At 61.4% G+C, this 57,671-nt stretch carries 41 protein-coding genes and 1 pseudogene (1 of these 42 running past the window's edge); 13 read left to right on the top strand and 29 right to left on the bottom strand.

What is annotated here, in order from left to right:
• The 3 genes in view from ACW9IB_RS14895 to ACW9IB_RS14885 are tightly spaced (at most 41 nt apart) and all read left to right on the top strand, a layout consistent with a single transcriptional unit that may run on beyond the window.
• Positions 1-768, top strand: partial view of an NAD(P)/FAD-dependent oxidoreductase gene (locus ACW9IB_RS14895; protein WP_457414252.1) — the 3' portion only. The gene continues 408 nt to the left of window position 1, outside the view; the window shows 768 of its 1,176 coding nt (coding positions 409-1,176); its start codon lies off the left edge, out of view; the stop codon is at positions 766-768.
• Entirely contained in the window at positions 765-1,577 is an 813-nt protein-coding gene (locus ACW9IB_RS14890) for an aldo/keto reductase (protein WP_457414250.1), read from the top strand. The genes ACW9IB_RS14895 and ACW9IB_RS14890 overlap by 4 nt, the downstream gene beginning before the upstream one ends.
• A gap of 41 nt (positions 1,578-1,618) precedes the next feature.
• The gene (locus tag ACW9IB_RS14885) at positions 1,619-2,578 is read left to right on the top strand and encodes a metal ABC transporter ATPase (RefSeq protein WP_457369022.1); all 960 of its coding nucleotides are present in this window, start codon (positions 1,619-1,621) and stop codon (positions 2,576-2,578) included.
• Between the two features lie 107 nt (positions 2,579-2,685).
• Here the strand turns inward: ACW9IB_RS14885 and ACW9IB_RS14880 are convergent, their stop codons facing one another.
• From ACW9IB_RS14880 to msbA, 3 genes are all read right to left on the bottom strand, one after another.
• Complete coding sequence (locus ACW9IB_RS14880; protein ID WP_457414248.1) at positions 2,686-3,621, bottom strand: NAD-dependent epimerase/dehydratase family protein; 936 nt, start codon at positions 3,619-3,621, stop codon at positions 2,686-2,688.
• Positions 3,614-5,038: a bifunctional D-glycero-beta-D-manno-heptose-7-phosphate kinase/D-glycero-beta-D-manno-heptose 1-phosphate adenylyltransferase HldE gene (gene hldE, locus ACW9IB_RS14875; protein ID WP_457369020.1), complete on the bottom strand. Its 1,425-nt coding sequence runs from the start codon at positions 5,036-5,038 to the stop codon at positions 3,614-3,616. Before hldE ends, ACW9IB_RS14880 begins: the two co-directional genes overlap by 8 nt.
• Before the next feature lie 202 nt (positions 5,039-5,240).
• Positions 5,241-7,046 carry a lipid A export permease/ATP-binding protein MsbA gene (gene msbA, locus ACW9IB_RS14870; RefSeq protein WP_457414246.1) on the bottom strand — a complete coding sequence of 602 codons (1,806 nt, stop codon included), beginning with the start codon at positions 7,044-7,046 and terminating at the stop codon, positions 5,241-5,243.
• 159 nt (positions 7,047-7,205) lie between these two features.
• Here msbA and ACW9IB_RS14865 point away from each other — a divergent pair, with 159 nt between their 5' ends.
• Positions 7,206-9,062 (top strand): O-antigen ligase family protein, encoded by a 1,857-nt coding sequence (locus ACW9IB_RS14865; RefSeq protein ID WP_457414245.1) that lies wholly within the window; start codon positions 7,206-7,208, stop codon positions 9,060-9,062.
• 55 nt (positions 9,063-9,117) lie between these two features.
• Here ACW9IB_RS14865 and ACW9IB_RS14860 read toward each other — a convergent pair whose 3' ends face one another.
• The 5 genes from ACW9IB_RS14860 to ACW9IB_RS14840 are packed head-to-tail and all read right to left on the bottom strand — an operon-like array spanning position 9,118 to position 15,251.
• Entirely contained in the window at positions 9,118-9,999 is an 882-nt protein-coding gene (locus ACW9IB_RS14860; RefSeq protein ID WP_457368261.1) for a glycosyltransferase, read from the bottom strand.
• Positions 9,996-11,144, bottom strand: coding sequence for a glycosyltransferase (locus tag ACW9IB_RS14855; RefSeq protein WP_457414243.1), 1,149 nt, complete (start codon positions 11,142-11,144; stop codon positions 9,996-9,998). Before ACW9IB_RS14855 ends, ACW9IB_RS14860 begins: the two co-directional genes overlap by 4 nt.
• 55 nt (positions 11,145-11,199) lie before the next feature.
• On the bottom strand, positions 11,200-12,600 hold the full coding sequence (locus ACW9IB_RS14850; protein WP_457414242.1) for a PIG-L deacetylase family protein: 1,401 nt from the start codon (positions 12,598-12,600) through the stop codon (positions 11,200-11,202).
• Entirely contained in the window at positions 12,597-13,493 is an 897-nt protein-coding gene (locus ACW9IB_RS14845; RefSeq protein ID WP_457414241.1) for an antimicrobial resistance protein Mig-14, read from the bottom strand. Before ACW9IB_RS14845 ends, ACW9IB_RS14850 begins: the two co-directional genes overlap by 4 nt.
• On the bottom strand, positions 13,494-15,251 hold the full coding sequence (locus ACW9IB_RS14840; protein WP_457368257.1) for a carbamoyltransferase family protein: 1,758 nt from the start codon (positions 15,249-15,251) through the stop codon (positions 13,494-13,496).
• Between the two features lie 288 nt (positions 15,252-15,539).
• Between ACW9IB_RS14840 and ACW9IB_RS14835 the strand changes: the two genes are divergently transcribed.
• A complete protein-coding gene (locus ACW9IB_RS14835) occupies positions 15,540-17,624 on the top strand; it encodes a TonB-dependent receptor family protein (protein ID WP_457414240.1) in 2,085 nt (694 codons plus the stop codon).
• Here ACW9IB_RS14835 and ACW9IB_RS14830 read toward each other — a convergent pair whose 3' ends face one another.
• From ACW9IB_RS14830 to glnE, 13 genes are all read right to left on the bottom strand, one after another.
• Positions 17,625-18,551: an ABC transporter permease gene (locus tag ACW9IB_RS14830; protein ID WP_457414239.1), complete on the bottom strand. Its 927-nt coding sequence runs from the start codon at positions 18,549-18,551 to the stop codon at positions 17,625-17,627.
• Positions 18,548-19,498 carry an ABC transporter permease gene (locus tag ACW9IB_RS14825; RefSeq protein WP_457414238.1) on the bottom strand — a complete coding sequence of 317 codons (951 nt, stop codon included), beginning with the start codon at positions 19,496-19,498 and terminating at the stop codon, positions 18,548-18,550. Before ACW9IB_RS14825 ends, ACW9IB_RS14830 begins: the two co-directional genes overlap by 4 nt.
• A complete protein-coding gene (locus tag ACW9IB_RS14820; protein ID WP_457414236.1) occupies positions 19,491-21,014 on the bottom strand; it encodes a sugar ABC transporter ATP-binding protein in 1,524 nt (507 codons plus the stop codon). The genes ACW9IB_RS14825 and ACW9IB_RS14820 overlap by 8 nt, the downstream gene beginning before the upstream one ends.
• Positions 21,014-21,994: a sugar ABC transporter substrate-binding protein gene (locus tag ACW9IB_RS14815; protein ID WP_457368252.1), complete on the bottom strand. Its 981-nt coding sequence runs from the start codon at positions 21,992-21,994 to the stop codon at positions 21,014-21,016. The genes ACW9IB_RS14820 and ACW9IB_RS14815 overlap by 1 nt, the downstream gene beginning before the upstream one ends.
• Before the next feature lie 304 nt (positions 21,995-22,298).
• Positions 22,299-23,177, bottom strand: coding sequence for a DUF3800 domain-containing protein (locus ACW9IB_RS14810; RefSeq protein WP_457414234.1), 879 nt, complete (start codon positions 23,175-23,177; stop codon positions 22,299-22,301).
• A gap of 71 nt (positions 23,178-23,248) precedes the next feature.
• On the bottom strand, positions 23,249-24,706 hold the full coding sequence (locus tag ACW9IB_RS14805) for a lipopolysaccharide kinase InaA family protein (RefSeq protein ID WP_457414233.1): 1,458 nt from the start codon (positions 24,704-24,706) through the stop codon (positions 23,249-23,251).
• Positions 24,706-25,458, bottom strand: a complete 753-nt coding sequence (locus tag ACW9IB_RS14800; protein ID WP_457414232.1) for a lipopolysaccharide kinase InaA family protein — start codon at positions 25,456-25,458, stop codon at positions 24,706-24,708. Before ACW9IB_RS14800 ends, ACW9IB_RS14805 begins: the two co-directional genes overlap by 1 nt.
• On the bottom strand, positions 25,455-26,189 hold the full coding sequence (locus ACW9IB_RS14795; protein WP_457368248.1) for a lipopolysaccharide kinase InaA family protein: 735 nt from the start codon (positions 26,187-26,189) through the stop codon (positions 25,455-25,457). The genes ACW9IB_RS14800 and ACW9IB_RS14795 overlap by 4 nt, the downstream gene beginning before the upstream one ends.
• Positions 26,189-26,995, bottom strand: coding sequence for a lipopolysaccharide core heptose(I) kinase RfaP (rfaP, locus tag ACW9IB_RS14790; RefSeq protein ID WP_457414231.1), 807 nt, complete (start codon positions 26,993-26,995; stop codon positions 26,189-26,191). The genes ACW9IB_RS14795 and rfaP overlap by 1 nt, the downstream gene beginning before the upstream one ends.
• Entirely contained in the window at positions 26,992-28,116 is a 1,125-nt protein-coding gene (locus ACW9IB_RS14785) for a glycosyltransferase family 4 protein (RefSeq protein ID WP_457414230.1), read from the bottom strand. Before ACW9IB_RS14785 ends, rfaP begins: the two co-directional genes overlap by 4 nt.
• On the bottom strand, positions 28,116-29,177 hold the full coding sequence (waaC, locus tag ACW9IB_RS14780) for a lipopolysaccharide heptosyltransferase I (RefSeq protein ID WP_457414229.1): 1,062 nt from the start codon (positions 29,175-29,177) through the stop codon (positions 28,116-28,118). The genes ACW9IB_RS14785 and waaC overlap by 1 nt, the downstream gene beginning before the upstream one ends.
• Position 29,178: 1 nt before the next feature.
• On the bottom strand, positions 29,179-30,213 hold the full coding sequence (gene waaF, locus ACW9IB_RS14775) for a lipopolysaccharide heptosyltransferase II (RefSeq protein WP_457414228.1): 1,035 nt from the start codon (positions 30,211-30,213) through the stop codon (positions 29,179-29,181).
• Positions 30,214-30,463: 250 nt separating this feature from the next.
• On the bottom strand, positions 30,464-33,403 hold the full coding sequence (gene glnE, locus ACW9IB_RS14770; protein ID WP_457414226.1) for a bifunctional [glutamate--ammonia ligase]-adenylyl-L-tyrosine phosphorylase/[glutamate--ammonia-ligase] adenylyltransferase: 2,940 nt from the start codon (positions 33,401-33,403) through the stop codon (positions 30,464-30,466).
• Between the two features lie 383 nt (positions 33,404-33,786).
• Here glnE and aceE point away from each other — a divergent pair, with 383 nt between their 5' ends.
• The 4 genes from aceE (at position 33,787) to msrA (ending at position 41,819) form a co-directional block, all read left to right on the top strand.
• Complete coding sequence (gene aceE, locus ACW9IB_RS14765; protein WP_457368242.1) at positions 33,787-36,432, top strand: pyruvate dehydrogenase (acetyl-transferring), homodimeric type; 2,646 nt, start codon at positions 33,787-33,789, stop codon at positions 36,430-36,432.
• A gap of 11 nt (positions 36,433-36,443) precedes the next feature.
• Entirely contained in the window at positions 36,444-38,090 is a 1,647-nt protein-coding gene (gene aceF, locus ACW9IB_RS14760) for a dihydrolipoyllysine-residue acetyltransferase (protein ID WP_457414225.1), read from the top strand.
• Positions 38,091-38,405: 315 nt separating this feature from the next.
• Positions 38,406-41,099: a putative bifunctional diguanylate cyclase/phosphodiesterase gene (locus ACW9IB_RS14755; protein ID WP_457414224.1), complete on the top strand. Its 2,694-nt coding sequence runs from the start codon at positions 38,406-38,408 to the stop codon at positions 41,097-41,099.
• A gap of 72 nt (positions 41,100-41,171) precedes the next feature.
• Positions 41,172-41,819: a peptide-methionine (S)-S-oxide reductase MsrA gene (msrA, locus tag ACW9IB_RS14750; RefSeq protein WP_457368239.1), complete on the top strand. Its 648-nt coding sequence runs from the start codon at positions 41,172-41,174 to the stop codon at positions 41,817-41,819.
• Between the two features lie 111 nt (positions 41,820-41,930).
• Here msrA and ACW9IB_RS14745 read toward each other — a convergent pair whose 3' ends face one another.
• The 6 genes from ACW9IB_RS14745 to putP form a co-directional block, all read right to left on the bottom strand.
• Positions 41,931-42,767, bottom strand: coding sequence for a 23S rRNA (adenine(2030)-N(6))-methyltransferase RlmJ (locus ACW9IB_RS14745; protein ID WP_457414222.1), 837 nt, complete (start codon positions 42,765-42,767; stop codon positions 41,931-41,933).
• Between the two features lie 94 nt (positions 42,768-42,861).
• Positions 42,862-43,578, bottom strand: coding sequence for a DUF4123 domain-containing protein (locus ACW9IB_RS14740; RefSeq protein WP_457414221.1), 717 nt, complete (start codon positions 43,576-43,578; stop codon positions 42,862-42,864).
• A gap of 70 nt (positions 43,579-43,648) precedes the next feature.
• Positions 43,649-44,035, bottom strand: a complete 387-nt coding sequence (locus ACW9IB_RS14735) for a hypothetical protein (protein ID WP_457414219.1) — start codon at positions 44,033-44,035, stop codon at positions 43,649-43,651.
• A 2-nt stretch (positions 44,036-44,037) separates the two neighbouring features.
• Entirely contained in the window at positions 44,038-45,009 is a 972-nt protein-coding gene (locus ACW9IB_RS14730; protein WP_457414218.1) for a hypothetical protein, read from the bottom strand.
• Positions 45,010-45,024: 15 nt separating this feature from the next.
• On the bottom strand, positions 45,025-47,046 hold the full coding sequence (locus tag ACW9IB_RS14725; RefSeq protein ID WP_457414216.1) for a type VI secretion system Vgr family protein: 2,022 nt from the start codon (positions 47,044-47,046) through the stop codon (positions 45,025-45,027).
• Positions 47,047-47,250: 204 nt separating this feature from the next.
• Positions 47,251-48,735: a sodium/proline symporter PutP gene (putP, locus tag ACW9IB_RS14720; RefSeq protein ID WP_457368233.1), complete on the bottom strand. Its 1,485-nt coding sequence runs from the start codon at positions 48,733-48,735 to the stop codon at positions 47,251-47,253.
• Positions 48,736-49,195: 460 nt separating this feature from the next.
• Here putP and putA point away from each other — a divergent pair, with 460 nt between their 5' ends.
• Positions 49,196-53,149: a trifunctional transcriptional regulator/proline dehydrogenase/L-glutamate gamma-semialdehyde dehydrogenase gene (gene putA, locus ACW9IB_RS14715; protein WP_457414215.1), complete on the top strand. Its 3,954-nt coding sequence runs from the start codon at positions 49,196-49,198 to the stop codon at positions 53,147-53,149.
• 213 nt (positions 53,150-53,362) lie between these two features.
• On the top strand, positions 53,363-55,165 hold the full coding sequence (locus ACW9IB_RS14710; RefSeq protein WP_457414214.1) for an acyl-CoA dehydrogenase: 1,803 nt from the start codon (positions 53,363-53,365) through the stop codon (positions 55,163-55,165).
• Here the strand turns inward: ACW9IB_RS14710 and ACW9IB_RS14705 are convergent.
• Both ACW9IB_RS14705 and ACW9IB_RS14700 read right to left on the bottom strand, forming a co-directional pair.
• Positions 55,162-55,455, bottom strand: coding sequence for a cell division protein ZapA (locus tag ACW9IB_RS14705; protein WP_457368230.1), 294 nt, complete (start codon positions 55,453-55,455; stop codon positions 55,162-55,164). The genes ACW9IB_RS14710 and ACW9IB_RS14705 overlap by 4 nt on opposite strands.
• Positions 55,452-55,682 carry a hypothetical protein gene (locus ACW9IB_RS14700; protein ID WP_457368229.1) on the bottom strand — a complete coding sequence of 77 codons (231 nt, stop codon included), beginning with the start codon at positions 55,680-55,682 and terminating at the stop codon, positions 55,452-55,454. The genes ACW9IB_RS14705 and ACW9IB_RS14700 overlap by 4 nt, the downstream gene beginning before the upstream one ends.
• 277 nt (positions 55,683-55,959) lie before the next feature.
• Between ACW9IB_RS14700 and ACW9IB_RS14695 the strand changes: the two are divergent.
• Positions 55,960-56,682: pseudogene (locus ACW9IB_RS14695) on the top strand (MCP four helix bundle domain-containing protein); the annotation flags it as partial.
• Positions 56,683-56,712: 30 nt separating this feature from the next.
• On the top strand, positions 56,713-57,585 hold the full coding sequence (locus tag ACW9IB_RS14690) for a methyl-accepting chemotaxis protein (RefSeq protein WP_457414270.1): 873 nt from the start codon (positions 56,713-56,715) through the stop codon (positions 57,583-57,585).
• Positions 57,586-57,671: the final 86 nt, after the last annotated feature.

The following is a 57,671-nucleotide window of genomic DNA, read 5'->3' as shown; positions in this document are numbered from 1 at the left end:
CTGCAAGACCGCCGTTTCAAGGGCAAGGTCTACCGCCTGGCCGAACTGGTCATCGATGTGCCCAGCCTGATCGAACGCCTGGCGCAACTGGCCGGTGACAGCCTGCTCGCCGGGCAGCACATCGAGCCACTGCTGGAAGGTGGCACACTGGCAGGCCTGAAGGTGGACGGTCGCGAGATTCGCGCCCAGCGCATCGTACTCAGCGCCGGTGGCGGTACCGCCGACCTGCTGGCAGCCCTGGGCCTGAGCCAGCCGGCCATGCAAACGCGGCCGCTGCACATGATCATCGCCAAGGGGCCCGGCCTGAAACCGCTGTACGCCCACTGCCTGGGCGGCGGCACCAAGCCGCGTATTACCGTCACCACCCACCCTGCCGCCGATGGCAACTGGGTGTGGTACCTGGGCGGCGACATTGCCGAGGCCGATGGCGTGGCGCGCACGCCGCAGGAGCAGATCGCAACGGCGCAGAAAGAGTTGGCGCAGCTGCTGCCCTGGATCGACATGCGCCAGACCCAATGGGCCACGCTGCGCGTCGACCGCGCCGAACCCCTGCAATCGGGCCTCACCCGCCCCGACAATGCCTTCGTCGCCGAGCAAGGCCGCCTGCTGGTGGGCTGGCCAACCAAACTGGCGTTGGCACCGGACTTCGCCGACCGGGTGATCAACAGCCTGGAGCGTGACGGCATTCGCCCAGCCGCCAGCGAAACCCTGCCCGGCTTGCCCAAACCTGCCATTGGCGTACCCGCCTGGGAGCAACTATTGCCATGAGCCTGCCAACGTTGCACGACCTGCACCGCCCCCTGGGCAGCACCGGCCTGCTCGTATCGCCGCTGGGCCTGGGCACCGTGAAGCTGGGCCGCGACCAAGGGGTGAAATACCCCAGCGGCTTCCAGATCCCCGGGGACGATGAGGCGCGCATGCTGCTGCGCCAGGCCCGCGAACTGGGCATCAACCTGATCGATACCGCACCGGCCTATGGCCGCAGCGAAGAACGCCTGGGGCCGCTGTTGCGCGGGCAGCGCCAGGACTGGGTGATTGTCAGCAAGGTCGGCGAGGAGTTCGAAGCGGGCGTTTCACGCCATGACTTCAGCGCGGCCCATACACGGATGTCGATCGAGCGCAGCTTGAAGCGCCTGGAAACGGACTTTATCGACCTGGTGCTGGTGCATTCCGACGGCAACGATCTGCACATCCTCAATGACTGCGAGGTTTACCAGACCCTGGCGGAGCTGAAAAACGAGGGCAAGATTCGCGGTTACGGCTTTTCCGGCAAAACCGTCGAAGGCGGCGTGAAGGCTCTGGAACAGGGTGATTGCGCGATGGTCACCTACAATTTGAACGAACAGGCGGAGAAAGCCGTCATTGATTATGCGGCGACCCATGGCAAGGGCATCCTGGTAAAAAAGGCCCTCGCCAGTGGCCACGTGTGCCTGGAGCCAGGAATGGATCCAATTAGTGCCAGTTTCATGTTGTTGTTTGCGCAAACGGGCGTCGCGAGTGCTATTGTCGGGACCATCAATCCGCTGCACCTGGCCCATAACGTGGCGACCGCAGCCCGGGTCATTCGTCAACGCTGATGCCGCCGACGCGGCCGACCCCGTCGCAAGAAGGAGCCGACATGCCGCGAACGCTCATAAGAAAGAACCCCAGCAACTTCAAGACACTGCCGCTGCACGTCGAAGCCACCCCCGAGGGCCTGAACTACCAGAGCGTGGGCATGCCGCTCAATTTTGCCCAGACCCTGCAACGGCGCAAACCGGTCGAGGTGGCCGACCCCGAACGCTTTGCCCTGGAACTGGCGAACCTGGGCGTTTCGGTGCGACTGACCCTGCACTGGCAAAACAAGGACTATTGGGTCCTGGTGCGCCAACGCCGCCAGGACCGCGGCGATGTGGTGCTCAAGCTGATCTCCGGCTATGTCCCTGCCCACGAGCTGAACCTGCCGCTGCACACGGCCATTCAGGAAATCGCTGAAGAGTGTTTGCTGGAGACCCCCGAAGGTTGGCTGGGCGGGCGTTTCAACGACACCTGGCTGCCGGCGCCCTACTCTGCGGCACTGCATTACCGCGAAGCCCTGCCTTTTCGGCTAAGCCCGTTGTCGGGCGCCGCACGCCCGGTGCGCTGCGCAACCACCCAACTGATCGAGCGCCCACGGGCCTACGTGCACCTGCCCACAGCTTCGCTGCAACTGATTTATGACCTGCGCCTGGAAGTGCCCAGGGAAGCCAAGTCCCTGAGCCTGTTTCATGTGGATGAGCGCCTGGAAGGCGATCAACTGGTGGCACGCCTCGACCGCCAGCGTCCGGACCTTTACCTGATGCCGCTCAAGGACGGCCAGCCGCTGGCCGAGCTGTACACCGTCAAGAAAGACCAACTCCATCCGGCCAGCACGCGGGGCCTGTACCTGGCAGAGAGTTTTGCCCAACAGGAAGGCTGGCTGGTGCGTGAGGAACGGATTCGCTGGAAAGACTGGCTACGCCAACAAGGACTGGCAGAGCCCGAGAAAGAGTCGAAATTGAAACGCCTGGCACAACGGATGCTGGGCAAGATCGTGCCGAAGAAAAAGGCCAAGACCTGACGCAAAACCATTGTGGGAGCTGGCTTGCCTGCGATGGCATCACTTGGGTGTATCAGTGACACCGGGGTGTTTGCATCGCAGGCAAGCCAGCGCCCACAGGGAATGCGTCAGGCTTTGGACAGGCGTTCCAGACCGACCTTCAGCGGTGTGGGCTCGGGCAGTGTGAAGCTCGCCAGCAGCCGCTGGTTATTCGCCCGCGAATGCCGGATGTCCCCGGAGCGTGCCGGCCCGTAAGCCACCGCAGGCAACTGGCCGGCAATCTCTTCCAAGGCCTGCAGCACGTCCTTGAGCGTCGTGGTGCGATTCCATCCGACATTGATGGCCCCCAGCGGCGCGTCCTGCATCTCGATGGCCTGCACCAGCAGGTCGACCAGGTCTTCCACGTACATGAAGTCGCGGGTTTGCTCACCGTCACCGAACACGGCAATCGGCAAGCCCTGCTGCACGCGCTCACTGAAGATGCTGATCACCCCGGAGTACGGCGATGACGGATCCTGGCGCGGCCCGAAGATATTGAAGAAGCGGAAGATCACCGGCTCCAGGCCATGCTGGCGGCGGTAGAAGTCGAAGTAATGCTCACTGGCCAACTTGTCGGACGCATAGGGCGTCAACGGCGCCTTGGTGGTGTCCTCGTCAATCGACGCACCTTCGCCATTGTTGCCATACACCGCCGCGCTCGAGGCAAATACCACACGCTTGATCCCAGCCTTGCGCATGGCTTCGCAGACATTCAGGCTGCCGACGAAATTGCTCTGGTGGGTGCTGACCGGGTCGTCCACCGACGCTTGCACCGAGGCCACGGCGGCCAGGTGCACCACTGCCATCGTGCCGATGGCAGCCTGCGCCACGAGTTCGGCATTGGCCACATCGCCCACGATCAGCTCGACGTTCGGGTTGCCTGACGGCAGGTTGCTGCGCTTGCCGGTGGACAGGTCATCCAGCACCCGCACCCCGTAGCCTTTGGCCAGCAACGCATCAACCAGGTGCGAGCCGATAAAGCCCGCGCCGCCGGTGATCAGTACACACTTGTCAGCCTTACTCATTGTTGCGGATCTTCTCGACGATGGCAGTGGTCGAGCTGTTCTCGACCAGGCCCAGTACTTTGACCGTGCCGCCGTAGGCGCTGACGATATCGGCCCCCACGACCTGGTCGACGGAATAGTCGCCACCCTTGACCAATACGTCCGGCTTGACCTGGGCCAACAGGTTTTCCGGAGTCGCCTCAGGGAAGCTGATCACCCAGTCCACCGCGCCCAGACCGGCCAGTACCGCCATGCGACGGTCGACGCTGTTGATCGGACGGCCCGGGCCCTTCAAGCGGCTGACCGAGGCATCGTCGTTGACCGCCACGATCAGACGGTCGCCCTGGGCGCGCGCCTGTTCCAGATAGGTCACATGACCCGCATGCAGAATGTCGAAGCAGCCGTTGGTGAACACAATGCTTTCGTTGTGGGCACGCGCGTCGTCGATGGCCAGCAGCAATTGCTCGATCCCCAGCACGCCTCGCTCCGAACCTTCGGAACGCTGGATCGCCCGGCGCAGTTCAGGGGCACTGATGGCTGCGGTACCCAGCTTACCCACCACAATGCCCGCCGCCAGGTTGGCCAGGGCCACGGCGTGAGGCAGTTCTTCACCCGCGGCAATCGAGGCGGCCAGGGTGGAAATCACGGTATCGCCGGCGCCGGTGACGTCGAACACTTCACGGGCACGCGCCGGCAAGTGCATTGCCGGATGGCCAGGACGCAGCAAGGTCATGCCGTGCTCGCCACGGGTGACCAGCAAGGCGCCGAGGTCGAGGTCGGCCATCAACGCCGCGCCCTTGGCCACCAATTCGTGCTCGTCCGCGCAGCCGCCAACAATGGCTTCGAACTCACTGAGGTTCGGTGTGATCAGGCTGGCACCGCGATAAATCGAGAAATCCTTGCCCTTGGGATCGGCCAGCACCGGAATGCCCCTGGCCTTGGCGGCCTGGATCAGCATCTGGTGGTTTTTCAAGGCGCCCTTGCCGTAGTCCGACAACACCAGCACCTTGATGCCCTCGAGCAATTCGTCGACCTGCCCGCTGAGGGCCAGGGCGTCGGTGGCGAAGGATTCTTCGAAATCGATACGCAGCAATTGCTGGTGACGGCTCATGACCCGCAGCTTGACGATGGTCGGCTGATGGGCAATTCGCTGGAACAGCGCACGCACACCCGCGCCGCGCAGGCTGTTGGCCAGGCTGTCGGCGGCTTCGTCGTCGCCGGTCACCCCCACCAGGGAGGCCGGGGCGCCGAGGGCGGCAATATTGAGAGCAACGTTGGCGGCGCCACCTGGGCGGTCTTCGATTTGCTCGACCTTGACGACCGGTACCGGCGCCTCAGGGGAAATCCGTGAGGTACCACCATGCCAGTAACGGTCGAGCATGACATCGCCGACCACCAAGACAGGGGCTTGATCGAATCGCGGCATGGACAACTTCATGGAGCAACCCACATACAAAATGAACAGGGGCGCGATATTAGCACAGGGTTACAGGAGGCTTGTGGAGCAGTGAATCCGCCGGAGGACAAATGTGGGAGCGGGCTTGCCCGCGAAAGCGGTGTGCCAGTCAACATCAAGGTTGAATGTCAGACAGCATTCGCGAGCAAGCCCGCTCCCACAAAAGGCCGGTGCAATCATTGGGTCAGGTAATGTCGGCGGAGACGGGAGCATCCAGGCCCATGGCATGCAGGCGCGCGTAGTAGCCGTTCTGCGCCAGCAACTCGCTGTGGGTACCCCGCTCGACAATCCGGCCATCGTCCATGACCAGGATCAAGTCGGCCTTCTCGATGGTGGACAAGCGGTGCGCGATCACCAGGGTGGTGCGGCCCTGCATGACGTTGTCCAGCGCTGCCTGGATATGCCGCTCGGACTCGGTATCGAGGGCCGACGTGGCTTCGTCGAGAATCAGCAACGGGGCATTCTTGAGCAACGCACGGGCGATCGCCAGGCGCTGGCGCTGGCCACCGGACAGCAGCACGCCGTTTTCACCGACCGGCGTGTCGAAGCCCTTGGGCAACTGGTCGATGAAATCCTTGGCATTGGCGTCCGCCGCCGCCGCTTCAACGTCCGCGCGCGGCGCGCCCGCCAGGTCACCATAGGCGATGTTATTGGTCACGGTATCGCTGAACAGGGTCACATGCTGTGTCACCTGGGCGATGTGCTTGCGCAGGTTGAGCAGCTTGTAATCCTCGATCTCCACACCATCAAGCAGGATGTCACCGCTCTCGTGGTGATAGAAGCGCGGGATCAGGCTGGCCAGGGTCGACTTGCCGCTGCCGGAGCGTCCGACCAACGCGATCATTTGCCCAGGCTCGGCGGTGAAGCTGATGTCCTTGAGCACATGACGCTCGGTGCCAGGGTAGGTGAAGTTCAGGTTGCGCACTTCGAGACGACCGCTGACCTTGTCGCGCTCGACCGTGCCCTGGTCGACCTCGACCTCTTCGTCCAGCTGTTCGAAGATGCTCTCTGCACCGGCCACGCCTTTCTGGATCGTCGAGCTGACTTCCGACAACTGACGGATCGGCTTGGGCAACAAACCGGCCAGGGTGATGTAGGCCACCATGTCACCGGCAGATGCATCGCCGCGCAGGTAAAGCACCAGGAACATCAGCACGGCCATGGCGGTGTAGATCACCAGTTGCAGCGCCGGGGTGTAGATCGCCCCGGTGCGGGTCATGCGCAGTTGCTTGTCGGTATTGCTCTGGCTGGCCTTGAGAAAGCGCTTTTCCTCGTACACTTCGCCGCCGAAGCTGCGTACCACGCGGTAGCCCTGGATGGTCTCGGACGCCACGTGGGTCACATCACCCATGGCCACCTGGATTTTCTTGCTCTGCTTGCGGAATTTCTTGCTGGCCGTGCTGACCATCACCGCGATCAGCGGCAGGATGGCGATCATCACCAGCGTCAGGCGCCAGTTCATGAACAGCAGGGAGGCAAACAGAAAGACCACCGTCATGCCTTCGCGAATCACCACCTTGATCGCATCGGTCGCCGCCCCCGTGACCATGGTCACGTTGAACGTGATGCGCGAGATCAGGTGGCCGGAGTTGTGGTTGTCGAAATAGCGGTTGGGCAGGGTCAGCAGGTTGTTGAACAACTGCACCCGCAAGTCATGCACCAGCCCCAGGGAAACCTTGGCCAGCAGGTAGTTGCCCAGGAACGAACCCAGGCCCTGCCAGGCCGCGATCAGGATGATCAGCAGCGGCACGGCTTGCAATAATTGCAGGTCGCTGAGGAAGGGCACACCGGGGAACAGCACGGCTTCCGGGTTGGACAGGCCGTCGACGAAATATTTGAGGATGTAACCCAACATCGGCTGGGTCGACGCGAAAATCAGAAATCCGATGATACTCATCGCGAACAAGCCCATGTAAGGCTTAACGTAGCTGAGCAGGCGGAAGTATATTTTCAAGCTCGAAGGGCTTGCGCTCGGACTGGAGTCGGTCATATCACGCGGCGTTTTGAAAAAGGAGGCTGACTTTAGCACAGCTTCTCTGTTGTACTTGCACCCCGCATGACCCTCAATCCGGCTCGATCCGACCGGCGACATTAAATAGCCACTACTTTAAGATGGTCGGCTCTCTCTATTCTGGAACGGCTTTTTCGTATGCATTCCAAGCGCCTGATCTATGGCTCAAATCGCGTTTTCGACTTCCTGGTCCTCTGGATTCTGCCCATTGGCTTGTTATTGCTGCTGAGCTCGCTGTTCTTCGTCACCAATCGCAATGTGTTGCACAAGTTCTATTACGCTCTTTTCAGCGCCCCGACCCTGATATTGCTGTGCCTGCGGCCAAGGGAATTCAAGGAGTTGCTGCGAGAGCCCCTGGCGATCGCGTTCCTGGTGTTTTCCGCCTGGGCATTGACCAGCCTGCTATGGAGCCCGGAGCCCACCGCCGATACCGACCTGTTCAAGCGGCCGCTGCACACCTTCATGCTGTTCGCCGGTTGCGGGCTTCTGCTGCATTACCGCAACGATGTGTTCAAACCGGTCTTCTTCAGCGCCGCGGTGATCGCATTGGTGGTCTGCGTGTTCAACCTCGTGGCATTCGTGAAAGATTATTCACCCGACATGCGCATGATCGGCGGCCGCGGCGCACTCGATAACCCGCTGCTCAGCTCCCACGTATTCGGCTTTTTCTGCGTTTACTGGCTGTACGTCTGCATAACGACACGCCGCTTGCAGGTGCTGTGGTTCAGCCTGCCGGCGTTGGCAGTGATGACCGCTGCCATCCTCGCAACCGGTTCGCGCACCCCGCTGGTGGCGCTGGTGCTGACCGTTCTATGGCTGGCACTCGTCAACCGCAACCGGCGTTCGGCGCTGCTGCTCGCCGCAATGGTCGCAGGCGCAGCAGGATTGTTGCTGTTCTACCCCGAACTCATCACCAACCGTGGCAGCTCCTACCGTTTCGAACTCTGGACCATGTCACTGCAACGCATTGCCGAACACCCCTGGATCGGACACAGCTACGACTCCGAGTTGTACTTGACGCTTTCCCAGGGTACCGAGCTTCGCGAGCCCCACAGTTTTGCCCTGGGCGTGCTGTATTACATCGGCATCATCGGGTTTATCCCATGGATCTTCATGATTGGCTGGGGCTTCTATAAAAGCTTCAAGGAGCGGGCACAACCGCTGTTCATCCTGGCTTCGTCCCTGCTGGCCTACGGCATCGGCGCCGGCCTGACCGAAGGCGGCGGCATCCTGTCACGGCCCAAGGAACACTGGTTCCTGCTGTGGATCCCGCTGGCGATCATCGCCGGCCTGAGCATTGCCCAGCGCCGTCGCAGCGTGTTGCGCCTGCCGGTGCAAAACCTCAAGCCCGAGGCGTTCGAACAGTTGTGCGGCGACGCCCATGTGATCGAAGCCGATGGCCTGGGCCCGAAAGTCCTGCGCCTGAAAGACGGCCGCTTTCTCAAGGTGTTCCGCGCGCGTCGCTGGTACACCTCGGGTAGCTTCAACCCTTATTCCGAGCGGTTTGCCAGCAACTGCGAGCAATTGCGCACCCTGGGCATCCCGACACCGCAGATTCTCGATCTCTATCGCCTGCCTGACGGCAGCAGCGCAGTCAGCTACGCGCCCCTGCCCGGCCTGACCCTGCGCCAGGCCCTGCAAAGCCTGGACAGCAGCCTGCGAGAGTCGCTGATCGAACGTTTCGGCCGCTTCATGGCGCAACTGCATGAGCGCGGCGTGTACTTTCGCTCGCTGCACCTGGGCAATGTGCTGCTGATGGAGGATGGTGAGTTTGGCCTGATCGATGTGGCCGACCTGCGCGTCTTCCCGTCACCGCTGCGCCACGCGCTGCGCCAGCGCAACCTGCACCATATGCAGCGCTATCCGCAGGACCGCAACTGGCTGTTCGAAGCACACTTCGAACAACTGGCCAAAGGCTACGCATCGGTGGCAAGCCCAAGCGCTACCGCCAGGATTCGCGAACATGTGCTGACCCTCAGCCAGCCCGCCGCCTGAACAAAAAAGGCGACTATCACCGCTGATAGTCGCCTTTTTCATGTCTACCGTCGCCTCAACGGCGCAGCGGTTTCAGATACAACCGCACCAGTCCGCGAAAGGTCTTCTTCCCCCAGAACTTCAACGGAATCTGCTTGAGGATTTCCCGAGCCAGCGGCCGGTCACGGTCGGCAGTCTTGAGGAACATCGAGTTCAGAAAGTTGTAGCGCACGGCATCGTAGGCCGGGTGTTCGCTGAACTTTGCATAGGTCTTGAGGATGTTCTGGATCATGTAGCGGTGATTCTTGTAGGTGTTGCTGGCGTGCTGCCGATACTGCGCCATCACCACGCCGAGGGCGTCGATGGTGTAGCCGGCCGCCGTGATCTTCAGCTGGATCAGCAAGTCTTCCAGAGGAATCAGCGGGTCGAAACCACCCACCTCCTCCAGCGCCTCACGGCGAATCAACATGGTCGGCGCAGGCGGAAAAGGCTTGCGATCCATGAACATGTCGTCGAAGTCCAGGCTGCGAAACGGCACCTCACGACGCTGTTTCTTTTCCGGGTGCAGGTTGCCAGCACCGTCGATCAGCTCGATGTTACCGGCGCAGATACCGACCTTTGGCTTGTCCGCCATGTACGCCACCTGTGTGGCGATGCGGTCTGGCAGCATGATGTCGTCGGAGCCGAACGGTGCGATCAAGCTGCCCTTGGCCCGAGCGATCGCGCCGTTGAGTGTCGCCGTCAGTCCCTGGTTCTGCTGCACCTGGAAATCAAAGCCGTGTTCAGCCTGCAAGCGCTGGATGCGCTCCACACTGTCATCTTTGGACCCGTCATCCACCACCAGCAATTCGATATGCGGGTAGGTCTGGCCGAGCACGCTGAGAATGCTCTGCTCGATGTACTGGCCGTGGTTATAGGACGCGATGATTACCGAGACCAGGGGTTGTTGCTGAGTCATGCTCTACCTGCTTCCTTCAAACCGGTTTCAATCAGTTGCCGGTACTTTTGCTGGAACTCATCCAGTCCGTGGTTTTCTTCCAGATAACGGAAGACCTGTTCACCCTTTGCACGCAGCTGTTCATCGCTCATCGCCAGGTAAGTGTCCAGGGCTGCCGTCAGTTGTGCGACGTCGCCAGGCTCATGGGACAAACCGCCCGCGCCCTCGACCAGCGGCAGCATGGCGGGCCCGTTGGAGGCGATGACCGGCAGGCGGCCACTCATGCCTTCCAGCAGCGCCAGGCCCAGACCTTCCAGTAACGACGGCATGGTCCAGATATCGAATGCGCGCACATATTGCATGCCGTCCTCTCGGAACCCCAGCAAATGCGCGCGACCGGTCAGCCCCAGGCGCTCGATGTCCGCACGCAGGTCGGCTTCCGCGCGCCCGGAGCCGATAATGCCAACCTGGGCGTTGGGGTACTTGTCCTTGAGGCGGGCGAACGCTTGCAACAAATGCGTATGCCCCTTGATCGGCACCAGGCGCCCAAGGGCCCCGATAAGGCGGGCCTCCTGGGGTAAGCCAAGCGCAAGCCGCGCCTGCTCACGCGGCAGTTGCAAGGCTTCGGCCTGGGGGATGTCGATGGCGTTGGTCACAAAGGTCGTGTTCTCGCGCGTGAAACCGCAACCGAGACCGATCAGATAATCCCTGACCGCCGCCGATACCCCGACAAACCGCCAGGCCGGGCTGACCAGGCGACGGGTCTGCCGACGGCGATAGGCGCGGTCGTACTCGCCAAAACCGTGGGAGATACCGATGCACAACGGGATCTTCAACCAGCGGTTGAGCGACAGCATCATGTTCACTGACTTGAAACGATTGCAGATCACCACGTCGAACCGCTGCTCGCGGCAGTACTTGTAGATCTGCCACATGGCGCCCAGGCGAATACCCTTGAGGGCCTTTTCGGGAAATTCGAAATACTTGGAATGATCCGCCACGCTCAATGGCTGGCCCGGTTGCGGACGACCGCTGAGAAAGGCAGAGGTCACCTCGAAACGCTCAGTCGGCAACGATTTGACGATCTGCTCTCCGAGATCGGCGAAGTCATTGACCTTGACGTTGTAGTCCGGCTGTAACTGCAACACTTTGAAACGAGGTTTCATAGCACTCCATGGGGCAATCAGGCTGCGGGCGGCAGCCCAACGAAAAGATAAAGACTCAGTCCTGCTTCAGGACCCAAAGCAGTTCGTGACGCCGCACAGCCTTGCGGAAGAACTCATTCTCCCCATAAGGCGATGGGCCACGACCTGCCAGCACGCGCTGCAACAGACGGCGCACACGACGCTTGAACGGCGGGCGGGGCTGCAAGTCATGCATCATGCCCAACGCCATGGCCTTGTCCTGCTGGCGGCGCAACGATAGCACCCGGCAGCACGGCTCCAGCACCTGATCCGTATCAAACTGTGGCGGCAAGGCCACTCCCGCACCGGAGTCGCCCATGGGCCAGCGGTCATTATCGTGCAGATGGTTGGCGTAACCGAGGAGCGTGCTCGGTTGCCATTCAAGCCCTTCCAGCGCCTCGACCACCGCCGTATGTGCGTAGATGTGGTCCGGGTGCGGGTCAAGCACCGGCGTCGGCAGCACAATCACCTCGGGGCGCGCCTTGAGCAGCAGCGCCCGAAGGTCTGCAATCAGATTGAGCCAGGTCGGCGCGCCATCGACATCGCCCGGCAACGGGAATGCGTTGAACCGGCGGAACAGCCGTGTATCGTCCATGCCCGCCTCGCGGGAGGCCTGCGGCTGATCCGGCGTGGCGCGCATTGCCGGCAGTTGCAGGCAAAAATAGCCCAACTGCACGCAGTGTGCCTCGGGAACCCCCGCCCAACGCGGTACGGCAATGCTGTCCCAGGCGCGCAAGAGCCCCTTGGTCCGCGCAGCGTCGGCCTTGGGCATGCCCATCTGCTGATAGTGTTCGGCCTCGATCTCACCCGCCGTGAGCGTCACGATCCAGCTTTCGTCCGCCTGGCCATACAGATCGAAGGCGGCCAGCTCGGCATCATCGGCATGGGGCGCGATCACCATGACCCGCTGGCGGGCGTAATCCGGTTGACGGAACACCCACAGGGTGAGGTCGCCGACCACGCGGCAGTAACGGCTGCGCAGGCTCAACTCACCGGCGGCCAGTGCCTGCGCCGAGCCCGTGAGGTTCAGGTAACGTTTGCCAGCCACCCCACGTTCGAACACTTGCCGATCGCCGGACAACTCCACCGCAGGGTCGAGAAAACGCCCCAGCCAGGTGCTTTTAAGCTGCACTTCGACGATCAGCGTCTCATCGCCTTCCAGGCTCAGCGGCGCCTGCGCAACCAGACGGCCGGCCGCCAGGCGCAAGGGGGTCGACTGGCTGTCTGCCGGGAAGCGGTACTGATAATCCTCCTGGGGCGAATAAAACAGATGGTCGGCAAACCAGGCTTCGTGGGCGGCCCACAACACCACCACCAGCACCAGCGGCAGCCACCAGGCCACCAGCACGCCCACCACCACCAAGCCCAGCAAGGCGACCAACAGCGCCATACGTTTGTTGCGCCGGTGGCGCTTGAGCAATTGCTGTTTACGGCTCATAGGCTGAACACCGGCACGGGGTTGCACCACCGCTCTTTGTATTCACGGTCGGCGCGGCCAAAGGAAAAACGCAGGGGTTTATTCAGTGCGCGCGCCTGTTCCCAGGCACTTTGCGTGTTGAGAAAGCTCAACACACTGCCGGGGCTGAAAGCGCGGGTTTCAGGGTCGACTCCGCCGTTGACGTACTCGATGCTCACCCATTCGGGCGCTTCGGCGCGGTACACCAGTTGCACAGCAATGGGCGCCTCGTTGAGAAACAGCACCGAGCCGATCAAAAACTCCTTGAGCAGCTCCAGCACTTCGGCCAGGCGCTCGGCACCGGTAGCCGCAAATCCCCAGCGCCGCTGGAACAAATCGCAGTAGATCGCCGCCAGTTCAGCGCTGGAAAACTCGCTCACCGCCCGCACCACGCCGCCCGCCTCTTCCAGCAAACGCAATTCGCGGCGCTGGTTGTAGCGAAACTTCTTCGACAGGTCTTCAGGGGTACGCGCCATGGCCAATTGCTCGGCCTGGGGCTTGAGGGTGCTGATGCGCCCTTCATTGAGCGCCGACAAGTAGCGCCCACGGTGGCGTACGGGCACCTGCGCCTGGGCAGCAATCGGCAGGATGATCTCGGCATTGCCCAGATCGAACAGGCCTTTCTTGCCGTTGCGCTTGAGCACGTCCTTGGACAGCGCGAGGTCGCGACCCCAGGTGGCAATCGCGCCCTTGAGTTCGCCATCCTGTTCCCAGCCCAGGTACCGCACCGGAATCTGCGCCAGGTCCGCCAGCCGCTCGACGATCAGCGGATGGGTCGCCACGCTGCCGCCAAAACGCTGCCAGGCCTGGGCGTAAACCTCGGCCTCGACAGGCGCCCAGCCACGTTCACGCCAGCCCTGGAAGCGGTTCAGCATTTAGACCACAGCGTCATAAGGGTCCACGCCGTCCTTGACGACCAGGATGTCTTCCATGATCAGGTACTGCAGGTCGGAGCCGAAGAACATGTTCAGCGCGTCGGTCGGCGAGCAGATCATCGCTTCGCCGCGACGGTTGAGCGAGGTGTTCAGGGACACACCGTTACCAGTCAGCACTTCCAGCTCTTTCATCATGTCGTAGTAGCGCGGGTTGTATTCGCGCTTGAGCACCTGGGCGCGGGACGTACCGTCTTCGTGCACCACTTCCGGCACGCGGGTCTTCCACTCTTCAGCCACTTCAAAGGTGAAGGTCATGAAGGGCGCCGGGTGATCGACCTTGATCATCTGCGGGGCCACGGTGTCGAGCATCGACGGGCAGAAAGGCCTCCAGCGCTCGCGGAACTTGATCTGGTGGTTGATACGGTCCGCCACGCCGGTGGCGCTTGGGCAACCGATGATCGAACGACCGCCCAACGCACGCGGACCAAACTCCATGCGGCCCTGGAACCAGGCCACCGGATTGCCGTCGACCATGATCTTGGCGATGCGCTGGGGCATGTTCTCGATCTTGCGCCAGTTCGGCTTGCTCTCGTGCCTGGCGCACGCGGCAATCACGTCTTCGTTGCTGTAGGACGGGCCGAGGTAGACGTGCTCCATCTTTTCCACCGGCACACCCCGGGCATGGGACACATAGGCCGCCGCGCCCACCGCGGTACCGGCGTCGCCGGACGCCGGCTGTACAAACAGCTCTTTCACGTCGTCACGGGCGATGATCTTCTGGTTCAGCTTGACGTTCAGCGCGCAGCCGCCAGCGAATGCCAGTTTGCCGGTTTCCTTGAGGATGTCGCCCAGGTAGTGGTCGATCATCTGCAAAGCCAGCTTCTCGAACAGTGCCTGCATGCTGGCCGCGTAGTGGATGTACGGTTCGTCGGCGATGTCGCCTTCGCGTTTCGGACCCAGCCACTCGATCAGCTTCGGCGAGAAGTAGAACCCCTTGCCCTTCTCTTTATAGCGACGCAGACCGATGACGTTGGCGTACTCGGTGTTGATCACCAGTTCGCCGTTCTCAAAGGAGGCGAGGCGCGAGAAATCGTATTTGCTGGCATCGCCATACGGCGCCATGCCCATGACCTTGAACTCGCCGTCGAGCATCTCGAAACCGAGGAACTCGGTGATTGCGCCGTACAGGCCGCCCAGGGAGTCCGGGTCGTAGAACTCCTTGAGCTTGTGGATCTTGCCGTTTTCGCCGTAGCCGAAGAACGTGGTGGCGTACTCGCCTTTACCGTCGATGCCGAGGATCGCGGTTTTCTCCTGGAAGCCGGAGCAGTGGTAAGCACTGGAAGCGTGGGCCAGGTGGTGTTCAACCGGTTCGATCTTGATTTTCTTCGGATCGAAGCCCAGTTGCTCCAGGCACCAGACGATTTTGTTGCGATAGCGCTTGTAACGACGGTTGCCCATCAGGATCGCGTCGAGGGCGCGGTCCGGGGCGTACCAGTAACGCTTGGCGTAGTGCCAGCGCGCCTCACCGAACAGGCTGATCGGAGCGAACGGGATCGCCACTACGTCAACGTCGGAAGGCTTGATGCCGGCCTGTTCCAGGCAGAACTTCGCCGACTCGTAGGGCATGCGGTTCTTTGCATGTTTGTCGCGTACGAAGCGCTCTTCTTCGGCGGCCGCAATCAGCTTGCCGTCGATATACAGGGCTGCGGAAGGATCATGGCTAAGGGCGCCGGACAGGCCAAGAATCGTCAATGCCACAGGGGTCTAGCCTCTTTTAGTCTGCATGCAGGCGGGTTGCGCCTGAAAAAAGTGTGCCTCTCGCCTAGGCGAGAAACAGCTAAAGGGCGGGATTATAGCGTAAACAGGCGGCGTGATGATCTAGGGAATGAGTGGCCCGTTGTCACTGCCCCGAAGCGGAGATATCCCTCAGACAGACGCCTCCATCCATCGCGTGAGAAAAATCCGAAATGGTAAAAATCGACCCAGCCACTAAACTCGCGCCCTTTTGCGCGTTTATGACCTATGCGCCACGGACTTCGGCTACCCATGAAAACCCTCGCCCGCCTCACCCTGCTGCTACCTGGCCTGCTCGCACTGAGCGACCCGATACGGGCCGATGACGCCCCGCTGATCCTCGACCCCAGCGTCGTCACCGGCTCGCGCAGCGCCAGCCCGACCTTTGACCTGCCGTATTCGGTGGACGGTATCGACCGCGAACAGATCAGCGACGGTCAATTGGGCATCAACGCTTCCGAAGCACTGGCCCGTGTGCCCGGTCTGGTGGTGCAGAACCGCCAGAATTATGCCCAGGACCTGCAAATATCCTCCCGGGGCTTCGGCGCCCGCTCGGCGTTTGGCGTGCGCGGCATCAAGCTGATCGCCGACGGCATCCCCGCCAGCACTCCGGACGGTCAGGGCCAGGCGGCCACCTTCAACCTCGATACCGCCGAGCGCATCGAGGTGCTGCGCGGCCCTGCCGCCACGTTATACGGCAGCAATGCCGGCGGGGTGATCCAGATGTTCTCCCGCGATGGCGAAGGCCCGCCGCGCATCGGCGCCGAAACCCTGGTGGGCAGCGACGGCCTGAATAAAAACCACCTCACCGCCGAAGGTGCGGCGAACGGCGCAGGCTTCTTGCTTGACGCTTCGCGCATGGACACCGACGGCTACCGCGACCACAGCAGCGCGCGCCGCGACCAGACCTTTGCCAAGCTCAACGTCCAGCCGGATGACGACAGCAAACTGGCGCTGATCTACAGCAGCCTGGAGCAGAACGGCACTCAGGACCCGCTGGGGCAGACCTGGGCCGCGTACAAGGCCGACCCGCGCTCGGTGGCACCGGCGGCGTTGGAATACAACACGCGAAAAAGTATCGATCATCAGCAAATCGGCATGAATTACGTGCGCTATATCGGCGATGCGACCCTGCAGGTGAATGCGTACACAGGGCGTCGGAGCGTGATTCAGTACCTGTCGATCCCGGGCGGCACTGCCGCCGATAAACGCGGCGGCGTCGTCGACTTCGAGCGAAAATTCTACGGCGGTTCCGTCCACTGGCTGCAACCCATTGCCAGCGCTCCCGGCGACCTGACCCTGATCACCGGCCTCGACTACGACCGCAGCCAGGATGACCGCCAAGGGTATTCCAATACCGTCAACGGCGTGCACGGCGTCAAGGGCGCCCTGGGTCGCGATGAAATCGACACCGCCACCAGCCTCGACCCGTTCGTGCAGGCCAACTGGCTGCTCGGCGACTGGACCCTGCAAGCCGGCCTGCGCCACAGCACCATGACCATGGACGTGGATGACCACTTCCTCAGCGACGGCAATGACAGCGGCAACAAGACCTACCAGAAGAACACGCCGTCAGTCAGCGTCATGTATGCCTTCACCCCGGACCTGCATGGCTACGTCAGCGCAGGCAAGGGGTTTGAAACCCCGACCCAGGCCGAGTCGGCGTATTCCAGCACCGTCAACGGTTTCAACTTTTCGCTCAAGCCATCGGTCAGCAAACAATATGAAATCGGCTTGAAAGCGCGTGTCGGCCAGGACACACGCATCAACGCGGCGCTGTTCCAGATCACCACCGAGGACGAGTTGGTGGTGCAACAGTCCTTCGGCGGTCGTACCACCTACCAGAATGCCGGCCGCACCCTGCGCCGGGGCTTCGAACTGGGCATCGAAAGCCGGCTCAGCGCACAGTGGGCCGCCAACCTCGCCTATACGCGCCTGCAAGCGACCTACGACAGTGACTTCGTCAGCGGCGGCGCGACCGCCGTCGATAAAGGCAACGACTTGCCGGGCGTGCCGCAGACCACCTTGTTTGCCGAGTTGAGCTGGAAGCCCCGGGACTGGATCAGTATCGCCCTCGAAGGCCTGTACCGCAGCCAGGTCTATGTCGAAGACACCAACACGCAACGCGCCGCACCCGGCTACAGCGTGTTCAACTGGCGCGCCCGCTTCGAGCAGAAGGTCGAACACTGGACCTTCCACCAGACCCTGCGCCTGGACAACCTGCTCGACCGCCAGTACGTCGGTTCGATGATCGTCGGCGACGGTAATGGGCGCTACTACGAAGCCGCGCCGGGGCGCTCGTGGTATGCGGGGGCAGGCGCCGAATACCGCTTCTGATCAGTACCGCTCCAGCAGGCGTCGACTGGCGAAGCTGAAAGTCAGCACGATAAAGATCAACACACCAGTGGCCACCTGCTGCCAGTAGAAATTCCAGCCGATCAGCAGCAGGCCGTTGGCGATGACATTGATGAACAGCACGCCGAGCAGGGTGCCGGGGATATTCGCTCGACCCTGACGGCTCAAGGTGGTGCCGATGAACACCGCACCAATCGCGTTGAGCAGAAATGCATTGCCGGACAATGGCACATAGGCGCTGACCGTCGAGCTGAGCAACACCCCCGCCACACCGCAGGCCAGCGCCGTCGCCAGCGCCACGACGGAGACGATCCGTCGCATCGACAACCCCGAGTAATACGCCAGCAAGGGCTGGGTGCCCTGGGCCAGCAGTTCGCGACCCAGGCGACCCCGCGCCAAAGTCAGGCCGTAGAACAGCGCCAGCCCCAGCACAATGAGCAAAGGCGTCAGCCCCGCCAGCTCGGGGGCCAGGCCCTGGGCGATGTAGATCGGCTGGCCACCGTCCGACAGCAATTGCTGGGCACTGGTACCGATAAACAACGTGCCCAAGGTGGCGAGGAACGGGCTTATCCGCAGCCCGGCGATCAAGCCGGCGTTGATCACCCCCACCAGCAGCGCAGCAGTCAGTGCGCCCGAAGCAGCGAGCGCCCAGCCGTGCCCGGCATTGAGCAGCACCACGAAGCTGAAACTGGCGAAATCCAGCGCGGTGCCCACTGACAAGTCGATACCGCCAGCGGCCACGGCATAGGTCATGCCGATGGCGACAATCGCCAGCAGCACAAAGTTGTTCAGCACCAGGCTCTTCAGGTTGCCGCCACTCAGGAACCCCGGTGCCTGCACGGCAAATACCAGCACGATCAGCGCAAACACCAGCGGCAAGGTCAACGGCAACAGCGTGCGCAGCTTCATGATCGGACTCCCCGGCTTAACGCACTGGAAGCCGCCACCACCAGCAGGATCAATACGCCCTGCACGCCGTTGACCCAGAAACTCGACACATTGAGCAGTTGAAAGCCGTTGATCAAAAAACCGATCAACAACGCCGCCAACAACGTGCCCGGAATACTCGCGATCAGCCGCCGGGAAAACACCACGCCGAGAAAAGCGATGGCCACCACCGACAACAGCATGTCCCCGGAGCCCGTGGTGCTGCCGCTGAAGAACGCCGCCGAACACAAGGCCGCCACCGCCGCGCAGACACCCGACAACGCGTAACTCGACAATACGTAGCCCGGCACGCGAATACCCGCCGCTTGCGCCGCCTGCGGGTATTCACCCACCGCATGCAGGCGCAAGCCGTAGGCGGAATGCTGGATCAGCAAGGTCAGTACACCGGCGCTGGCCAGCAGCACCCAGGCCAGGGCCGGTACGCCCAGCCAGGTTCCGCCACTGAGCAGGTCCAGCAGCGGCGAGTCGGTGGACACCACGGTATTTTCCGTCAGCACCAGTTCCAGCCCGGCCACGACATTCATGCTTGCCAGGGTCGCCAGCAACGGCGGCAAGCGCAGCACCACCACGGCGAGGCCATTGACCAGGCCCACCGCCAGGCCACAACCCAGGGTCAATAACACGGTGAAACCCAGCTCCAGACCGCTGTTGTTGAGGCGACTGAACACCGCCGCGCACAAGCCCAGGTTGGCCGCCAATGACAAGTCCAGCCCGCCGGCCACCGCATTCGAGCCGCCGCCGATCATCACGCACGTCAGCCCGAACGCCAGCACACCGAGGATCGCTGATTGGCTGAACACATTGGCCAGGTTGCCCAGCGACAGAAAGTTCGGCGCCGCCAGCGCAAACCCCGCCAGGATCACCAGAAAAGCCCCCGCCGAACCCCGTCGCAAGAGTGCCTCAAGCATGCTCGACCTCCTGCACGGGTGCAGCCGGTACTGACACGGCACCCGTGGCGCAGGCCAGCAACCGGTCGCTGTCGGCCTCCCCCGCGCGGAACTCACCGGCAATCTCGCCGCGGTGCAACACCACGACTCGATCACTGATGCCGAGCAATTCCGGCAAGTCCGATGACAACACCAACACCGCCGCGCCCTCTTCGACCAAACGCCCGATCAATCGATAAATTTCCACTTTGGCGCCGACGTCCACGCCCACACACGGCTCATCCAACAGATACACCGCCGAGCGCCGACTCAGCCATTTACCCAGGGCGACTTTCTGCTGATTGCCGCCGCTGAGCTGGCTGACCGCCGCGTAGGGCCCAGGCGCCTTGATGGCCAGCTCGTCGATCAAGCGCAGGCTTTCTGCGTGCTCCTTGCGGCGGCTCAATACGCCCCCGCGACTGAACCGCGCGAGCCCCGCCAGCGTGAGGTTTTCCAGCACCGACAACACCGGCGAAATCCCTTGGCTGCGACGCTCTTCCGGCACCAGGGCAATGCCGGCCGCGATCGCCTGGCCGGGCGAGCGCAGGCGCACCAACCGCCCATCGAGCTGAATGCTGCCGCTGTCGGCGTGCACTACGCCAAACAACGTCTTGAACAACGCCTTGGCCCCCGACCCCACCAGCCCTGTCACGCCAACGATTTCACCGCGACGCACCTCAAGGTCAATCTGCCGGTAGCGCCGCGCCAGGCTCAGCCCGCGTACCTGCAACAACGGTTCGCCCAACTCGACTCTGGCCTTGGGGTACATCTCTTGCACTTCACGGTTGACCATCAGCCGCGCAATTTCTGCGCTGGACGTCTGCCGAGGCGCCACCACCGCCACATCCCGGCCATTGCGCAGCACCGTGACTTCATCGCACAGGCTTTCGATCTCTTGCAGGTAATGGGAGATGTAGAGAATCGACAGCCCTTGCTCGCGCAATCGTTTGACGATGCGCAACAACTGGTCGACTTCACGCTTGACCAGCGCCACGCTGGGCTCGTCGAACACCAGGATTTTCGGCTGGCGAATCAGCGCCCGGGTGATTTGCAGCACCTGGCGTTCGGCACTGTTCAACTCGTCCACCAAGGCGCCGGCAGGCAACTTCAGATCAAAATATTCCGCCAGCAAGCGCTCTGCTTCACGCTGCTGTCGACGCCGGTCCACAAACGGCCCCCAACGCAGTTCATGCCCGAAAAACAGCGCCTCGCCCACGGTAAAACTTGCGGGCAACAACCGTTCCTGATGGATGAACTGCACGCCCAGCGCGTCTACCTGGCGCGGTGACAACGTTGCATACGACTGCCCGTCGATACTCACCTGCCCTGCGTCTGCCTTGTGGATACCCGCCAGGATCTTGATCAGGGTCGACTTGCCTGCACCGTTCTCGCCTACCAGACCGTGGATGGTGCCGCGCTCGACCTTGAGGCTGGCATCGTCCAGCGCCAAGGTGGCACCAAAGCGTTTGTGCAGGTTCTGCAGGTGCAACGCCGTCATCAGTCACCCCGCAGTTGCTGGACCTGTGCCAGGTTGGCGGCGGTGGTCAGCAAGGTGGGGACATGGGTCTCCTTGGGCAAGTCCCGCTGACCGGCCAGGTAACGCGCCACGTTCTGCACGGCGGTCTTGCCGATCAGTGCCGGTTGCTGCGCCACCACGGCGCCGACCGGCGAATTCGCCTGCCCCAGCAGCGCCAGCACTTCCGGGGTACCGTCGACGCCATAGGTCTTGATCTCGGTGCGCTTGGCATCGATCAATGCCTTGCTCGCGCCCAGTTGCGGAATATCCCAGGCCGACCAGATCGCCGACACGCTGCCCGCCGGGTATTTGTTGAGTAACGCCGACACTTGGGAGTAAGCGTCCTGCACGGTATTGGGGATGACGTCGCGCAGCTCCGGCTGGATGATTTCCAGCTGCGGGTAATCCTTGAGCGCCAGCTTCAACTGGTCATAACGGATCGCGCACACGGGTACGCCGTAAAAGCCATTGAATACCAGGATCTTGCCCTTGCCGCCGGCATCCTTGATCAACTGATCGGCCAGCGCTTTGCCAGTGGCGACGTTATCCGAGGTGGTGTTGTTGAGGCTGTATTGCGACGGCGCATCGATGGTGAACAACGGGATGCCGGCCTTGCTGATGCGCTTGAGCCAGGGGTCGATCACGCTAAGGGTGCCCAGGGTCTGGATCACCGCGTCGGGTTTCTGGGTAACCACGGTTTGCAACTGAGTCACCAGGTTCTTGTCATTGCGCCCGGCATCGAGGGTGATGGGCGTGCCGCCCAAGCGCTTGATCTCATCGACCTGCGCCTGGAACGCCTTGATATCGAAGTAGTGACTGGTACCCGTCATGCTCACGGCGATGCGCTTGCCAGCCAGGGACGGCACGGCATCATCACCCTCTGCGGCGAGAGCTGCGCCGCTCAGCAAAAGGGCAGTGCCGAGGCAGATTAAACGGGAAAACGAGGAAAGGCGGGAAGGCATACAGGGCTCCTGAGCCACCGGTGAAAGGGTTCACCCGATGGCATTGCAGAGCCCGTGCCAGGATTTTTATCGTGTTAAATCAGCAGGATAAAAAGAGTGAATGAACATTGACTGTCATTCCTGAGCACAACTGCCCGATCAGTGTTGCCCACGCAACACTTGCCACTGCTAATTCACATCCGAGGTTTCACAGGGCTTATACATTGCGACTAAATCGCCTGCGTTGACACTCAAAAATCGCAAGCATAGAATCGGGCACAAATGGACTGGGGGATCCCGGTCGGCGCTATAGCCTCGGTGAGTTTCATCGGGGCTTTTCGCTTTCTGCAGCGGGGAAAACCTTCAACCCCCAATTTTCAAAACCCTCGCCGACCCTGCTTCGCCCTCCACTGCAGTAGAACTTGCGTTTGAGTACATCAAAGGCACGGTTTTCCTGGCCCCGCCGTAGAACGCTTATACCTATGGGTCTCGCGACGAGATCTGCAAGTTGCAGCCCCGTGGAGTTGACCTGCTTGGTCGCGAACACGATATCGAGCGGCAGGCAATGACCCAAGCGATTGGCTCCGGCGCACATCCGACGAAACTCCAATTCAAGCTCGTTATCTTCTTTACGGCCTCGGCGCTCGAAAATCACATGAGTCAGTGCGTTCTGCTGATTTTTCTCTTGGAGAAACTCGTGAAGGGTCTCAAGGCAAAACCCCAGCGCCAGATGGTAGGGGTTATGGACTGGGCCTTGCTGCTCCCGAAGAGCGGCCTTATCAATCACGCAACTGATCAGAACGAAATTGCTCGACTCAATGATGCTGGTCAGTTCTTCGAGGAAAGCATGTTTGTGCTGGCGAGAAACGAAAACGTTTGAGAAGGCACCCTTTTCCTTGCGAATTTCCAGCTCATGCAGGCCAACAAGATCATGGCCCATATGATTGAACTTAAACTTTTGAAGGGCCGGGATGACCTTCTCGCAGTAATGCCGCTTATGGAAAACACAGAAGGCCAAAACAAACATGGGATAGTGGGCATCCAACGTCTGCATTCCATGATCACCACTTTCATCCACGTACACGACGAAGTCGCTGAACACCCCTTTGGGTGGCTTCACTGCAACAACGTCTGCAATGCGCTCAGCCTCAGTCTCACTTTCGAACAACATGAACTGAGAGAAGGTTAGTTTTTCATCTGCCATGGGATGCCCAATCCTGTTGTTTGCGTGTTCTCCGAGTCACGCATCAACATTCATATTGCCCTGCGGCCTTGCTACAGAGGACCACCAGACTGACTTTCTTTAGGCAGCCGCTGATCGATCAGTTGGTACAACGCGCTGCTCTCAGGCCAGTTGCGCATGAACCGCGCGCGGTCCTTGGCGTACGCCGGGGCGAAGCTGGCGTCGGAGCTGTGCTGACACATGGCATCCAGGTCGATCAGCGACCAGCGGTCCGTATCCCAGAACAGGTTGTGGCCTTTGAAATCACCATGGCTGATGCGCTCGCGGATCAGTTCGGCGAAGAGGTGATCCAGGGCCAGCAGTTCGTTTTCCGGCGCATCACCGCTTTCGACGTAGGGCGCAAAACGCTCGATGATGTCCGGGCCCGTGATGAGTTCGGTCACCAGGTAGGCACGGCTGCGCAGCCAGAAAAAGCGCTTCTCCAGCACCGCCAGCGGCTTGGGCGTGGCGATGCCGAGAAACGCCAGGCGATTGCCTTCGCGCCAGGAATGCCAGGCCCGGCTCGGGCGCCAGAAGCGCTTGAGCCAATGTACGAAACCCTTGATGTTGTAGCGTTTGATCACCAAGGCACGCCCTGCTACCTCGGCCTTGGCCACCGTCGCGGCGCCGCCGGTCTTGAAGAGATGACCCTGATCGAGCAACACATCGGCCTGCTCGAGCACCGGCAGCATCGCGGCTTCTTCCTCGCGACGGATAGCACGCAGGGCAAACGGCCCGCGCAGCACGCTGAACAGCGTGCACTCGCGGCCAACCTTGCTCAGAAAGTCCTTCAGGCGCCAGGCACTCACCTTGCGCACCTGCTTTTCCAGGGCCTCCAGCGGCAAGGCATGCTCACCGTTGGCCAGCAGGTAGTACACCAGCAACTCTTCGGTAAACGGTTCGAGGTTCTTCGGCAACTGGGCGAAAAACACCCCGAGATTTTCCAGCACACGGTTGCGCGACAGCGGCTTGCCGGCTTCTTCGACACGAATCCCCGCGCCATCGATCAAATACAGCTTGCCGTCCTGGCGCAGCAGGTTGTCCAGGTGAAGGTCTTCCTGCCACAAGCCCTGGGTATGCATCCGGGCAATCGCGCCCAGCGCTTCGGCCAATACGGCCGTTTGCTCGTCAGCCAACGGCGGCAGGTGTTCGACGGCCTGCCAGGCATCGGCCAGGCTTTCGGCCCCCTCGATAAATTCGAACAACAGCCAACCGCCCTCGCCTTCCTGCAAGCCGTCGGCCAGCAGCAATGGCGTGGTCAGGCCCTGTTCGGCCAGCAGGCGCACGCCCGCTCGCTCACGCTGAAAATGCCGCGCGGCTTTATTGCCCACCAGCAGCTTGGCCAGCACCGGGCGACCGCGCCAGACCGCAGCGCCCACGTAGCGTTCGCCCGGCAACACGCGCAGCAGGCTCAACAGCTGCAACTGACCGGGGCCCGCCGCATCGGCAAGTTCCAGGGTCAAAGGCAAATGGGGGGTGCGACCGGCAGTTTTCAGCTCGGACAAACGCATCAACGGTTTTCCTTGTGGCTACGGCGGGCGTTCAGGCGCTGGTACCAGGTAGCTACCAGCGAGCTGTCCGCGGGCTGCTCCAGATAAGCGGCCAACAGCTGGCGCACCTGGGCATCCGACCATTGTGGCGCACGACGCAACAACGGTTCCAAATCCTTGACCCGATCACGCCAGCCGAACAGCAGCGGGCGGGTTTTCTCCAGGTCGATCAACTGCGCGGCGTAACCGTCACCGCTGGCCTGCATGAAAATATGCTTGGGGTAGAAACAGCCATGCACTTGGCCCACGCTGTGCAGCCGACGCGCCAACTGGCCGCATGCCGACAGGATCGCCTGCTGCTGGGCATCACTCAGCTGCGACCACTGCTCCAACAAGGAGTCGAGGTCATTCCAGCCGTCCAGGGCACGGGTCAGCAGCATCGCGTGGCGCTCGCCATTGACCTTGCGCTCGCCAAAGAACGCCGCCTGCAACGCCGGGATACCCAGTTCGCGGTAGCGGCTGATATTGCGAAACTCGCGGGCGAAACTCGGCTCGCCAAAGGGCCGGTGCAGGGTGCGCGTCAGGTAGTTGCTCTGGCGCTTGAGGTAGTAGCCCTGACCTTCAAGCTCCAGGCGAAACACGCTGCTCCAGCCACCACGACTGGTGTTCGGCTCGTCCACCGCATCCAGTTGCTTGGCCCACAGAGCATCGAACGTAGCCAGGCCGTTGCGCTCCAGCAGAGCACGGTCATCGGCCGCCAGGAAGTCACTCATTCGCGTCCCTCGAAAAACTTCACCACATGGCGAATTCGCTGTTTGTCTGACGCCGTCAGGTGCGTGCGCTGGCGATATTGCATGTAGAAACGCAGGCGCTGGGTGGCCGACAAATGATACTTGGCGACCTTGTCCAGGCACGCCAAGTCCTTGGTAATGCGGTATTTGAGCCAGAAGCCGCGCCAGAAATCACCGTTGGGGCAATCAATCAGGTACAGGGTCGACTGGTCGTCGATCAGCAGGTTGCGCCACTTCAGATCGTTATGGGTGAAGCGGTGCTCGTGCATGGTACGGGTGTATTCGGCGAGCTGACGGCTGACCACATCGACCCACTTGGGGTCCTTGAGGCGGGCGTCATGGCGCTCGGCCAGGGCCGACAGGTCTTCGGTTTTAGGCAGTTCGCGGGTGATCATCGCCCCACGGTCGTAGGCCAGGCCCTTGCGTTCCAGCCCCCAGGCCACCACGTCGGCGGTGGGAATGCCCCATTTGGCGAAACGCTTGAGGTTCTGCCACTCGGACTTCACCCGAGGCTTGCCCAGGTAACGGCGCAGGCCCTTGCCGGCGCCGGTGTAACGCTTGACGTAGTAATTGACCCCGCCGCGCTGCACCCGGATCACTTCCGACAACGGGTCGCGGGTCAGGCGCTCGCCTTGCAGGGCGAACACGGCCTCGAGGCTTCCGAAATCATCCGCCAAGGCGGCATAGGCAGGTTCCAGGTTCCAACCCGCCATCAGATCGCATCTCCGTAGCGTTGCTTGCGTGCATACAGCTTGTCGGCCTTGCGTTGCAGCAGATTCAGGGAGGCCGATTGCTCGGCCAGAATCTGGCGCAGCGGCTGGCGGAAGTAGCCCTTGAGGAAGCGCAGCTTGTCGTGGCGGGTCAGGCCGATTTCCAGCGCCGAGTAGTACAGCGCGGAAAGGTCCTTGTCGCGCCAGCGCAGCGGCAGATGGGCACGCAACTGGGCACGGTGCAGGTCAATCACCGACAGCTTGATGCGGTTCGCGTCGATGGGCCGGGCGGTGTCCAGCAGGAAGTGGCACAGGTAGCAATCGCGATGGTTCACGCCGCCGCGATGCATCGCGCCTACCGTGTGGGCCAGCGCTGCCGTCAGCGCGTGACGCAAGGCCGGCGCAGGCCGCTCGGTGGCCCAATGGATTGTCAGGTCTTCGAGGCTGATGGTCGGTGCCAGCTCTTCGGTAATGATGAACGAATGCTGGTCCGCCGGGTTGCTGCCCTTCTCGCCGAAGGCCACGCCGGTCATGGTCGGCACACCGAGTTCCTGCAAGCGATGGATGGCAGCCCATTCCAGGCCGGCACCCAACACCGGCAGCTTGGCGGTGATCAGGTTCTTGAAGATCTCGCCCCAGCCAATGCCCCGGTGGATCTTGACGAAATACGGGCGGCCATCCACCACGGTACGCAATGTGCGGCGCGCCGCCAGCTCACGAAACACTTCGCCTTGCAGCTTCTCGACCTCGGCGAAGGCGTCACGCCCGGCCCAGAGCGTCTTGAACGGTTCGGCAAGAATCAACTTCATCGGTTCGGCTCCGCCAGAATCACATCCGCAGCGTGCTGCGGCATGCTGTAGAGGTCGGCCGTCTCGGCGAAGGCCAACCCATTGCGGCCCCAGGCCGCGCGCTGTGCAGTGTCGGCAAGCATGTGCGTCAGGTATTGGTTGAGCTGGCTCTGTTCGAACGGCTCATCCAGCACCAACCCACTGTCGGCCTCGGCGATGTAATGGGCATAACCACACACCGCAGAGACCAGCACCGGCAACCCGGCCACCAGGGCTTCGAGCAAGACGGTGCCGGTGTTCTCGTTGTACGCCGGGTGGATCAACAGATCGGCGCCCAGCAGGAAACGCGGGATATCGCTGCGCCCTTTGAGGAACTGCACGTTATCGCCCAATCCCAGGGTTGCACTTTGCAGCTGAAATACTTTGGGGTCGTCCTGACCGATTACAAACAGGCGCGTACGTTTTTTAAGCTCCGCAGGCAGCGCGGCCAAGGCCTTGAGGCTGCGGTCGACGCCCTTGGTCTTGAAGCCCGAGCCAATCTGCACCAGCAGCAGGTCATCGTCACCCAGATTGAATTCCTGGCGGAAACCCTCGCGGATTTCAGCCGCATTCGCCGGTGCACGGCGATCCTGGGCAATGCCCGGCGGCAGCAGGTGGAAGCGCTCCAGCGGGGTGTCGTAGTGCTTGATGAACAAGGGCTGCTGCACTTCGGAAATCATCAGGACTTCGGTTTTGGCGTCCCGGGCGAACACCGCGCGCTCGTACTCGGCAAAGTGCTTGTAGCGACCAAAATAACGGTACAGCCCATGGCGCAGGTTCTGCGCCTTGTCTTCGAAGCAGCCGTCGGCGGCGTAGTACACGTCCAGGCCGGGCATTTTGTTGAAGCCGATCAGGCGATCCACCGGGCGCTTGGCCAGGTCGGCTTCCATCCACGCGCTGAGTTTTTCGTTGCGTCGATGGTTGAAGAACGCCTTGACCGGTGCCACCAACACTTCGAAACCAGGCGGAATGTCACCCTCCCAAATCAGCGTGTACACACGAATCTGGTGGCCGCGCTGCTGGCACTCCAGGGCGATGCGCATGAAGTCGCGCTGCAGGCCACCGAAGGGGAAATATTTGTACAGCACAAAAGCCAGTTGCATCAGTGCAGCTCCTCAGCCAATAACAACGTGCTCAGTCGGCTTGCCACACGCTCAGGGTTCAGACGCGTGAAGCACAGGGGCGACTCGCGCTTGATGTCGAACCGACGCAAGTCGTCGGCCGTCGGTTGATATGTACAGGTTTTTTGCAGGCACGGCGCACAGGGAAAATCGCTGCCCAGGTGAATCTGGCCCTTGCCGTAGGCACCGGTAAGGCCCGGGTTGGTGGGGCCGAACAGGGAAATGGTCGGCACATCCAGCGCGGCCGCCAGGTGACCGAGGCCGGTGTCCACCGCCACGCAGGCGCGAGCGCCGGCCAGCACGCGGGCGACGCCGGCCAGGTTCAATTTGGGCAGCACTTCGGCATTGGGCAGGCCGCGCGCCAGGCGTTCGGCGCGGGCCTTTTCGTCGGCATTGCCCCAGGGCAGTTTCACGTCGACGCCCAAGCGTTCCATACGCTCGGCCAGCTCGCGCCAGTAGGCTTCGGGCCAGTGCTTGGTGTCCCAGGTGGTGCCGTGCAACAGCAGGACAAAGGGTTTCTTCGGCGGCAGCCCCAGCAGCTTGTCAACGCTCAAGCCATAGTCGCCCAAGGCCTTGGGCAGGTCATAACCCAGGGCCACGGCGAACAGTTGGCGCAGACGCTCCACCGCATGTTGCCCACGGGCCACGGCCAGGCGGCGCGAGTAGAAGCGCGCGGCGATGGGTTCGCGGGCAGAGTTTTTGTCGAAACCCGCCACCGGGGCCCGTACGTAGCGGGTCAGCCAGGCGCTTTTCAGCAGGCCCTGGGCATCGATCACCAGGTCGTACTTGGTCGACTGGATGCGCTGCTTGAAACGCCGCCATTCGCCGCTCTTGAGGGTCTGCCAGATATTCTTGCGCCAGCGGCGGATCGCCACCGGGATCACCTTGTCGACCGCCGGGTGCCAGGTGGGGATCTCGGCAAAGCCCTCTTCCACCACCCAGTCGAATTGAATACCGGGAATCGCCCGCGCGGCGTCGGTGAGGGCCGGCAAGGCATGGATCACGTCGCCCAGGGATGAGGTCTTGATTACCAGAACCCGCAACTTAACGGACCTCGACCACGGAGCCCTGCAACCGTTGCAAGGCATCGTTCACCGGTTGCGGCAGCAGCTGGCGCAGGCAGTTGTAGTGACCGAAACGGCAAGTGCGCTCGAAGCACGGGCTGCAATCCAGCCCCAGGCGCACCACTTCGACCTTGTCGGCCAACGGCGGGGTGAACCCCGGCGAAGTGGAGCCGTACACCGCCACCAGCGGACGGTTCAGGGCGGCGGCCACGTGCATCAGGCCGGAGTCGTTGGACACCACCGAGTCGGCGCAGGACAGCAAGTCGATGGCCTCGGCCAGGGACGTATCGCCGCTGAGGTTCACCGCCTCCTCGCGCAGGCCCGGGATCAGGCGCTGACGGATGTCTTCGCCCACCGAATGGTCGTTTTTCGAGCCGAACAGCCACACCTGCCAACCTTCGCGGATCTTGGTTTCGGCAACCTTGGCGTAGTGCTCCGAGGGCCAGCGCTTGGACTCGCCAAACTCGGCGCCAGGGCACAGCGCCAGCACCGGACGATCCAGGGTCAGGCCGAACTTGGCCAGGGCCGCGTCGCGGGTCACCGGGTCGATCTGCAAGCTGGGACGCGGGTAAGGCGTGGGCAGTTCGGCGCCCGGCTCGTAGGCCAGGGCCATGAAGCGCTCGATCATCAAGGGGTAGCGCGCTTTGTCCAGGGTGCGCACGTCGTTGAGCAGGATGTAGCGGAACTCGCCGCGCCAGCCGGTGCGTTTGGGGATGCCGGCAAAATACGGCACCAGCGCGGATTTGAGCGAGTTGGGCAGCAGGATCGCCTGGTCGTACTGGCCGGCCAGGGACTTGCCGATACCACGACGGGTCGCCAGTTCGAGCGCGCCATGGCCGAGCGGAAAGCTCAAGGCCTTGCGGACTTCGGGCATGCGCTCAAGGATCGGCCGGCTCCACTCGGGGGCGAGCACGTCGATCTGGCAGTCCGGATGACGCTGGCGCAGGCACTGGAACAGTGTCTGTGCCATCACCATGTCACCGACCCAACTGGGCCCAACGATCAGAATATTCATGTAGTTTCCACAAACGATGCGGGGAGGCTTATGCCTCCCCGCCTCGATAATTACTGTAGGTCGCGGTGGGCCAGGGAACTGCTTTGTTTGGGACCAGACTTAATCTGGGAGCGGGCTTTTGTGGGAGCTGGCTTGCCTGCGATGGCATCACCTCGGTGCAACTGATACACCGAGGCGCCTGCATCGCGGGCAAGCCCGGCTCCCACAAAAGCCAACCTCAACATAAGCCAGGCCCACATTTAATCGAGTTTCAGCTTAACCCCAGTTCTTTCCAGATTCGCATCACCTGGCGCCGTTCATCGGCAAACTGGTCCCCGGGCACCGTACCGGCTTCGTTTTGCAAGGCCTGGCGGTGGGCGGCGGAACGGTAGGCCTTGTACACCTCACGCAGCAGGTGGGCATCGGCGGCGGACATCAGCCCGACCTGCTCCAGGCCCTCCAGGATGCGGATATTGTCGGTGTAGCGCAGCAACGAAGGATGTTGCGCAGACCACGCCAAAGCCGCGTATTGCACCATAAATTCAATATCGACGATACCTCCGGCGTCCTGCTTGAGGTCGAACGCCGCCGCGGGCTCGAAGGCATTGGCGCCGGTACCCGCCGCCGTGGCCTTGGTGCCCAGGTTGTCGCGCATCTTGGCGCGCATCTCGCTGACCTCCTGGCGCAGCTTCTCCAGGTCCCGCTGCTGCCCCAGCACATTGGCCCGCACCTGCTCGAACGCCTGGCCCACATCCTGACTGCCCACCAACACCCGCGCACGAATCAAGGCCTGATGCTCCCAGGTCCAGGCTTCATTTCGTTGATAGCGGTCGAACGCACCCAATGAACTCACCAACAAGCCCGACGCCCCGGAAGGCCGCAGGCGCATATCTACCTCGTACAACTGGCCGGAGTTGGTCTGGGTGGTCAGCAGATGGATGATCCGCTGGCCCAGGCGCGTGAAGAACTGCGCCCCGTCGATAGGCTTGGCCCCGTCGGTTTCCGCCTGGGGGTCGCCGTCATGGATAAACACCAGGTCCAGGTCGGAACCATGCCCCAGTTCGATCCCGCCGACTTTCCCATAACCGACAATGATGAACCCGGGATCGCACAGGGTGCCGTCCAGGCGTTGCGGCGAACCGTGGCGCGCCACGGTCTGGCGCCAGGCCAGGGCCAGCACTTGTTCGAGAATGGCTTCGGCGAGCCAGGTGAGGTAGTCGCTGACCTTCATCAACGGCAGGCTGCCGGCGATTTCCGACGCGGCCACCCGCAGACGGTGAGCCAGTTTGAAGTGACGCAGGGCTTCCATCTGCTGCTCAAGGTCGTCCTCGGGGATGCGCGTGAGGCGCTCGCGCAGCTCCGCAGCCAGTTCCGGCGCCAGCGGAGGCTTGAACAGGCGGCCTTCGTTGAGCAATTCGTCCAGCAACAGCGGGAAACGGGTGATCTGCTCGGCAATCCACGGGCTGGCGGCGCACAAGGTCAGCAGGCGGCGCAGGGCGTCGGGGTTTTCCGTGAGCAGCACCAGGTAGGCGGAACGGCGCGCCACGGCTTCGACCAGCGGCAACACACGCTCCAGCACCAGGTCAGGGTTGGCATGTTCGACGGCCTGGGCGAGCAGGCGCGGGATAAACGCATCCAGCCGCTCACGCCCCAGGCGTTGCATGGCGCGCAGTTGCGGGCTGCTGCGCAGGCTGCCGAGCGCCTTGAGTGCCTTGGGCGCATCGGTAAAACCGCCTTCGGCCAATTGGCGGCAGGCGGCCTCTTCATCTTGGGATTCTTCCCACAAAGGCAACCACTCTCCGCCCACGACCAACTCGCTTTCTTCGCCCTCTTCTTCGTCAGGATCGGCGATCACCTGGCGGAAATGCCAGTCTACCCGGCCCCGCCAGTACATCAGGCGCTCATGAAACGCGGCCCAGTCGGCAAAGCCGAGCATAAAGGCAATACGCGCCTGATCTTCAGGGCTGTCGGGAAGCATCTGGGTCTGGCGGTCGGCGATGGCCTGGATCGCATGTTCGGTGTAGCGCAGAAACTCGTAGCCTTCACGCAGCTCGGCGATCACCGCCGGCGGCAGGTAGCCCTGGCCCTCCAGGGTGCCGAGCACCTTGAGCAAAGGCCGTTGCTGCAGGCTCAAGTCGCGGCCACCGTGAATCAGTTGGAACGCCTGGGCGATGAACTCCACTTCACGAATGCCGCCCGCGCCCAACTTGATGTTGTCGGCCATGCCCTTGCGCCGCACTTCCTGCTGGATCAGTTGCTTCATCGTGCGCAACGCTTCGATGGCGGAAAAATCCAGGTAACGTCGATAAACGAAGGGCCGCAGCATCTCCAGCAGCTGCGCACCGGCCACCTGGTCGCCGGCGACCACGCGCGCCTTGATCATCGCGTAGCGTTCCCAGTCGCGGCCCTGGTCCTGGTAATACTGTTCCAGCGCGTTGAAGCTGAGCACCAGCGCGCCCGACGAGCCGTAAGGACGCAGGCGCATGTCGACGCGGAATACAAAGCCGTCGACGGTCATGGGGTCGAGGGCCTTGATCAGTTTTTGCCCCACGCGGATAAAGAACTCCTGGTTATCCAGCGGGCGCTTCACGCCGACCGTCTCGCCGCCTTCGGGGTAGGCGAAGATCAAGTCGATATCCGACGACAGGTTGAGTTCCACCGCACCCAGCTTGCCCATGCCGAGGATGACCATGTGCTGCGGCTCGCCGCTGCGCCGCCCGGTGGGCGTACCGAACTGCACGCAATGGCGCTGGTACAGCCATTGATAGGCCTGGTCGATACTGGCGTCGGCCATGTCGGAGAGATCGCGGCACGTTTGCACCAGGTCGGCCTGGCGCGTCAGGTCGCGCCAGATGATGCGCACTTGCTGGCGCGTGCGCTGGCGACGCAATACCCGGCCCAACGCCTCTTCGGTGTCGACCTGCTGCACAGCGCCCGCGAACTGGCCACACAACTCGCCCGGTGCATAACTGCGGTCCAGTTCGCCCCAGGCCACCAGCTCCAGCAACATCAAAGGGTCACGAACACTCTGTTCAATGACGAAATCACTGGCCGCGCAAACGCGGGCAAAGTCGCGCCACCGTTGCGGCGTCCACGCAGAAAGTCCATGATCGTCGCCCAGCGCGGCCACGGCGTCACGAAATGACTGCTCGGCCCGGCTGACGAAAGGCAGGAGAATGGCCGGTATTTCAGCCAGTGTTGGAAGGCTCATGGTCTATCCTTGATCGGCGCATAAATGGCTCGTTGCCGTGAAGGCAGAGACCACGCTTGGTGAAGGACTGTCGAACAAAAGTTAGAAATAGCTGAAAATTCATTAATTTTGGCAGGCAACATTAAACTTCTACCTTTTCTTGTTCGCAAAAGATCAACAATAACGATTATGCTCACCAGCCAGACCGAGCCATACGCTCAGTCTTGTGTAGTTTTACTACTCGTATATACATTCGAAAGGCTGAAATGGCCGACGATTTGTAGTAAAACTACAGGACGCCGAAGCAACCTTCGGCCATCCAAGAATTCATGTCGTCTGCCCACAAGGCCAGTCGCAAACTTCAGGCAACCGATTCTGGTAGCCTTTCCGCCCTGGAGCAAGCCATGCAAGACCTCGATCCCGTCGAAACCCAGGAATGGCTGGACGCCCTGGAATCGGTTCTCGACAAAGAAGGCGAAGACCGTGCTCACTACCTGATGACCCGTATGGGCGAACTTGCGACCCGCAGCGGCTCGCAACTGCCATACGCCATCACTACGCCATACCGCAACACCATCCCCGTTACCCACGAAGCACGCATGCCTGGCGACCTGTTCATGGAACGCCGCATTCGCTCGCTGGTACGCTGGAACGCCATGGCGATGGTAATGCGCACGAACTTGAAAGATTCTGACCTGGGCGGTCACATCTCCAGCTTCGCTTCCAGCGCAACCCTGTATGACATCGGCTTCAACTACTTCTTCCAGGCCCCGACCGACGAACACGGCGGCGACCTGATCTACTTCCAGGGCCACACCTCTCCAGGCGTCTACGCCCGTGCGTTCATGGAAGGCCGCATCACCGAAGAACACATGAACAACTTCCGCCAGGAAGTGGACGGTAACGGCCTGTCGTCGTACCCGCACCCTTGGCTGATGCCTGACTTCTGGCAGTTCCCGACTGTATCCATGGGCCTGGGCCCGATCCAGGCGATCTACCAGGCTCGCTTCATGAAGTACCTGGAAGCCCGTGGCTTCATCCCTGAAGGCAAGCAGAAGGTCTGGTGCTTCCTGGGCGACGGCGAGTGTGACGAGCCGGAATCCCTGGGCGCCATCTCCCTGGCTGGCCGCGAGAAACTGGACAACCTGATCTTCGTCATCAACTGCAACCTGCAGCGCCTCGACGGCCCGGTTCGCGGCAACGGCAAAATCATCCAGGAACTCGAAGGCGTGTTCCGCGGTGCGCAGTGGAACGTGACCAAAGTCATCTGGGGCCGTTTCTGGGACCCACTGCTGGCCAAGGACGTCGACGGCATCCTGCAACGTCGCATGGACGAAGTCATCGACGGCGAGTACCAGAACTACAAAGCCAAAGACGGCGCGTTCGTGCGTGAACACTTCTTCAACACGCCTGAACTCAAGGCGATGGTTGCCGACCTGTCCGACGACGAGATCTGGAAACTCAACCGTGGCGGCCACGACCCGTACAAGGTCTACGCGGCGTACCACGAAGCGGTCAACCACAAGGAACAACCGACCGTCATCCTGGCCAAGACCATCAAGGGTTATGGCACCGGTGCCGGCGAAGCGAAGAACACTGCGCACAACACCAAGAAAGTCGATGTCGACAGCCTGAAGTTGTTCCGCGACCGCTTCGACATCCCGGTCAAGGACGAAGAGCTGGAGAACCTGCCGTTCTTCAAGCCGGAAGCGAACAGCGCCGAAGCCCGTTACCTGGCCGAACGCCGCGCCGCACTGGGTGGTTTCGTGCCACAGCGTCGCGCCAACAGCTTCAGCGTACCGACTCCGTCGCTCGATACCCTCAAGGCAATCCTGGACGGCTCGGGCGACCGTGAAATCTCCACCACCATGGCTTTCGTGCGCATCCTGGCGCAACTGGTCAAGGACAAGGAAATCGGCCCGCGCATCGTTCCGATCATCCCGGACGAAGCCCGTACCTTCGGTATGGAAGGCATGTTCCGTCAGTTGGGCATCTACTCCTCCGTCGGCCAGCTCTACGAGCCAGTCGATAAAGACCAGGTGATGTTCTACAAGGAAGACAAGAAGGGCCAGATCCTCGAAGAAGGCATCAACGAAGCGGGCGCCATGAGCTCCTTCATCGCTGCCGGTACTTCGTACTCCAGCCACAACCAGCCGATGCTGCCGTTCTACATCTTCTATTCGATGTTCGGCTTCCAGCGCATTGGCGACCTGGCCTGGGCCGCAGGCGACAGCCGTACCCGTGGCTTCCTGATCGGCGGTACCGCCGGCCGCACCACGCTGAACGGCGAAGGCCTGCAGCACGAAGATGGTCACAGCCACATCCTGGCCGCCACCATCCCGAACTGCCGCACCTATGATCCAACCTACGGCTACGAGCTGGCGGTGATCATCCAGGACGGCATGAAGAAGATGACCGAAGAACAGCAGGACGTTTTCTACTACATCACCGTGATGAACGAGTCCTACCAGCAGCCTGCCATGCCGGCTGGCGTGGAAGAAGGCATCATCAAGGGCATGTACCTGCTCGAAGAAGACACCAAGGAAGCAGCGCACCACGTACAGCTGATGGGCTCCGGTACCATCCTGCGCGAAGTGCGTGAAGCGGCGAAGATCCTGCGCGAAGAGTTCAACGTGGGCGCTGACGTTTGGAGCGTGACCAGCTTCAACGAACTGCGTCGCGATGGTCTGGCCGTAGAGCGTCACAACCGCCTGCACCCTGGCCAGAAGCCACAGCGCACCTTCGTCGAAGAGAGCCTGAGCGGCCGCAAAGGCCCGGTGATCGCCTCTACCGACTACATGAAGCTGTTCGCTGAACAAATTCGTCAGTGGGTTCCGTCCAAGGAATTCAAAGTGCTGGGCACAGACGGTTTCGGCCGCAGTGACAGCCGCAAGAAGCTGCGTCACTTCTTCGAAGTCGACCGCCACTTCGTGGTGCTGGCAGCCCTGGAAGCCTTGGCTGACCGTGGTGAAATCGAGCCCAAGGTGGTAGCGGACGCTATCGTCAAGTTCGGTATCAACCCGGAAAAACGCAACCCACTGGACTGCTGAGGAGACTTTTTGTGAGCGAACTCATTCGCGTACCTGACATCGGCAGCGGTGAAGGTGAAGTAATCGAGCTGTTTGTGAAGGTCGGCGACACCGTTGAAGCCGACCAGAGCATCCTGACCCTGGAGTCCGACAAGGCCTCCATGGAAATCCCGGCGCCTAAAGCCGGTGTGGTCAAGAGCCTGAAAGTGAAGCTGGGCGACCGCCTGAAAGAAGGCGACGAACTGCTGGAACTGGAAATCGAAGGTGCCGCTGCCGCGGCCCCTGCGCCAGCGGCTGCTCCAGCTGCCGCCGCGGCTCCTGCGCCGGCTGAAAAGCCTGCCGCTGCCGAGGCCCCGGCGGCCCCGGCTGCTGCTCCGGCCGCAGCCTCTGTTCAGGACATCCACGTCCCGGACATCGGTTCCTCGGGCAAGGCCAAGATCATCGAGCTGCTGGTCAAGGTCGGCGACACCGTCGAAGCCGACCAGTCGCTGATCACCCTGGAGTCCGACAAGGCTTCCATGGAAATCCCTTCGCCGGCTGCCGGCGTGGTGGAAAGCATCGCGGTCAAGCTGGAAGACGAAGTCGGCACTGGCGACTTCATCCTCAAGCTGAAAGTACAAGGCGCCGCACCGGCCGCCGCTCCTGCTCCAGCCGCCGCTCCAGCGGCCAAGGCTGAAGCTGCGCCGGCTGCCGCACCTGCTCCGGCTGCAAAAGCCGAGGCCGCACCGGCCCCTGCTGCCGCCGCACCGGCGCCAAGCGGTGCCAAGGTTCATGCAGGTCCTGCGGTACGTCAGCTGGCCCGTGAATTCGGTGTCGAGCTGAGCGCAGTCGCCGCCAGTGGCCCCCATGGCCGCGTGCTGAAAGAAGACGTGCAGGCTTACGTCAAAGCCATGATGCAGAAAGCCAAGGAAGCGCCTGCCGCTGGCGGCGCGATCGGTGGCTCGGGCATCCCGCCGATCCGCACCGTGGACTTCAGCCGCTTCGGCGAAGTCGAAGAAGTGCCGATGACCCGCCTGATGCAAATCGGCGCGGCCGGCCTGCACGCCAGTTGGCTGAACATCCCGCACGTGACTCAGTTCGACCAGGCCGACATCACCGACCTGGAAGCTTTCCGCGTTGCGCAGAAAGCCGCCGCCGAGAAGGCTGGCGTGAAACTGACCGTGCTGCCACTGCTGCTCAAGGCCTGCGCGCACCTGCTCAAGGAACTGCCGGACTTCAACAGTTCGCTGGCACCAAGCGGCAAGGCGATCATCCGCAAGAAGTACGTGCACATCGGTTTTGCGGTCGACACCCCGGATGGCCTGCTGGTACCGGTCATCAAGAACGTCGACCAGAAGAGCCTGCTGCAACTCGCCGGCGAAGCCGCTGCGCTGGCCGCCAAGGCCCGCGACAAGAAGCTCACTCCGGACGACATGCAGGGTGCGTGCTTCACCATCTCCAGCCTGGGTCACATTGGCGGTACCGGCTTCACGCCGATCGTCAACGCGCCGGAAGTGGCGATCCTGGGTGTGTCCAAGGCCACCATCCAGCCGGTATGGGACGGTAAAGCGTTCCAGCCGAAACTGATGCTGCCACTGTCGCTGTCCTACGATCACCGTGTGATCAACGGCGCCGCCGCTGCACGTTTCACGCAGCGCCTGAGCCAACTGCTCAACGACATCCGCACCATCCTGCTGTAAGCCACAACAGGCCTCCCCTTCACCGGGGAGGCTTGGTTGCACCGATTTCCGAGCGCCACGCTCGTACCTCAACCCCGCCACCTGGCGGGGCTTTTTTTGGGATTTTTGCGCAAGAAGCTGGACAACAAAAACCGGGTTGTACACCTTCCATCAGCCCAATTGCAGAAATCCCCCACGCGGCCGATAACAGCCTTATAGCACTTAGCCTTCATCCTCTCTTGTCAGCCCGCGCCGCATGATGCAACCTTGCCGCAGGCAACAGAAAAGAGGGCGTGAGCCCGGCGCCGTGCGCGTAATTTCAAGTGAGTTTCCCCCATGAAAAGCCAACCCGATGTCGCCCGAATGGCGGCCGAGGTAGTGACGCAGTTACCGGTGCCTTCGCGCCTCGGTATGCTGCGTTTCGAGCGGCTTAATGAGGCAAGCTGGGCCCTCCTGTACCTCGACCCCAATTGCGAGCGCCAATTCGGCCTGCCGGCGGTTGAGCTGTGCGCCCTGATCGGCACCCCCTACGCCAGCCTGATGGAGCCCCAGGCGCGCTATCAACTGCATGACGCGATCCAGCAGCAACTGGCCCAGAGCCCCCATTACCTGGTGCGCTACACCTTGCACACCAACGATGGCCCCCTGAGCCTGCTGGAAATGGGTGAAGCCTACAAACAACACAACCGCCATCTGCTGCGCGGCTACCTGATGGTCGTGGACGGCCTGTTCAGCGAAACGCCTTCCGCGGGCCCGACGGCTGACCTGGAGAACCAGAACAGCCGCCTGCAGATCGCCCTGGAGCTCAACCAGCGCGCACAACAGGAGCAGTTGCAGCACCTGGAACGGGTACGCGCCCAGCAAGAGCTGATCCTGCTGCTGGCTCGACAACGCTACACCACGTCCAATTCACTGCAGGAAGCGGCAGAGCTGATCACCCGCAGCGCCTGCGATATCTACCAGATCGACTGCGCCAGCCTGTGGAACCTTGAAGGCCAGCGCCTGGTGCCGATTTCCGCTTACCACCGCGCCGATCAGCAACATCACCTGCCCGAGCCGATCGACGCCAGTGGTTTTCCGGATTACCTCGAAGCCTTGCACACCAGTCGCGCCATCGACGCCACCAACGCCATGCGTGACCCGCGCACCCGGGAAATGGCCGAGAACCTGCGCGCCAAGGATGTCTACGCCATGCTCGACGCGAGCATCCGTGTGGACGGTCAGGTGGTCGGCGTGCTGTGCCTGGAACAGACCGGCAGCCCGCGCGCGTGGCAGACCGATGAAATTGCGTTTGCCGGCGAGATGGCGGATCAGTTCGCGCAAGTGATCAACAACCATAACCGCCGCACCGCCACCAGCGCCCTGCACCTGTTCCAGCGGGCCGTGGAACAAAGTGCCAACGCCTTCCTGCTGGTCAATTGCGACGGTGTGGTGGAGTACGTCAACCCCAGCTTTACCGCGATCACCCAATACAGCGCCGAAGAAGTCCACGGCCATCGCCTGGCACAATTGCCGGCGCTGGAGAATCTCAGCGAATTGCTGTTCGACGCGCCCTCGAGCCTGGCCAAGAGCAACAGCTGGCAGGGTGAATTCAAGAGCCGCCGCAAGAACCTGGAGCCCTACTGGGGCCAGCTGTCGATTTCCAAGGTGTATGGCGACAACCGCGAGTTGACCCACTACATCGGCATCTACGAAGACATTACCCAGACCAAGCTTGCGCAACAGCGCATCGAACGCCTGGCTTACACCGACAACCTGACCAACCTGGGCAACCGCCCGGCGTTCATCCGTAACCTCGATGAACGCTTCGCCCGGGACAGCGACAGCCCGATCAGCCTGCTGCTGGTAGACATCGACAACTTCAAGCGCATCAACGACAGCCTCGGCCACCAGACCGGCGACAAGTTGCTGATCAGCCTGGCCCGGCGCCTGCGCAACAGCCTGAGTGCCGGCGGCAGCCTTGCACGCTTTGCCAGTAACGAATTCGCAGTGCTGCTGGACGACACCGATCTGGAAACCGGCCAGCAGATCGCCGGCCAATTGCTTGCCACCCTCGACAAACCGATGTTCGTCGACAACCAGTTGATCAGTGTGACCGGCTCCGTGGGCCTCGCCTGTGCGCCCTTGCATGGCCGCGATCCGCAGACCCTGATGCGTAACGCCGGCCTGGCCCTGCACAAAGCCAAGGCCAACGGCAAACACCAGGTACAGGTGTTTACCGAGGCGCTCAACGCCGAGGCCAGCTACAAACTGTTCGTGGAAAACAACCTGCGTCGTGCACTGACCCAGAACGAGCTGGACGTGTTCTACCAGCCCAAGCTGTGCCTGCGCAGCGGCCGCTTGCTGGGCATGGAGGCGCTGTTGCGCTGGAACCACCCGGAAAAAGGCATGATCCGCCCCGATCAGTTCATCAGCGTGGCGGAAGAGACCGGGCTGATTATCCCCATCGGCAAATGGATCGCGCGCCAAGCCTGCCGCATGAGCAAGCAACTGAGCGCCGCCGGCATGGGTAACTTGCAGGTGGCGATCAACCTGTCCCCCAAGCAGTTCTCCGACCCGGACCTGGTGGCATCGATCGCCGCCATCCTCAAGGAAGAACAGCTGCCGGCCAACCTGCTGGAGCTTGAGCTGACCGAAGGTCTGCTGCTGGAAGCCACCGAAGACACGCGCCTGCAACTGGACCAGCTGAAAAGCTTCGGCCTGACCCTGGCCATGGACGACTTCGGTACCGGTTACTCGTCGCTGAGCTACTTGAAAAAATTCCCCATCGACATCATTAAGATCGATCGCAGCTTCATCCACGAAATCCCGGATAACCAGGACGATATGGAAATCACCTCGGCAGTGATCGCCATGGCTCACAACCTCAAGCTCAAGGTGGTGGCCGAGGGCATCGAGACCGCCGAGCAATTGGCATTCCTGCGCCGGCACCGTTGCGATGTCGGTCAGGGCTACCTGTTCGACCGGCCGATTCCCGGTGCAGAGCTGCTGGCGTCGCTCAAACGCTACCCGCGCGGGCCAATCGCCTGACAGCGCTGTAACACTCGGGCACACTGGCTGTCTGATTTCTTACATTACTCACTCTGACTGAGAGGACTGATCATGGCCTTGCGCTCGGAAATTCTGGTGAACAAAAACGTGCTCCCTACTGCAGAACAAGCTTTGCCTGGCCGCGAAACCCCGATGGCGCTGCCAGAGACTCACTTCGTCAACGGCACGCCGCTGCTGGGCCCGTTCTTTGAAGACGTGGGTTTTGCGATTTTCGGCCTCGGCTGCTTCTGGGGCGCTGAACGCCGCTTCTGGCAGCGTGATGGCGTGGTCAGCACCGTGGTCGGCTACGCCGGCGGCTACACGCCGAACCCGACCTATGAAGAAGTCTGCTCGGGCCTGACCGGCCACAGTGAAGTGGTGCTGGTGGTGTATGACCAGGCCAAGCTGAAATACGAAGATCTGTTGAAAATGTTCTGGGAACTGCACAACCCGACCCAGGGCATGCGTCAGGGCAACGACATCGGCAGCCAGTACCGCTCGGTGATCTACGCCACCACGCCAGAGCAATTGGCAGCAGCGCAGGCCAGTGCCGAGGCGTATCAGGGGGAACTGACCAAGGCCGGCCTGGGCGTGATTACCACGGAAATCGAAGAAGCCCCGACGGTGTACTTCGCCGAGGCGTATCACCAGCAGTACCTGGCGAAGAACCCGCAAGGGTATTGCGGGATCGGCGGCACAGGCGTGACTTGCCCGATCTAAAGCCAAAAGCATCGCGGGCAAGTCGAATCGTCGCACCGCCGCTCCCATCTTGGAATGCATTCCAAATGTGGGAGCGGGCTTGCCCGCGATAGCGTTCTGACGGGCAACTATTTACTCGGCGATCAGCCAATCCATCTGCCACCCACCCTGGGTCTGGCCAAGTTTTTTGGACAGCCACGGCAGCAACTCACGCAGTTCCTCCTCCAGGCCCCACGGCGGGTTGGCAATCGCCAGGCCCGAGCCGGTCAGGGTGTTGGGGGTGTCCAGCGGGTGTACCAGCAACTCCACACGCAGCAGCTTTGGCGCACCGGTGCCGGCCAGGTCCTGGTAGAAGCGGCGCAACATGCGCTGGTCTTTCACCGGGTACCAGATCGCCGCAACGGTCTGGCGCATACGCCCCACGGCGTCCTTGAGGGATGCGGCACAGCGTTGCATCTCGTCGAGTTTTTCGAACGGCGGATCAATCAGCATCAACGCGCGTTTTTCCGGCACCGGCAGCAGGGCTCGCGGTACGTGCCAGCCCTCGCCCAGATGCACTTTGACCCGGCGATCGCCCTTCATGTTGTCCTTGAGCAGCACGCCGTCATCCGGGTGTTTCTCATTGAGCAGCACGCGATCCTGGGGGCGCGTCAGCCGACGCGCCAGTTCCGGCGAACCCGGGTAGTAGCGCAGCTGGCCATCCGGGTTCATCTCGTGCAGCACACGCATATAGTCAGCCGTCAGCGGCGGCAGCTCGCTCTCGCCCCACAGACGTGCGATGCCTTCCAGGTATTCACCGGTGCGGTTGGCCTGGTCACCCTGCAAGTCATACAGACCGATGCCGGCGTGGGTATCGAGGTAGGCGAACGGCTGCTCCTTGCGCGACATCAGGGCGATGAGGCGGGTCAAGGTCAGGTGTTTGAAGACATCGGCATGGTTGCCGGCGTGAAAGGCGTGACGATAATTCATGGTTGCTCCTGCGCAGGGGGCGAAGTTTACCTTCTACAGGGGCAAAGGTGCAGGGTTGCGTGTCGGGCCGATACCGTCGCCACAACCCGTGAGCTCAGGTCAGTTCCAGCGCCAGGTAATCGACCAGAGCATCATGGCTGACACCCGGGCTACGCGCGAAGTAGGTGATCTTGTGCTGCAACGTCTCAGGTTTGAACGCGGTGTACAAATCAGGACGTTGCTCTTCAAGCCATTGCAGCAGGTTATCGATCAGGGTTTGCGGTGACTGCTCCGAGAGATGTTTCAGCAAAGGTGCGGGAACCCGCCACCATGGGCTGGTTTTGGCCGCCGCCACCGCGTCCGTCGCCACCGACAGCGATTGGCCATTGATCAGATAGCGCTGGAAAACCGGCAATATTTCAGCCCCACACTGCTGAAGGATCGGCAGAAACTGAGCGCCATCCCAGAAACGCAGGAACACCTCCTGGCCGTCGGGCAGGCGCACCTTCGTGAGGCTTTGCAAATGCGCAACCACGGTTTCCAACGAGCTGGACGATACCGCCAGCCAACCCCAGTCGGTTGAATCGGTATTTGCTATCCAATCGAGGAAGGGGCAGTTGGGCTCGATGATGCCGACATAGGGCATCACCTCACTCCATTCGGCATAGGCCGTGCCCGCCCAGATAGGCTGAAGCAGCACCCCGGGTGTCAAGGCTCGCCAAACATTGAGTGGCTCTGCATCGCTGACGCTACTCAGGACGACGAACAAACACTCGGTAGATTGAAGCGGGTAGTGGGATTGCCACGCGCCGGGCAGTAACCGCTTGAGCATTTGAAATATTCCTTCTCACACATAAAGTAGATAAGTAATCCGTGTTCAGCAGTTACCCCGCCTAAAACTCTCATTTAAGCCAGCCGACATATTCACCCACACACCACAAAGTAATCGCATACCCCCCCATACCTATTAAAAAAAAGCCCCAGAGCCTCAACTCACGCATCAATCGGCGAGGGACTTTGTCCAACTCTTCACGCGTAACAGCTCCATCCCTAATATAGGTTTTCTGAAAAATAAACATTCCTACGACAGCATTCACAAAAAAGGTCTTGCTGAAAAAATCAGGACCAATAAAATTTTTACGATAAGAGACCAATTTTGAAGCACCCAGACACTGCAATATCTCATCGACTTTACAATATGAAAAATACACCTGCCCTATTAAAACAATAACTCCCCATATCGCCGCGACTACCAAACAATACGAATATAAAACCCTTGCGCCTTCCATACTTACTTCATCCCCTCATAAACGACCTCCCCCAGCTTGCCCCCTAACTGAGTACCGCCCTCTCCGCCTAATGCTGCCCCAGCACCCACAACCACCACTCCGCAAACTAACCCGCCAAGGCCAACGGTTCCTGCGCCTATGGCAATACATACTGGAGTGGCTAACAATGTGCCCAAGTACGCACCCACGCCACCACCGCCAACGGAGCCCACAAAACTCCCGCCCTCCGTGAGCTTAACTTTCCTACACTCGGCCGCACTTCCAACCCAACAGGTTTCCTTGACTTTCAGTGCTGAAGCCGAAACCCCCAGTCCAATACCGACGAACCCTCCCATTTTCATGTACTGGCTCGCCCGAGCCACCCCCTGAATATGTGTTGCATATCCAGGAATTCCTCCTGAGACACCCGCCTCCTTCCAATGATGAACAAGACTTCGACTAGAGATGCCCATCGCACTTTTTAGCTTCGGATGATCGGGCATTCCAACGCCTTTGCGCACTAGGGGACCAAGACCGTCATCCAACTGATTTAACAAAATTTTTCTCTCGGCAAAGAATTCCTCACCTTGTAGCTTTCCATATTTAAGAAAGGTATCAACATGTAACTTTTCAAGGCTCTTGAGGTTATTTGTAATATCGACCAAGTTTTTTTCTACCATTGAGGATCCCACCCCCATTGCCATCGAGCTCTGTGCCAAAAACGCACCAATCTCTTGATGGTGCTCCACCATAAACGCCGCGTCCTCATCACTCATCGGCGCCACCGCATCGTTTACCTCACGTGCAGCCCCCATCAGCAGTGCCTCTTCACGAGTACATTGGCTGTTGAGCGGATCGCTAAGGACGAGCATCTGCCCCGGCCTGGCGTATTGTGTGAGCTGCGGATTGAGGCTGCGAAAGCGCTCGAGGACGATAGCGCTGGGCGATTCGAACAGCGATTTTTCCAACGCATCCAGAGACATCGCGCGTTGCACGATATAAAAACCGGGCTAGACACTTGAGGCCCTACCATCAGCCCCCCCCTTAACAGCGTGTTGCGCAAGGTCACACTGACCATTCTTGCAACGCTCACACTCTTCGCAAAACGGCGCGCTTCGCTTCAAGCTGGCCACTTGCACAGGGCTCAACGGTGCCGGAATGACCGCCAGCAGCTTTTCCTTGATTCCAGGTATCAGCGGTGACGCTGGTGGAGCCAACGCTCCACCCAACTGGATGGGCACACTGCTGAAAATACCGCCCGCCGACAGTGTGATGGACTGTCCGCCCGCCTGAATCGTAACGGTGACGCCCGCGTCGATGACCACGCTTTGCCCGGCGCCGATCTGAATCGTCCGCCCTGCACGCATCTGCTGCGAACCACCGACCACCAAGTGGTCGTCCTGCTTGAGTTCAGTCAGGCGATTGCCGTGGGTGATGCGCTGTTCTTCGCCTTGCAGCTCATGATGGGACTCGCCTCCCACGGTTAGCCGATGGTCATGCAACACATGCTGGGTCCAATCCCGCTGGGCACGCAGGTAAATTTCCTCGGCACCCTTGCGGTCTTCGATGCGCAGTTCGTTGTAGCCGCCACCACCGGGGCTGCTGTGGCTGCGGAAGATACTGCGGGTCTTTTCGGCCGGCAGGTCGAGGGGCACCGGCGTGGCCGCGTTGGGCAGGCAGCCCATCACCAGCGGCATATCCATGTCGCCATTGACGAACCCCACCAGCACTTCCATGCCCACCCGCGGAATCAGCACCGCGCCATAGCGATCATGGGCCCAGCTACTGGCGACCCGCAGCCAGCAACTGGAATGCTCGTTGCGCTCACCTTCACGGTCCCAGGCCAACTGCACCTTGACCCTGCCGTATTCGTCACAGTGAATCTCACTGTCCACGGGGCCGGTGACCACCGCATGCTGATAGCCCGCAACGCTGGGGCGCGGTTGTTCCGGCAGCGGTGGACGAAAGATCACATCCCATGGCAGCGCGACAAACTCATTGCGATAACCCTGACGAAACGCCCCGCCCGGCACTTCGGTCACGGCCTCTTCCAGCACCTGGGGTTGCTTGCCCTCATGGGTGACATGGGTCACCAGCCACAGGTCGTTCCACTCCTCGCGCAAGTGCCCGCTCAAGGTGAGAAACCGACCACTGGCCAACGCCGGTTCATCCCCTTTGCCATGCGCCTGCCGGTACTCGCTACGGTGGCGTTCCAAACCGCGCTGGGCGAGGTACTTGCCATGGGCGCGGTCGGCAAAGTGACCGGGATAGGCCTGTTGCTCCAGCAGCGGAAGTTGTTCCCCGGCCACCTCACTCTCGAGAGTCAGACGCGGCTTGCGGAAGTCGTAGTCCCGCAGGTTGACGCTTGAGGGACGGGTTTGCAGTTGCACCGCAAAACGCTTGATCGCCGAGGTATCCGCCACCATTCCAGACCCGGGGCTGTAAGGCGTCGACTGATCCGCCCGGGCAAATACGGTCTGGTCGTCCCCGAATACCAGCAGATGGCGATCAGCCGCATGCTGGAAGTGATAGTGAATACCCGCTTCGGCACACAGCCGCTGAATGAAGGCCAGGTCGGTCTCGCCGAACTGCACGCAGTACTCGCGCGCTGGGTACGTGCCGCTCAGCTGGAAACGGTGCCGGTCGCTCTGAATGCCCTGCCCTACCAAGACCTGTGCAATGATCTGCGGCACCGTCTGGTGCTGGAAAATGCGCTGATGACTGCTGTGCGCCAGGTACGCCAGTTGCGGCACCAGGCTGACCTGGTAGCGCGTCAGCCGACGCCCGGAATCGCCTTGGGCCACCCGGGATATCAGGCCGTGCACGCCGTGCCCCTGATCGTCGAATGCGAGATAGGCCTGACGGTGCATCAAGCTTTCCAGGTCGATATCAGGCTGTTCACTGACCAGTTCCAGGTCAAAACAGTAGGGCTGACTGATGGCTTCCATACCGCTGAACTCGAAAACCTTGAGTTCACTGGGTGCCCCGTCGAGGGTCAGGGTAAAGGCGCTTTGATTGGCAGGAGCGAACATCCGATGTTTCTCTGCGAGGAAGAGGCGGACGATTCTGCACCACTGTTTCGTCCTGCCGAACACAGACCGAGCAAATCAGTAAAACCCTACGCTCGCAGGTCGGAACCTTCTTCGGACCGATGAAAACCACGCATATAAAAAGGCCCGCTATCCGTAGGACGCGGGCCTCTTTTTCAACTCATGGGGCGCTCGGCACCCAGCGAATCATTTGTTGAGCTTGTAGTCTTTTTCTGCCGCATCAAAGCGCGCAACCATACCCGCGGTCGGCGCACCCAGCTTGCTCACGAGGTAGATCGCCAGACTGGCGAAGATGAAGCCCGGGATGATTTCGTACAGGCCGAGCAATTCGAAATGTTTCCACACGATCACGGTGATCGCACCCACCAGGATGCCGGCCAGTGCGCCGTTACGGGTCATGCCTTTCCAGATCACCGAGATCAGCACCACAGGGCCAAACGCCGCGCCGAAGCCGGCCCAGGCATAGCTCACCAGGCCCAGTACGCGGTTGTTCGGGTTGGCGGCCATGGCGATGGCGATCAAGGCAACCACCAGCACCATGAGGCGACCGACCCACACCAGCTCAAGCTGCGAGGCATTCTTGCGCAGGAAGGTCTTGTAGAAGTCCTCGGTCAAGGCGCTGGAGCACACCAGCAACTGGCAGCTCAGGGTACTCATCACCGCCGCCAGAATGGCCGACAGCAGCACACCGGCGATCCATGGGTTGAACAGCAGTTTGGCCAGCTCGATGAACACACGTTCGTGGTTTTCGGTGACCGGGCCCGCCACTTCCGGATGGGCCGAGAAGTAGGCGATGCCGAAGAAGCCCACCGCCACGGTGCCGCCCAGGCACAGGATCATCCAGGTCATGGAGATGCGGCGCGCGTTGGCAATCGACTTCACCGAATCCGCCGCCATGAAGCGCGCGAGGATGTGCGGCTGACCGAAGTAACCCAACCCCCAGCCCATCAGCGAAATGATGCCGATGAAAGTGGTGTTCTTCAGCATGTTGAAGTTGTCGGGGTTCTTGGCTTCGATGGCCAGGAAGGTGGTATCGACGCCGCCGGTGGCCAGCAGCACGATGATCGGCGTGAGGATCAACGCGAAGATCATCAACGTGGCTTGCACGGTATCTGTCCAGCTGACGGCCAGGAAACCGCCAACGAAGGTGTAGGCGATAGTCGCTGCGGCACCGGCCCACAGGGCGCTCTCGTAGGACATGCCGAAGGTACTTTCGAACAAGCGGGCGCCGGCCACGATGCCGGAGGCGCAGTAGATGGTGAAGAACACCAGGATCACGACGGCGGAGATGATCCGCAGCAGGCCGCTTTTATCTTCGAAACGGCTGGAGAAGTAGTCCGGCAGGGTCAGGGCGTCGCCGTTGTGCTCGGTCTGCACCCGCAGGCGACCGGCCACGAACAACCAGTTGAGGTAGGCACCGACGATCAGGCCGATGGCGATCCAGCTTTCCGACAGGCCGGACATGTAGATCGCGCCCGGCAGGCCCATCAACAGCCAGCCGCTCATGTCGGAAGCGCCGGCCGACAAGGCCGTGACCACGCTGCCGAGGCTGCGACCGCCCAGGATGTAATCGGAAAGGTTGTTGGTGGAGCGATAGGCCATGAAGCCGATCAGCACCATGGCAGCGATGTAGATCACAAACGTGATCAGGGTGGGATTGGTAACGCTCATAAAAGTGACGCCCTGGCTTTGTTTTTATGTAGCGGCGGTCTGTCAGACGGCCACCCGCTGTGTAGAGGGGTAGACGAAGCTGAGTGCCGCGCATTTATGACTGACGTTTCCCCAGGAAAGCCGTCAGCCGATGAACCGAACCTTGAGTTGGTTGCACCTTGGGCGCGAATGCTATTCAACAAAGCAAATAAGGTGCAACCAGTTTCTTGAGAATAAGTTGCACCTTGGTACATTTCAGGCAAAACCCACGTTTTTTGCTCCCTTTCGGAGCAAGAACAGCCGATTTCAGAAGTAAACGCACCAAGACGAAGCGAAATCTAAGTTTCCTGGATTTTTTCCCGATCACGATCAAAAATTTCATGAAGAAAATGGGTTGCACCCGGTTGCACCTCACCATTCGCAAAGCTAATCTTGCCGCCAGCTGATGCCACTCGGTAGTGGCACCCATGAGGATAAGAAAATGGCTACGACCACCCTTGGGGTCAAACTCGACGACCCGACCCGCGAGCGCCTGAAGGCTGCCGCGACCTCCATTGATCGCACGCCGCACTGGCTGATCAAGCAGGCGATTTTCAATTACCTGGAGAAACTGGAGGGTGGTGCAACCCTGACCGAACTCAATGGCCTGAGCAGCAATAGCGCTGACGACGCCGGCGAGGTCCAGACCGACCACGCCCACCAGTGCTTCCTTGAATTCGCCGAAAGCATCCTGCCGCAGTCGGTGTTGCGCGCCGCCATCACCGCCGCCTACCGCCGCCCCGAGCCGGAAGTGGTGCCGATGCTGATCGAACAGGCCCGCTTGCCGGCGCCGATGGCCGAAGCCACCAACAAGCTGGCGGCTTCGATTGCCGAGAAACTGCGCAATCAGAAGAGTGCCGGTGGCCGTGCCGGTATTGTTCAGGGCCTGTTGCAGGAATTTTCCCTGTCGTCCCAGGAAGGCGTTGCCCTGATGTGCCTGGCCGAAGCGCTGCTGCGCATCCCGGACAAAGGCACCCGCGACGCGCTGATCCGCGACAAGATCAGCACCGGCAACTGGCAACCGCACCTGGGCAACAGCCCGTCGCTGTTCGTCAACGCCGCCACCTGGGGCCTGCTGCTGACCGGCAAGCTGGTCGCCACCCACAACGAAGCCGGCCTGACCTCGTCCTTGAGCCGCATCATCGGCAAGAGCGGCGAGCCGATGATCCGCAAGGGCGTCGACATGGCCATGCGCCTGATGGGCGAGCAGTTCGTCACCGGCGAAACCATCGCCGAAGCCTTGGCCAACGCCAGCAAGTTCGAAGCCAAGGGTTTCCGTTACTCCTATGACATGCTCGGCGAGGCCGCCCTCACCGAACACGATGCCCAGAAGTACCTGGCTTCGTACGAACAAGCCATTCATTCCATCGGCAAAGCGTCCCACGGCCGTGGGATTTATGAAGGCCCGGGCATCTCCATCAAGCTCTCCGCACTGCACCCGCGCTACAGCCGCGCGCAGTACGAGCGCGTGATGGACGAGCTGTACCCGCGCCTGCTGTCCCTGACCTTGCTGGCCAAGCAATACGATATCGGCCTGAACATCGACGCCGAAGAAGCCGACCGCCTGGAGCTGTCGCTGGACCTGCTGGAACGCCTGTGCTTCGAGCCGCAACTGACCGGCTGGAACGGCATCGGTTTCGTGATCCAGGCTTATCAGAAACGCTGCCCGTATGTGATCGATTACGTAATCGACCTGGCCCGCCGTAGCCGCCACCGCCTGATGATCCGCCTGGTGAAAGGCGCGTACTGGGACAGCGAGATCAAGCGCGCCCAGGTCGAAGGCCTGGAAGGCTATCCGGTGTACACCCGCAAGGTGTACACCGACGTTTCCTACATTGCCTGCGCACGCAAACTGTTGTCGGTACCGGAAGTCATCTACCCGCAGTTCGCTACGCACAACGCCCACACGCTGTCGGCCATCTACCATATCGCCGGCCAGAACTATTACCCCGGCCAGTACGAGTTCCAGTGCCTGCACGGCATGGGCGAACCGCTGTACGAGCAGGTTGTGGGCAAAGTTGCCGATGGCAAGCTGAACCGCCCGTGCCGCGTGTACGCACCGGTCGGTACCCACGAAACCCTGCTGGCGTATCTGGTCCGCCGCTTGCTGGAAAACGGCGCCAACACGTCGTTCGTCAACCGTATCGCCGACCAGTCGATTTCGATTCAGGAACTGGTGGCTGATCCGGTCGCGAGCATCGAGCAGATGGCGACCGTCGAAGGCGGTTTCGGCCTGCCGCACCCACGCATTCCACTGCCCCGCGACCTGTACGGCAGCGATCGCGCCAACTCGGCCGGGATCGATATGGCCAACGAACACCGCCTGGCGTCGTTGTCCTGCGCCCTGCTGGCCACCGCCCACAACAACTGGAAGGCCGCGCCGATGCTGGGTTGCGCGTCCAGCAATCAAACCGCCGCCCCTGTGCTGAACCCGTCCGATTTGCGTGACGTGGTTGGCCAGGTGCAGGAAGCCACTGTCGAAGACGTCGACAATGCCATTCAGTGTGCCATCAACGCCGGGCCGATCTGGCAGGCCACTCCGCCCGCCGAACGCGCGGCGATCCTGGAGCGCGCCGCCGACCTGATGGAGGGCGAGATCCAGCCACTGATGGGCCTGCTGGCCCGCGAAGCCGGCAAGACCTTCGCCAACGCCATCGCCGAAGTGCGTGAAGCCGTGGATTTCCTGCGCTATTACGCGGTGCAGGCACGCAACGATTTCACCAACGACGCCCATCGCCCATTGGGCCCGGTGGTGTGCATCAGCCCGTGGAACTTCCCGCTGGCGATTTTCAGTGGTCAAGTCGCTGCTGCATTGGCCGCCGGCAACCCGGTATTGGCCAAACCGGCCGAGCAAACCCCGCTGGTCGCCGCCCAGGCCGTGCGCATTCTGCTGGAAGCCGGCATCCCTGAAGGCGTGCTGCAATTGCTGCCAGGCCAGGGCGAAACCGTCGGTGCTCGCCTGGTCGGAGATGATCGCGTCAAAGGTGTGATGTTCACCGGCTCCACTGAAGTTGCGCGCTTGCTGCAGCGCAACGTTGCCGGGCGCCTCGACGCCCAGGGCCGTCCAATCCCGCTGATCGCCGAGACCGGTGGTCAGAACGCGATGATCGTGGACTCCTCGGCCCTCACCGAACAAGTGGTGATCGACGTCGTCTCCTCGGCCTTCGACAGCGCCGGTCAGCGCTGCTCGGCCCTGCGTGTGCTGTGCCTGCAGGAAGATTCGGCAGACCGTGTGATCGAGATGCTCAAGGGTGCCATGGCCGAATGCCGCCTGGGCAACCCGGAACGTCTGTCGGTGGATATCGGCCCGGTGATCGACGCCGAGGCCAAGGCCGGCATCGAAAAACACATCCAGGCCATGCGCGACAAGGGCCGCACGGTGTATCAAGTAGCGATTGCCGACGGTGAAGAGATCAAGCGCGGCACCTTCGTGACACCCACCCTGATCGAACTGGAAAGCTTCGACGAACTGCAACGGGAGATCTTCGGCCCGGTGCTGCACGTGGTGCGTTACAAGCGCAAAGAGATCGACCAGTTGATCGGCCAGATCAACGCTTCCGGGTATGGCCTGACCCTGGGCGTGCACACCCGCATCGACGAGACCATCGCCAAGGTGATCGACAACGTCAACGCCGGTAACGTCTACGTGAACCGCAACATCGTCGGCGCCGTGGTCGGTGTGCAACCGTTCGGCGGCGAAGGCCTGTCGGGCACCGGCCCGAAAGCCGGTGGCCCGCTGTACCTGTACCGCCTGCTGTCGACACGTCCTACCGATGCAATCGAACAGTCCTTCGTTCGCGGCGACACATTGGCCGCACCGGACGTGCGCCTGCGCGATGCCATGGGCCAGCCGCTGACCACCCTGAAAACCTGGGCCGACAGCAATCAGTTCAGCGACCTGAGCGCTCTGTGCAGCCAGTTCGCCGCGCAATCGCAAAGCGGTATAACCCGCCAACTGGCCGGCCCGACCGGCGAGCGCAACAGCTACGCCATCCTGCCCCGCGAGCACGTACTGTGCCTGGCGGACGTGGAAGGCGACCTGTTGACGCAACTGGCGGCAGTGCTTGCCGTAGGCGGTTCGGCGGTATGGCCGGAGACTGAGCTGACCAAGGCCTTGTTCTCACGCCTGCCGAAGGACATTCAGGCGAAGATCAGGCGCGTGGCTGACTGGACCAAGGATGAGGTGGTGTTCGACGCGGTTCTGCACCACGGTGATTCCGATCAATTGCGCGCGGTGTGCCAGCAAGTGGCGCAACGGGGCGGGGCGATTGTCGGGGTACAGGGCTTATCCCAGGGCGAAACGGCGATTGCGCTGGAACGCCTGGTGATCGAGCGGGCGTTGAGCGTCAACACGGCTGCGGCGGGCGGTAACGCCAGCCTGATGACTATCGGCTAACGGTAGAAACGCAGTAAACCCTGTGGGAGCTGGCTTGCCTGCGATAGCGGCGGATCAGCGACAAAGATGTCGACTGGCACGGCCTCATCGCAGGCAAGCCAGCTCCCACAGGGACCGCGTCTGTTTTGCCGCTCCATCACCCAGATCAATCTTGCTATCCAGCCTCTATTCGCGCACTTAGACTCGGCCCTATTCCCACATAGGTAACCCGCCATGTCCGAGACGCTGCTCAGTTCCCGCAATCTGGCTTTCGAGCTGTACGAAGTCCTCGATGCCGAGGGCCTGACCCAGCGCGAGCGGTTTGCCGAGCACAACCGCGAAACCTTCGATGCCGCGATCAGCACAGCGCGCAGCATCGCCGAAAAGTACTTCGCCCCTCACAACCGCAAGAACGACGAGAACGAACCGCGCTTCGAGAATGGCGAGGCGATCCTGATTCCTGAAGTGAAAACCGCCGTGGATGCCTTCCTCGAAGCCGGTTTCCTCAATGCCGCGCGAAGTTTCGACGCCGGCGGCATGCAACTGCCTACCTTGCTGTCCCAAGCCTGTTTTGCACACTTCCAGTCGGCCAACGCCGCGTCCACGTCTTACCCGTTCCTGACCATGGGCGCGGCCAACCTGATCGAAAGCTTCGGCACCGACGATCAGAAACAACGCTTCCTGCAACCGATGATCGAGGGCCGCTTCTTCGGCACCATGGCCCTGACCGAACCCCATGCGGGCTCGTCACTGTCGGATATTCGTACACGGGCAGAGCCTGCGGCCGACGGTACTTATCGACTCAAGGGCAACAAGATCTTCATCTCCGGTGGCGACCATCCGCTGTCGGAAAATATCGTGCACATGGTGCTGGCCAAGCTGCCCGACGCGCCGCCCGGGGTGAAGGGCATTTCGTTGTTCATCGTGCCCAAGTTCCTGGTCAACGACGACGGCAGCCTGGGCCGGCGCAACGATGTGCTGCTGGCCGGGCTGTTCCACAAGATGGGGTGGCGCGGCACCACGTCCACGGCACTCAACTTCGGCGATAACGGCGACTGTGTCGGCTATCTGGTAGGCAAGCCGCACCAGGGCCTGAGTTGCATGTTCCAGATGATGAACGAGGCGCGCATCGGCGTGGGCATGGGCGCGGTAATGCTCGGCTATGCCGGTTACCTTTATTCGCTGGACTACGCCCGCGAGCGCCCGCAAGGTCGCCTGCCCGACAGCAAAGACCCGACCACCGCACCGGTATCGATCATCCAGCATGCCGATATCAAACGCATGCTGCTGACCCAGAAAGCCTATGTGGAAGGCGCCTTCGACCTGGGTCTCTACGCCGCGCGCCTGTTCGATGACACCACGACGCTGGGCACCGAAGCCGAACGCAAGCAGGCCCATGAACTGCTGGACCTGCTCACGCCTATCGTCAAATCCTGGCCGTCGGAGTTCTGCCTCAAAGCCAATGAACTGGCGATCCAGATTCTCGGTGGCCACGGCTACACCCGCGAATACCCGGTGGAACAGTATTACCGTGACAACCGTCTGAACCCGATTCATGAAGGCACCCATGGCATTCAGTCCCTGGACCTGCTCGGGCGCAAGCTGGCGCAAAACGGCGGCGCAGGCTTGAAGCAACTGATCAGACTGATCGCCGAAACCGGCGCCCGTGCCCAGCAATATCCAGGCCTCACCCCACTCCGGGAGCCGCTGGAACACTTGGTCAACCGCCTGCAAACCGTCACCCTCGGCCTGCTGACGGATTTGGCCCAGGGCAAGGTCAACAGCAGCCTGGCAAATTCGGCGCTGTACCTCACAGTATTCGGGCACACGGTGATTGGCTGGCGCTGGCTGGAACAAGCCATACACGCAGAAGCAGGGTTGGCCACCGGCAATGCGGCGGATGTGGCCTTCTATAAAGGCAAGCTCCAGGCGGCCCGGTACTTCCTGACCTGGGAAATACCGGGCTGCCATCATGCACTGGCGATTCTGGAAGCACGTGACGATACGTGCCTGGCCATGCAGGATGAATGGTTCTAAGGCTGTCCGATCGCCTTGGATATCACCTCGACCGTGGCGCTGACTTGCTCTTGGTAACGGTCGAGTTCCTGCTGGTGACGCTTTTGCATGTCGATCTGTTCGGCACACAGGTTCAAGGCGGCCAGCACCAGTAGTTTGTCTCCGATCAGGGTCGGGTACTTTTTCTTGGTGGTGGCCAGGGAGGCCTTGAGCAGGGTCACGGCGCTCATCAGGGTCTGGTCTTCCCCGGCCGGAGCCTTGATCGAGTAATCCTCTCCGAGAATCGAAACGACCTTTATGCCTTCATTCATGCGCTGACAGGACCTGCGCTCACGCGCTCAACCAAGGCCTGGATACGGGCGGCGGTGGCGCCTTGTTTCTCTTCCTGCTCCATCAGGCTCAATTGCAGGCTGTCGTTCTCATCCTTGGCGCGGGCCAGTTCGGTCTTGAGGGATTCGTTGGTGCCCAGCAGGTCCTGATTCTGTTGTACAAGGTCGCTGACCAGCTGTTCCAGCTGACTGAGGGATGCTTCTAACATTTTGATTTCTCGGGCTTTTTAAAAGGGCGGTGACGATAAAGAAAATTCACCTCGGATGCCAGGGTTTATCCCCGGCGTGCGGCCCGATTTCCAAGGGCCGGGCCACACTTTCGAGCCTTAGTGACTGCATTTCCCCCATCTGGTTCCTGAAACCCTCTGCCCCCTCGTCCGATGCGACAAAAACGCACACCCCCTTAAGACTTTAGTCGCATGACCGATAGGTCATACACACCCCGTCTCATGACCGCACGGATCGCGCTTCTCCCAGGATCACAACATGTCGCTTCGTAATATGAATATCGCTCCGAGGGCCTTCCTCGGCTTTGCGTTGATTGGTGCACTCATGTTGTTTCTCGGTGTATTTGCCCTGAACCAGATGAGCAAGATCCGCGGTGCCACCGAAGACATCACACTGTCCAGCGTGCCGAGCATCCGCGCCCTCGACGAGTTCACCCAATTGACCCTGCGCCTGCGGGTGCTGTCATACCGCCTGCTGACCAACCGCGAACCGGACGTACAGCAAAAGACCCTGGAAGCCTTCGACCTGCGCAACCAGCAGATCCGCACCGCCCAGGCCGTCTACGAAAAACTGATCGACAGCCCCGAGGAGCGCGCCGCCTACGACGAATACGTGCGTTTGCTCGGGCAGTACCGCCAGATCGAAGAGCGCATGAAGAGCCTGTCGCAGGCCAATCAGATCGAAGCGCTGCGCACCCTGCTCAACACCGAACTGTTGAGCAATTCCGACCAGGTCAATTCGGTGCTCAACCGCCTGCTGGAGATCAACAACAAAATGGCCCTGGCCACCAACCAGCAAGCCGAAGACCAGTACAACCTGGCCTTCAATATGGTGGTCGGCCTGCTGGTGAGCGCCACGGCGCTGACCCTGCTGTTCGCCTGGCTGCTGACCCGCAGCATCACCGTGCCCATTGCCCAGGCACTGGAAGCGGCTGAAGAAGTCGCCGAAGGCAACCTGACCCGTCCGATCCACGTCGAAGGCAATGACGAAGCCGGTCGCCTGCTGGCGGCGATGGCCAAGATGCAGGACAAGCTACGCGACACCCTGCAACGCATCGCAGGTTCGGCCACCCAGCTGGCGTCCGCGGCAGAAGAACTGAACGCCGTCACCGACGAAAGCGCCCGCGGCCTGACTCAGCAGAACAACGAAATCGAACAGGCCGCGACCGCCGTCAACGAGATGACCAGCGCCGTCGAAGAAGTCGCGCGCAATGCGGTAAGCACTTCGCAAGCTTCGCGTGATGCCACCGCCTCCGCAGGTGATGGCCGCGACCTGGTGCAGGAAACCGTGGGTGCCATCGAACGCATGAGCAGCGATGTGCAAGCCACCGCCACACTGATCAGCAACCTGGCCGACGAGTCCCGTGATATCGGCAAGGTGCTGGATGTGATCCGTGGCCTGGCCGACCAGACCAACCTGCTGGCCCTGAATGCGGCGATCGAAGCGGCGCGGGCCGGTGAAGCGGGCCGTGGTTTTGCTGTGGTGGCCGACGAAGTACGCGCCCTGGCCCACCGCACCCAGCAGTCCACCCGCGAGATCGAGCGGATGATCGGCAGTATCCAGGCCGGCACCGAGCACGCCGTGGATTCGATGCGCAACAGCACCGAACGCGCGGAGTCGACGCTGAACATCGCCAAGGGCGCGGGCCTGTCGCTGGAGACGATCAACACCGCGATCGTGGAAATCAACGAGCGCAACCTGGTGATCGCCAGCGCCGCCGAAGAACAGGCGCAGGTGGCGCGGGAAGTGGACCGCAACCTGGTGAACATCCGCGATCTGTCGGTGCAATCGGCAACCGGCGCCAGCCAGACCAGTTCGGCGAGCAGCGAGCTGTCGCGCCTGGCGGTGGATCTGAACGGGATGGTCAGCCGCTTCCGCCTCTAAATCAAAGCCTTCCTGGCTGAAGCTGATCTCCTGTGAGAGCTGGCTTGCCTGCGATAGCGGTGGATCAGCCGACTCCTCCAGTGACT

This window comes from Pseudomonas sp. SDO524_S393 (assembly GCF_054071875.1).
This window is presented reverse-complemented; position numbering and strand designations above follow the sequence as displayed.

Excerpts from the sequence above, each read along its gene's own strand:
- aceE (WP_457368242.1), top strand. The coding sequence starts at position 33,787 with ATGCAAGACCTCGATCCCGTCGAAACCCAGGAATGGCTGGACGCCCTG.
- msrA (WP_457368239.1), top strand. The coding sequence starts at position 41,172 with ATGGCCTTGCGCTCGGAAATTCTGGTGAACAAAAACGTGCTCCCTACT.
- ACW9IB_RS14865 (WP_457414245.1), top strand. The coding sequence starts at position 7,206 with ATGCATTCCAAGCGCCTGATCTATGGCTCAAATCGCGTTTTCGACTTC.
- ACW9IB_RS14830 (WP_457414239.1), bottom strand. The coding sequence starts at position 18,551 with ATGAAGCTGCGCACGCTGTTGCCGTTGACCTTGCCGCTGGTGTTTGCG.
- ACW9IB_RS14690 (WP_457414270.1), top strand. The coding sequence starts at position 56,713 with ATGGCCAAGATGCAGGACAAGCTACGCGACACCCTGCAACGCATCGCA.
- ACW9IB_RS14800 (WP_457414232.1), bottom strand. The coding sequence starts at position 25,458 with ATGAGTGACTTCCTGGCGGCCGATGACCGTGCTCTGCTGGAGCGCAAC.
- ACW9IB_RS14745 (WP_457414222.1), bottom strand. The coding sequence starts at position 42,767 with ATGAATTATCGTCACGCCTTTCACGCCGGCAACCATGCCGATGTCTTC.
- glnE (WP_457414226.1), bottom strand. The coding sequence starts at position 33,403 with ATGAGCCTTCCAACACTGGCTGAAATACCGGCCATTCTCCTGCCTTTC.
- ACW9IB_RS14805 (WP_457414233.1), bottom strand. The coding sequence starts at position 24,706 with ATGCGTTTGTCCGAGCTGAAAACTGCCGGTCGCACCCCCCATTTGCCT.
- ACW9IB_RS14725 (WP_457414216.1), bottom strand. The coding sequence starts at position 47,046 with ATGTTCGCTCCTGCCAATCAAAGCGCCTTTACCCTGACCCTCGACGGG.
- ACW9IB_RS14815 (WP_457368252.1), bottom strand. The coding sequence starts at position 21,994 with ATGCCTTCCCGCCTTTCCTCGTTTTCCCGTTTAATCTGCCTCGGCACT.
- ACW9IB_RS14850 (WP_457414242.1), bottom strand. The coding sequence starts at position 12,600 with ATGAGCCGTAAACAGCAATTGCTCAAGCGCCACCGGCGCAACAAACGT.
- ACW9IB_RS14795 (WP_457368248.1), bottom strand. The coding sequence starts at position 26,189 with ATGGCGGGTTGGAACCTGGAACCTGCCTATGCCGCCTTGGCGGATGAT.
- ACW9IB_RS14845 (WP_457414241.1), bottom strand. The coding sequence starts at position 13,493 with ATGCTGAACCGCTTCCAGGGCTGGCGTGAACGTGGCTGGGCGCCTGTC.
- ACW9IB_RS14710 (WP_457414214.1), top strand. The coding sequence starts at position 53,363 with ATGTCCGAGACGCTGCTCAGTTCCCGCAATCTGGCTTTCGAGCTGTAC.
- putP (WP_457368233.1), bottom strand. The coding sequence starts at position 48,735 with ATGAGCGTTACCAATCCCACCCTGATCACGTTTGTGATCTACATCGCT.
- ACW9IB_RS14890 (WP_457414250.1), top strand. The coding sequence starts at position 765 with ATGAGCCTGCCAACGTTGCACGACCTGCACCGCCCCCTGGGCAGCACC.
- ACW9IB_RS14785 (WP_457414230.1), bottom strand. The coding sequence starts at position 28,116 with ATGCAACTGGCTTTTGTGCTGTACAAATATTTCCCCTTCGGTGGCCTG.
- ACW9IB_RS14810 (WP_457414234.1), bottom strand. The coding sequence starts at position 23,177 with ATGGCAGATGAAAAACTAACCTTCTCTCAGTTCATGTTGTTCGAAAGT.
- ACW9IB_RS14835 (WP_457414240.1), top strand. The coding sequence starts at position 15,540 with ATGAAAACCCTCGCCCGCCTCACCCTGCTGCTACCTGGCCTGCTCGCA.
- ACW9IB_RS14700 (WP_457368229.1), bottom strand. The coding sequence starts at position 55,682 with ATGTTAGAAGCATCCCTCAGTCAGCTGGAACAGCTGGTCAGCGACCTT.
- ACW9IB_RS14735 (WP_457414219.1), bottom strand. The coding sequence starts at position 44,035 with ATGGAAGGCGCAAGGGTTTTATATTCGTATTGTTTGGTAGTCGCGGCG.
- ACW9IB_RS14740 (WP_457414221.1), bottom strand. The coding sequence starts at position 43,578 with ATGCTCAAGCGGTTACTGCCCGGCGCGTGGCAATCCCACTACCCGCTT.
- putA (WP_457414215.1), top strand. The coding sequence starts at position 49,196 with ATGGCTACGACCACCCTTGGGGTCAAACTCGACGACCCGACCCGCGAG.
- ACW9IB_RS14825 (WP_457414238.1), bottom strand. The coding sequence starts at position 19,498 with ATGCTTGAGGCACTCTTGCGACGGGGTTCGGCGGGGGCTTTTCTGGTG.
- ACW9IB_RS14860 (WP_457368261.1), bottom strand. The coding sequence starts at position 9,999 with ATGACTCAGCAACAACCCCTGGTCTCGGTAATCATCGCGTCCTATAAC.
- ACW9IB_RS14820 (WP_457414236.1), bottom strand. The coding sequence starts at position 21,014 with ATGACGGCGTTGCACCTGCAGAACCTGCACAAACGCTTTGGTGCCACC.
- waaF (WP_457414228.1), bottom strand. The coding sequence starts at position 30,213 with ATGAATATTCTGATCGTTGGGCCCAGTTGGGTCGGTGACATGGTGATG.
- ACW9IB_RS14880 (WP_457414248.1), bottom strand. The coding sequence starts at position 3,621 with ATGAGTAAGGCTGACAAGTGTGTACTGATCACCGGCGGCGCGGGCTTT.
- rfaP (WP_457414231.1), bottom strand. The coding sequence starts at position 26,995 with ATGAAGTTGATTCTTGCCGAACCGTTCAAGACGCTCTGGGCCGGGCGT.
- hldE (WP_457369020.1), bottom strand. The coding sequence starts at position 5,038 with ATGAAGTTGTCCATGCCGCGATTCGATCAAGCCCCTGTCTTGGTGGTC.
- ACW9IB_RS14705 (WP_457368230.1), bottom strand. The coding sequence starts at position 55,455 with ATGAATGAAGGCATAAAGGTCGTTTCGATTCTCGGAGAGGATTACTCG.
- ACW9IB_RS14885 (WP_457369022.1), top strand. The coding sequence starts at position 1,619 with ATGCCGCGAACGCTCATAAGAAAGAACCCCAGCAACTTCAAGACACTG.
- ACW9IB_RS14755 (WP_457414224.1), top strand. The coding sequence starts at position 38,406 with ATGAAAAGCCAACCCGATGTCGCCCGAATGGCGGCCGAGGTAGTGACG.
- msbA (WP_457414246.1), bottom strand. The coding sequence starts at position 7,046 with ATGACCGACTCCAGTCCGAGCGCAAGCCCTTCGAGCTTGAAAATATAC.
- ACW9IB_RS14855 (WP_457414243.1), bottom strand. The coding sequence starts at position 11,144 with ATGAAACCTCGTTTCAAAGTGTTGCAGTTACAGCCGGACTACAACGTC.